This is a genomic window from Sinorhizobium saheli, assembly GCF_001651875.1.
GTDB lineage: Bacteria > Pseudomonadota > Alphaproteobacteria > Rhizobiales > Rhizobiaceae > Sinorhizobium > Sinorhizobium saheli.
Genome location: NZ_LNQB01000071.1, coordinates 115,344 through 173,014, shown reverse-complemented (window position 1 = coordinate 173,014; position 57,671 = coordinate 115,344). Strand labels below are relative to the sequence as shown.

Genomic DNA, 57,671 nt, shown 5'->3' with positions numbered 1-57,671 from the left:
CTTTTCGACGGAGAGGGCATTTATGCGGAGGTCCGTGACCTTTCGGTCGACTGGTCGCCGGCCGAGCTCCTGTCGCTGCGTTTCGACGCGAGCCGGATCGCGGCAGATTCCGTCCGTGTCGAGCGGTTGCCGATCCCCTCCACCGAGACGAAGGAGGTGCGCTCGACCTTCGCCCTTCCCGTCGACGTGAAGATCGACGCCTTCGACCTCAAGGAGGTCATGATCGGCCGAAAGATCGCCCGCGAGGATCATTTCCTGACGGCGAAGGGCAAGGTCGACGCCACCAATTCGAGCATTGCGCTCGCGCTCGACGCCGCCGAGCGCGACCGGCCCGACGCCCGTGCCGTTGCCGACCTCGTCTTCAATCCGGCCGGCAACCAGCTGAAGCTGCAGGCGGAAGTGACCGAGCCGAAGGGCGGGCTTCTCGCGAAGCTCCTCCGCCTGCCGGGCGAGCCCGCTGTCGATATCAGGCTGACGGGCGAGGGCCCGCTTTCCGACTGGGCGGGATCGGGCACGGCTTCGCTCGACGGAGCCGAGGTTCTGAAGCTCGACGGCCGGCACGAACTGGCGAAGGACGGGATGCACAATCTCTCGGTCTCGGGCGGCGGCGCGCTTGCGAGCCTGATGCCGCCTGCCTTCAGGCCGCTCTTCGAAGGGACGAGCAGCATCGATCTGACGGCTGCCTTCGACGGCAAGAGCCTGGTGTGCATCGAGGCCGGCAGGCTTTCGACCGGCGCACTGACGCTCGATGCCGCCGGCACCATCGACAGCCGGGGCGAGAACAATCTCAAGGCAAGCCTCACCGGCACGAAGGGTCCGATCGATTTCCGCTGGCCGCTGAAAGAGGGCGAGCTCCGGGCGCTGATCAACGTGGCCAACCTGTCGCTGATCGGTGAGGGCCAGTCGGCGATCCTCGATGTCGCCGCCGACGTGCCCTCGGTCGCGCTGCCGCAGGGCAATCTCGCGGCCGTCCGCCTCTCGGCGCAAAGCGACGCCTTCAATCTGGAGACGCAGTCCGGGTCGCTGAAGACGACCGTCGACATCGGCGAGACCCGATTTGCAAGCGCCGACCTCCAGCGGGCGATACAGGCGCCGATGAAGGTCGACGGCACGATTTCCGTCGCGCCGGACGAGGTTCGCTTCGACCCGCTGACGATCGAGAGCGCAAGCATTGGCGGATCCCTCACAGGCAGGCTCGACCGGGCCGACGCATCGCTCGAGGCCGCCTTCAAGCTCTTCGCCGTTCCGGCCGTGCTGCCGCCCGCGCTCGCGGCGAAGCTCGACAAGACGATCGCGCTCTCCGGCAACCTCGCGACGGAAGACGACGGCACCCTTCGGCTGAGCGCCCTCGAAATCGGATCGGAGCTCGTCGCGGCCACCGGCTCGCTTGCACTTTCGGGCGAAACGCTCACGGCCGACATTCAGGGCACTCTTCCGGATATCGGCAGGCTGCTGGAGGACGCCAAGGGCGCCGCAGCGTTCCACGCGACCGCCTCCGGTCCCCTCAGCAAGCTCGGTGTCAAGGCGGACATCACGTCGAGCAGCGCGACGCTGGCGGGACGCACCTTGAGCGATCTCAGGATCGACGCCGACGCGACGGTAACACCCGGAAGCCCCGAGGCGACGCTCACCGCCACCGGCACGCTCGAGGGCCAGGCGATCGACATGCGCGCCGTTGTCGCCTCGAAGGATGGCCTGACCTCTCTCCCCACAATCGAGGCAAAAGTCGGCGGCAACACCCTGACCGGCGCGATCGCATTGACGGCGGACTTCAAGCCGAACGGCCGGATCGATTTCAGCCTGCCCGATCTCGGGCTGCTCGCCGCCATGGCCGGCCAGCAGGCATCGGGCGACCTTGCCGGCACTGCGACGGTGCAGACCGCCAACGGGGTGACCTCGGTCGCGATCGAGGCCAAGGGCGCCGGGATCCGGCGCGAGGCGCTGGCTGTCGCCAGGCCGGAGGTCGAGATCGATATAGCCGATGTCTCCGAGCCGGCGGTGCGCGGGGCGATCAGGGCGGAAAGCCTGTCGCAAGGAGCCAACCGCGTATCCGACGTCAGCCTCGTTTTCGACCGTCAGGCGGGCGGGCGGCAGGGGACGAACTTCTCTGCGGACGGCCTCTATGACGGCGCGCCGCTGACGGCAAAGGGCGAACTGGCGAGCGAGGCCGGCCGCACCGAAATCCGCCTTGCCTCGGCCGCGGCGGCGCCGAGGCGCCTGCCGCTGGAGCTCGCGGCACCCGCGGTCATCGCCATCGAAAACGGCGTCGCACGTCTCGACGACCTGACGATCCGCGCCTCGTCCGGCACCATCGCCGTCTCCGGCACGGCGGGCGACCGGCTCGACCTCGCGGCGCGCCTCGACGACCTCCCGGCCGTGCTCATCAACAATTTCGCGCCGACGCTCGGTGCCGAGGGCATCGTCGACGGTACGATCGACATCGACGGAGAAGCCGGGGCACCGCTGGTCGAATACGGTCTTTCCTGGCGCGGCGCGTCCGTGTCGTCGCTGCGGGCCGGCGGCATTGCCGCGCAGGATCTGACCGCGCGAGGCACGGTCAGCGTCAGCGAGACCGAAATCCGCTTCGATCCCACGGCGATCTCGAGCGCCGGCTTTCGCGGCAGCATCTCCGGCAGTCTCTCCCGTGCGGAGAAGACGGCCGCCGCGAATTTCCGGTTCGAGGCCGAGCCCGGCCTGCTGCCGGAGGGGCTCGCAACGAGGTTCGACACACCCGTCGCGGTCTCGGGCATGATCGAGACCGGCGGCGATGGCAGCGTCAAGCTGAGCGCCCTCGAAGTCGAATCGGGCACGGTGAACGCCGCCGGGTCCGCAACGCTTGCCGAAGGCCGGCTGACGGCCGACATCACCGGCGCCCTGCCCGATCTCGGCAAGCTGCTTGCCGAGGCGGAGGGTGAGCTTGCCTTCAGCGCCGACGTCTCCGGCCCGCTCGACTCGCTCGCCATCAAAGGCGAAGTCACCTCCGGCGGCGCCGTCCTCGCCGGCCGCTCGCTGACGGAGCTGACGGTCACCGCCGATGCGACGGTCAGGCCCGGCAACCCGCAGGCAAAGCTTAACGCCACAGGCACCCTCGACGGACAGGTAATCGACGCTCGCGCGGACATCGTTTCCGAGGGCGGCCGCACTTCGATCCCGTCACTCGAGGCCAGGATCGGCAACAACCGCCTGGCGGGCGCGCTCGACCTGACGGCCGACTTCAAGCCGAACGGCAAGCTCGATTTCACCCTCCCCGACCTCGGTCTGCTTGCTGCCATGGCCGGCCAGCAGGCCTCCGGCGACCTCGCCGGATCGGCGACGCTGCAGACGGCGAACGGTGTCACTTCGGCCGTGATCAAGGCCAATGGCGGCAGCATCCGCCGCGGCGAACTGGCAATCGCCAAGCCGGAAGTCGACCTTGCCGTCGCGGATATCGCCAGGCTCGCGATCAGCGGGGCGATAAGGGCTGAGAGCATCGCACAAGGGGAAAACCGTGTAACGGACGTCGATATCGCCTTCGACCAACAGGCCGGCAGGACGGGCTTTTCCCTCCAAAGCCTCCTTGACGGCGCGCCGCTGACGGCAAAAGGCGAGCTGGCGAGCAATGCCGGCCGCACCGAAATCCGCCTCGCCTCCTTCTCGGCCGCGCCAAGGCGCCTGCCGCTCGAGCTCGCCGCGCCGACGGTGGTCACGATCGAGAAGGGCGTCGCCCGGCTCGATGCGCTGACGATCCGGGCTGCGACCGGCACCGTCGCCGTCACCGGCGCGGCGGGCGAAAGGATCGACATCGCGGCCAAGGTCGACGCCCTCCCCGCCACATTGATCCACGCCTTCCTGCCGACGCTCGGGGCCCAAGGCACGATCGCCGGCACCGTCAATGTCGACGGCGAAGCCCGGGCGCCGGTGGTCGGATACGATCTCACCTGGGGCGGCGCATCGCTCGCCCCGGTGCGGTCGGCGGGCATTCCCGCGCAGGACCTGACCGCCAAGGGCACGATCACCGTCACGGAAGCGAGCATCGCGTTCGATCCGACGATCACCGGAAGTGCCGGCCTCCGCGGCAAGTTCCGCGGCAGCCTGGACCGCGCCGCATCGGCCGCCACGGCCGACTTCGAGATAGAGGCCGAACCGGGCGCGCTGCCGAAAGGCATCGCCGGGAAATTCGACGGGCCGGTCGCGATCTCCGGCAAGGTCGAGACCGGCGGCGATGGCAAGGTCGAATTGAGTGATCTTGCAGTCAAGTCCGGCACGGTCGAAGCCAGCGGGTCGGCGAACCTTGCCGAAGGTCGGCTCGTGGCCGATATCGAGGGCGCCTTGCCCGATCTCGGCAAGCTGCTTGCCGATGCCGAGGGCAAGGCTGCCTTCGACGCCGACATTTCCGGACCGCTCGACGCGCTCGCCGTCAAGGGCGAGCTGACGTCGAGCGGTGCCGTTCTGGCGGGCCGTTCACTGACGGACCTGACGGTCACCGCCGATGCGACGATCAAGCCCGGCAGCCCGCAGGCGAAGCTCACCGCGACCGGCGGGCTCGACGGCCAACCGATCGACGTGCGCGCCGAGGTCGTCCCGAAGGACGGCCGCACATCCGTTCCGGTTCTCGCGGCGAAAATCGGCGACAATCGCCTCAGCGGTGCGATCGAGCTCACGCCGGACATGAAGCCTTCCGGCACGATCGATTTCGACCTTCCCGACCTCGGACTGGTCGCCGCAATGGCCGGCCAGAAGGCGTCGGGCGACCTTTCCGGCTCCGCCACGATTCGCACCGTGAACGGCACGACGTCGGTCTCGCTCAAGGCGAGCGGCCGTGCCATCAAGCGCGATCAGCTGACGATCACCAGGCCGGTCGCCGACATCGGTATCGCCGATCTTGCCGCCCTTGCGATCCGCGGCGACATCAAGGCCGAGAGCGTCGCCCAGGGGCAGAATCGGGTGACCAACGTCAGTCTCGCCTTCGAGCAGCAGGGCGGCAGAACCGGCTTTGCGATCGATGGCCGGTATGACGGCGCCCCGCTTGCCGCCAGGGGAGACCTGGTGGTCGACGGCGGCCGCACCGAGATCCGCCTCGCCTCCTTCTCGGCCGCCCCGCGCAAGGTGGCGTTGAAGCTCGCCAAACCGACGGTCGTCGCGATCGAGAACGGTGCCGTCAGCCTCGGCGACCTGACCATCCAAGCCTCGAAGGGCGCCATCGCGGTCACCGGAACGGCGGGCCCGAGCCTCGATATCTCGGCCCGGCTCAATGCGCTGCCCGCGACCTTGATCAACACTTTCGCACCGGCGCTCGGCGCGGAAGGCGCGATCAACGGCACCGTCGAAGTGAGCGGAACCGCGGCCGCGCCGGTCGTCGATTACGATCTCCGGTGGAACGCCGCTTCGGTGGCGGCGGCGCGCGGCGCCGGTGTGGCAGCGCTCGAAGTGTCGGCAAAGGGCCGCTTCGCCAACAACCGCGTCACCGTCGACGTCACGGTGAGGGGCCCGGGCGATCTCTCCTTCCGCGGCGGCGGCCAGGTCGACATGGGTGGAAACATGCCCCTGTCGATGAAATTCGCCGGCGACGTGCCGTTCGGGCTGTTGGCCAATACCATGGCCGAGCAAGGCTTCACGCTTACCGGATCGGCCAATGTCGATCTCGCGCTCACCGGCTCGGCGCGCGCGCCGCAGATCGCCGGCAGGGTCTCGACGGCGGGGGGCCGGCTCGTCGATGTCCGGCGCAATCTCGCCCTCAACGACCTTGCGGCCGACGTGGCGCTCGACGGCAGGCAGGCAAGCATTTCACGGCTCTCCGCCAACCTCGCCACCGGCGGATCGATCGAGGCTAGCGGCACGGTCGGCATCGCCGCCGGATCCGGCTTCCCGGCCGATCTCCGGATTCGTCTCAACAACGCGACCTACGTCGACGGCACGCTGTTCACCGCCAATCTTGCGGGCGACCTGACGCTCAAGGGTCCGCTCGTCTCCACCCCCGTTCTCGGCGGCCGGCTGACGATCCGGCGGGCCGCGATCACCGTTCCGGAGAAGCTGCCGGCCTCGCTCGCGGCCATCGACATCAAGCACAGGAACGCGCCTGCGCGGGTGCGCGAGATGGCGCGGGACCTGAGGAAAGACACGTCGGGAGGCGCCGGGGCGAAGGCGGCCGGCGTCATCGCCTTCGATCTAGCCGTGCATTCGCCGGGCCAGTTTTTCGTGCGCGGCCGCGGCATCGACGCCGAGCTCGGCGGCGACCTGACGATCCGCGGCAACGCCGCCCAACCGATCGTTTCAGGCGGCTTCGACATGCGCCGCGGGCGCCTCGAGATCCTCGGCAAGCGGCTGACCTTCACGGAAGGCCACATCGGCTTTGGCGGCGGCCTCATCCCGACGCTCGACCTCGACGCCAGCTCGAGCGCCGGTTCGACGACGATCACCGTCAACGTAGCCGGCCCCGCCAACAATCCGCAGGTGACCTTCTCCTCCTCGCCGGCCCTGCCGCAGGACGAGATCCTGGCGCAGCTGATCTTCAACCGCTCGCTCAACAACCTGTCGGCCTTCCAGATCGCCCAGCTCGCCTCCGCCGTCAGCCAGCTCGCCGGCGGCGGCTCGACCTCGCTGCTCGACGGCCTGCGCAACAAGCTCGGGGTCGACGACCTCGACATCACCACCGACGAGAGCGGCGGCGCCCAGGTGACGGCCGGCAAGTATCTCAACGACCGGACCTATCTCGAACTGCAGCAAGGCTCCGACTCGGCCTCCAGCAAGGCGATCATCAACCTCGACGTCGGCCGCGGCGTGAAGCTGAAGGGCGAGGCCGCCGGCGACGGCTCCGCCGCCGGCGGGATATTCTTCGAGCGGGAGTATTGATGGCGGGAGCATTGTAAGAGCATTTCGCAGGCAGGTGGAATCACCTGATGGCGCAAAAATGCGGCAAAACAAACAGATGAGCGGGTGGCGCGAACGTATGGGACCCCATTCCGCTCGAGCGGGCTGCCCCTCACCCTAACCCTCTCCCCGCATGCGGGGAGAGGGGAGCATTGTTAGCGGGCTACCCCTCACCCTAACCCTCTCCCCGCATGCGGGGAGAGGGGACGAGGGCGGCGCCCCATAGCCCTTCTCCCACCGGCGGTGTGGGGTGGTCTCGGACCTCGCGGCAAGCCCCTTCTCCCCGTATAACGGGGAGAAGGTCGCGGCAGCGGGATGAGGGGCGTTCCACCTCTCGGGATGGGAGGCATACCCCTACCGATTCAAGCCGCATTCCGATCGACCCCGAACGCGTCGAGCACGTTGCTCTCGTCGAGCGCGCCGAACAGGGCCCAGATATGCCCGAAGGGATCGATCAGCGCGCCGACCCGATCGCCGGTCGGCAGCGTTTCGGCGGCATTGCGCAGGCTGGCGCCGGCGCCGATCGCCCGTTCGATGATGCGATCGACGTCGTCGACGTGCAGCTCGAGGATCGCCGCCGTCGTGCCGAGCGCGTGCGGCGAGCGCGGACCGCCCAGTCGCGGTTCGGCGTCGCGGCGCGGATTGGCTCCGGCGACGCGGAATACGGAGTCGCCGATCGAGAGATCGGCGCTCGTCAGGATGCCGCTCCACTCATGGCGCTGGAGAAGCTCGGCACCGAAGACGTCGCGATAGAAGGTGATCGCCCGCTCCTCGTCCCCATGCCTGACGAAGAGCTTGATGCAGATCCGCCGTACCGACGGACCGCCAGAGTAGATGGCCATGGTAACCTCCTTGGATCGCGATGATTCCGGGTCGGTTGAACCCCGAATCAGGAACGCCATCGGTCAATAAACGGGAAGGGATGCGGGCGGACGACCGCACTCCCGAGCCTCTCTTTTTCGCTGAGGTGGGACATCTTACAGGGTAGAGTGAACAAATCAAGAACAAAACGCCATGAGCCTCACAATTGCAATGGAACCGTCAGGGCGTGCCGGTCATCTTGCTGGTCTTCAAAAGAATGTTCGTTTCCGTGACGGTGATGCCGTCGATCAGCCGGATGCGCCTCAAAGTCTCGTCGAAGGAGGCGAGATCGCGGTCCTCGAGTTCGGCGATGAAGTCCCATCGGCCGTTGGTGCTGTGGAGCGCCCTCACCTGCGGCAGGCCGCGCAATTGCTCGGCGACGCGGTCGGCCATCTTGCCGTGAACCTCGATCAGGACCACGGCCCGGACGCCGGAGGCGGGGATCTCCGCCCCCGTGCGGATCGTGAAGGCGGCGATCGTGCCGTTCGCCACCAGCCGGTCGATGCGCGCGGCGACCGTCGCGCGCGAAACGCCGGTCATCGCCGAAAGCGTCGACACGGGCGTGCGCGCATTCTGCCGGAGCGCGCTGATCAGCGCCTGATCGAGATCGTCCATTCTATCACTTTGTCAAAAGCAGCTTATCAATATGCCAGTCTTAGCTCTCTAATCGACAGTTTTCCATCTTTTTGCTGTCACGCTTTTTGCCGATAATCCGCTCGATTTCATCGGCATTTCGAACGAAGGGAAGAGGCGGACATGAAGACCATCACGTTGATCGGTGCACCCATCGAGGAAGGCTCCGGCCGCCGCGGCGCCGCCATGGGACCGACGGCGCTGAGAATCGCCGGCATCGACACGGTGCTCGCGGAGCTCGGCCATGCGGTTCGCGACGAGGGCGACATCCGGCCGCTGCCGGTCCGCGATCTCGCCAATCACCCGGGCGCCAACAATCTTCAAGCCGTCGCGGCCTTTGCCCGCGCGCTGGACGACGCCGTATATGATGCCGCGCGAAAGGGGCATTTCCCGATCATCCTCGGCGGCGACCATGCCCTTTCCATGGGCAGCGTCTCGGGCATGGCGCGACATGCGCGAGAGATCGACCGGCCGCTCTTCGTCCTCTGGCTCGACGCCCATGCCGACTTCAACTCGCCGACGACCTCGCCCTCCGGCAACATGCACGGCATGCCGGTGGCCTTCTTCTGTGGCGAGGCGGAATTCGCGCCCATCCTCGCAAGCGACCGGCCGCTGGTCGACCCGAAAAGGGTTTACCAGGTCGGCATCCGTTCCGTCGACGCGCGCGAGCGCGAGGAGATCGCCGAGCACGGCGTCAACGTCTATGACATGCGGGCGATCGACGAGATGGGCATGGCCTCCATCATGCGCCAGATCCTCGACGAGGTCCGCGCCGTGAACGGCCTCCTCCATGTGAGCCTCGACGTCGATTTCATGGATCCGGAAATCGCGCCGGGCGTCGGCACCACCGTGCCCGGCGGCGCCACCTTTCGCGAGGCGCATCTGATCATGGAGATGCTCTGCGACAGCGGCCTCGTCTCCTCGCTCGACGTCGTCGAGCTCAATCCCTTCCTCGATGATCGCGGCAAGAGTGCCCGCGTCCTCGTGGAGCTGACCGCGAGCCTTTTCGGCCGCCGGATTCTCGACCGCCCGACCCGTAGCGCCTGAAACGGCGGGCAAAAGCAAGTCTTAACGAATCCGCGCCTACAATGGGCCGAAAGCGCGAAGCGGAACTTTTCCGCGCATGATGCGACTTGCGCCTCGCCGGATGTCGTCGGCGGATTACCACTCCCGGCCGGATGGGCGCCCCACTCGCGGGCCCCTGGACGGGAGCGTCACACGACCGGAAAGGACTTTCGATGACAGGCACGCCGAGGACTTCCGCATTTGACGGCGAGACGCTCGAGATCATAGCGTTCCGCCTCCACGACCAGGAATTTTGCGTCAAGACGACGACGATCCGCGAAATCCGCGGCTGGGCCCCGTCGACGCCCATCCCGCATTCGCCGCCGGAGGTGATCGGCGTCATGAACCTGCGCGGCACGGTGATCCCGATCATCGACCTCGCCCACAAGCTCGGGATGAAATCCACCGTCGCCAACGAGCGCAGCGCCATCGTCGTCGCCGAGGTTCACAACATGGTCATCGGCCTCGTCGTCGACCGGGTGTCCGACATCCTGACGGTCCAGGGCAGCCAGGTTCAGCCGGTGCCGGAAGTGACCGCCTCCTTCGACAAGAGTTTTGCCGAAGGCATCATCGCCAACGAGACCGGCATGATCTGCTTCCTCAACCTCGCCCGCATGTTCAAGGAACGCGAGGTCGAAGAGCTCGCGGCTTGATTTAGATCGCCTGGAGGTCTTGAAAAGGCCCCTCCCCAACCCCTCCCCATAGGTGGGAGGGGCTTGGCGCTCGCGGCCGGCTGAGTGCCTATTCGAAGGCCCGAGGCTGTGGAGCGGTCAAAAGCCTCTGCCCGCGCCGCAAATGAAATGTGCGGCCACAGCACGTTGGTGCGAAGGTATTGCCTTAGAGCGGGATGCGCTCACATGCGTTCGCGCCAGCGCCCTATCTGTTTGTTTTTGCCGCATTTGTGCGACGTCAGGTGATTCCACCTGACTGCAAAATGCTCTAGTTGACTCGAGAACTGCCCTGCAACGTCATAAGCAGGGTCCAACCTCCCAGCCACCGTCAACTTCATGGACAAGCGGTGCGGCAGGTTAAGCCCCTCCCACCTGTGGGGAGGGGTTGGGGAGGGGTCCATCTCACCCCCGATTGATCACCGCCTCCGCCGCTTCCGGCCTCCGGATCTTCGCTGCCGCCTCGAGCACCAGCGGGTTCAGCCCCTCGCCGCCGTGCTCGATGTGCTTGAACAGTTTGCGACGCATGCGCGGTTCCCAATATTTGTTGATATGCGTCGCCACCCCTTGCGCCGCCTCTCTTGCCGGCTGGCTCTGGAAAAAGGTGGCGATCTGGTTCGCCATGTAGATAAGCTTGGCGTTGGTATCAGACATTCGGCGACAGCTCCGCTTCTCAAATGTTGCCGCGGGCCGCGGGCGGAGACCGGTAGCCGGTCTTCCCGTCCCTCATGATGCGCTCCGCATGGGTGAAGATTTCGAATTCGTCGCCGCGCACCAGCGCGATGAGGGTCATGCCCGCCTCCTCCGCCGTGCGGATCGCAAGCGCCGTCGGCGCGGAAATGGCGATGATCACCGGACTGCCGGTGATCGCGGTCTTCTGGACCATCTCGACGGACACCCGCGACGTGACGACGACGGCGCCATCCGCACCCCTGAAGCCGGCGCGCGCGGCAGCGCCCGTCAGCTTGTCGAGCGCATTGTGGCGGCCGACATCCTCGCGCACCGCAATCAGCCCCCGACCCGGCACGTAGAAGGCGGCACCGTGCGCGGCGCGGGTTTCGATGTGCAGCGGCTGCTGGCCGTTGAGGAGACCGACCGCCTCGACGACGTCCTCATCGCTGAGCCTGAGCGGCGAGCCGGAAACATCCGGCGTCACCCGCACGGCCTGCTCGATCGATTCGATGCCGCAAAGTCCGCAACCGACGGGTCCGGCCATATGACGGCGGCGGCGGCGCAACATCTCGTTCTGCACGTCGACGAGCGTGATCTGCAGGTCGATGCCCTTCTCCTCGGCAACGACATCGATCGCCTCGATCTGCTCGGGCCCGGCGATGATGCCTTCGGTCAGGCTGAAGCCGACGGCGAAATCCTCGAGATCGGCGGGCGTCGCCATCATTACCGCATGGGTCGAGCCGCCATAGGTGATCGCGACCGGCGTTTCCTCCGGCACTACGCGCGACTGGGCGACGAGCGCCCCGGCCCGTCGCGCCGCTTCGGAAACCTTCACCGTCGTTGCGAAACGGGTCGTGTCTGCCGCCCGCACTGCGACGGCTGGAAAGGATGAAACTCGCTTGCCCGTCATCCCCTCTCCTATTCCGCCGCCTCCAGCTTGCCGGCAATGCGGCGTGACTGCCGCGCTTGCTCGTCATAGTCGCGCTGCCAGTCGGACGGTCCGTTCGAGGGCGACACCTGCACCGCGGTCACCTTGTATTCCGGGCAGTTGGTCGCCCAGTCGGAGAAGTCGGTGGTGATGACGTTCGCCTGTGTCGTCGGATGATGGAAGGTCGTATAGACCACGCCCGGCGCGACCCGGTCGGTGATCAACGCCCGCAGCGTCGTCTCACCCGAGCGGCTGGCAAGCCGGACCCAATCGCCGTCGCGAATGCCGCGCTGTTCGGCATCGTGCGGATGGATCTCCAGCCGGTCCTCCGCATGCCAGACGACGTTGTCGGTGCGCCGCGTCTGCGCGCCGACATTGTACTGGCTGAGGATACGGCCGGTGGTGAGCAGCAGCGGGAAGCGCGGCCCCGTCTTCTCGTCGGTCGCGACGAATTCGGTGCGGATGAACTTGCCCTTGCCGCGCACGAAGCCGTCGACATGCATGATCGGCGAACCGAGCGGCGCCTTCTCGTTGCAGGGCCACTGCACCGAGCCCATCTTGTCGAGATAGTCATAGGAGACGAGAGCGAAGGTCGGCGTCGTCGCCGCGATCTCGTCCATGATCTCGGACGGGTGGCTGTAGTTCCAGTCAAGGCCCATGGCCTGGGCGAGCTTCTGCGTCACCTCCCAGTCGGCATAGCCGTTCTTCGGCCGCATCACCTTGCGGACGCGATTGATGCGCCGTTCGGCATTGGTGAAGGTGCCGTCCTTTTCGAGGAAGGTCGAGCCCGGCAGGAAGACATGCGCGTAGTTCGCCGTCTCGTTCAGGAAAAGATCCTGCACCACGACGCATTCCATCGCCGCGAGGCCGGCCGCCACGTGCTTCGTGTCCGGGTCCGACTGCAGTATGTCCTCGCCCTGGATGTAGAGGCCCTTGAAGGTGCCCTCGACGGCGGCATCGAGCATGTTCGGGATGCGCAGCCCCGGCTCGTTGTTGAGGGTGACGCCCCAGAGTTTCTCGAAGATCTCGCGCGTCGCGTCGTCGGAGATGTGCCGGTAGCCCGGCAGCTCGTGCGGGAAGGAGCCCATGTCGCAGGAGCCCTGCACGTTGTTCTGCCCGCGCAGCGGATTGACGCCGACGCCCGGCCGGCCGATGTTGCCGGTCACCATGGCGAGGTTGGCGATCGCCATCACCGTCGTCGAGCCCTGGCTGTGCTCGGTGACGCCGAGGCCGTAATAGATCGCGCCGTTGCCGCCGGTCGCATAGAGCCGCGCCGCGCCGCGGACGAGTTCCGCCGGGACGCCGGTATAGGCTTCGGTCGCCTCCGGGCTGTGATAGGGCTCGGCGACGAAGGCCGCCCAGTCCTCATATTCCGACCAGTCGCAGCGCTCGCGGATGAACGCCTCGTTCGCAAGGCCCTCGGTTACGATGACATGGGCGAGCGACGTCAGGATGGCGACGTTGGTGCCCGGCTTGATCGGCAGGTGGTAGGACGCCTCGACATGGGCCGAGCGGACGAGATCGATCCGGCGCGGGTCGATGACGATCAGCTTGGCGCCCTGGCGCAGCCGCTTCTTCAGCCGCGAGGCGAAGACCGGATGGCCGTCGGTCGGGTTGGCGCCGATGATGACGGCGACGTCCGTGTGCTCGACGCTGTCGAAATCCTGCGTGCCGGCCGAGGTGCCGAAGGTCTGGTTGAGGCCGTAGCCGGTCGGCGAATGGCAGACGCGGGCGCAGGTGTCGACATTGTTGTTGCCGAAGCCGGCGCGTACCAGCTTCTGCACCAAATAGGTCTCCTCGTTGGTGCAGCGCGACGAGGTGATTCCGCCGACCGAATCGCGGCCGTATTGATACTGGATGCGGCGGAACTCGTTAGCCACATGCGCGTAGGCCTCTTCCCAGGTAACCTCGCGCCAGGGGTCGGTGACCTTCTCGCGGACCATCGGGTTGAGGATCCGATCCTTGTGGCTGGAATAGCCATAGGCGAAGCGACCCTTGACGCAGGAATGGCCACGGTTCGCCTGGCCGTCCTTCCACGGCACCATGCGCACCAGCTCCTCGCCGCGCATCTCCGCCTTGAAGGAGCAGCCGACGCCGCAATAGGCGCAGGTGGTGACGACCGAATGTTCGGGCTGGCCGATCTCGATCACCGATTTTTCCGTCAGCGTCGCCGTCGGGCAGGCCTGTACGCAGGCGCCGCAGGAGACGCATTCGGAGGAGACGAAATCCTCGTTCATCCCCGCCGAAACCTTGGAGTCGAAGCCGCGGCCGCTGATCGTCAGCGCGAAGGTGCCCTGCACCTCCTCGCAGGCCCGCACGCAGCGCGAGCAGACGATGCACTTCGCCGGATCGAAGGTGAAATAGGGATTGGATTCGTCCTTCGGCGCCCATTGGCGATTGATCTCGCCATTGTTGCGCGCCTTGACGTGGTTCGCCCCGTCATAGCCGTAGCGCACATCGCGCAGGCCGACCGCACCGGCCATGTCCTGCAGTTCGCAGTCGCCGTTGGCGGCGCAGGTCAGGCAGTCGAGCGGATGGTCGGAGATATAGAGCTCCATGACGCCGCGGCGGACATCTTTCAGCCGCTGCGTCTGCGTCGAAACGCTGATGCCCGCTGCCACCGGCGTCGTGCACGAGGCCGGCATGCCGGCGCGGCCCTCGATCTCGACGAGACAGAGGCGGCAGGAGCCGAAGGCCTCCATCATGTCGGAGGCGCAGAGCTTCGGCACCTCGATCCCCGCTTCCATCGCCGCCCGCATGATCGAGGTGCCTTCCGGCACGGTGATCTCGCGCCCGTCGATCGTCAGCGTCACCAGCTTTTCGGACTTGGAAGCAGGAGTGCCGTAGTCGATTTCATGTATGAGAGACATTTCAGGCCTCCTGGGAAATTGTGTTCAGGTTGGCGGACATGGCCGCCACCGTCGATGCCGGCATCCGCCCCTCATCCGGCTGCCGCCACCTTCTCCCCGCTCGCGGGGAGAAGGGATATGCCGCGCCGTCCCAGTCCCCTCTCCCCGCCTGCGGGGAGAGGGTTAGGGTGAGGGGCAAAACTTCGAGTGCCAACATCGCCATCATTCCGCAGCCTCCACCCTTGGTGCCGGCTCGAAATCCTCCGGGAAATGCGTCATTGCGCTCATCACCGGATAGGGCGTGAAGCCGCCGAGCGCGCAGAGCGAGCCGAACTTCATCGTGTTGCAGAGATCGGCGAGCAGCTCGCGGTTCTTCTCCGGCTCGATGCCGGCGGCGATCTTGTCCGCGACCTCGACGCCGCGGGTCGAGCCGATGCGGCAGGGCGTGCACTTGCCGCAGCTTTCGACGGCGCAGAACTCCATGGCGAAACGGGCCTGCTTCAGCATGTCGGCCGTGTCGTCGAAGACGACGATGCCGGCATGGCCGATGAGCCCGTCCTTCGCCGCGAAGGCCTCGTAGTCGAACGGCGTGTCGAACAGCGCCCGCGGGAAATAGGCGCCGAGCGGGCCGCCGACCTGCACCGCCTTCACCGGCCGGCCGCTTGCCGTGCCGCCGCCGATCTCGTCGACGAGCTCGCCGAGGGTCAGGCCGAAGCCGATCTCGAACAGGCCGCCATGCTTGACGTTGCCGGCGATCTGGATCGGGATCGTGCCGCGCGAGCGTCCCATGCCGAAGTCGCGATAATAGGCGGCGCCCTTGTCTAGGATCACCGGCACCGAGGCGAGCGAGATGACGTTGTTGATGACCGTCGGGCAGTCGAACAGGCCCTTGTGCGCCGGCAGCGGCGGCTTGGCGCGCACGAGCCCGCGCTTGCCTTCGAGGCTGTTCAAGAGCGACGTCTCCTCGCCGCAGACATAGGCGCCGGCGCCGGTTCTGACTTCCATGTCGAAGGCATGGGCGGAACCGAGCACCGAGGAGCCGAGCACGCCCGCCGCCCGGGCGATCCCGATCGCCGCGGTCATCACCGCGATCGCATGCGGATATTCCGAGCGCGTGTAGACGTAGCCCTTTGTCGCGCCGGTGGCGATGCCGGCGATCGCCATGCCCTCGATCAGCACGAAGGGGTCGCCCTCCATGATCATCCGGTCGGCGAAGGTGCCGCTGTCGCCCTCGTCCGCGTTGCAGACGATGTACTTGCGCTCCCCTTGCGCTTCGAGCACGGTCTTCCATTTGATGCCGGTCGGAAAGCCCGCACCGCCGCGGCCGCGCAGGCCGCTTTCCGTGACCTCGGCGACGATCGCTGCTGGCTGCATCGCAACCGCCTTTTCAAGGCCACGCAGGCCGCCATGGGCGCGATAGTCGTCGAGCGACAGGGGATCGGTGATGCCGCAGCGGGCGAAGGTCAGCCGCGTCTGCCGCTTGAGGAAGGGGATGTCCTCCGTCTTCCCGAGACAGAGCGGGTGAGCGCCGCCTGTCAGAAGCCCCGCATCCAACAAAGCGGCGACGTCGCGCGCCTTGACCGGACCGTAGGCGACACGGCCCTCGGCCGTTTCGACCTCGACGAGCGGCTCCAGCCAGTGCATGCCGCGCGACCCATTGCGGACGATCGTCGCGTCGAGACCGCGCGCGGCGATCGCCTCCGCCATCGCCGTCGCCACTTTTTCGGCGCCGAGCGCAACGGCCGCGGCATCGCGCGGAATATAGATCTTCACCGTCATCGGCGTGCCTCCGCGACCAGTGCCTCGAGTTCCGCCTCGTCGAGCCGCGCATGCACCTCGCCGTCGAGCATGGCGGAGGGCGAGCAGGAACAGAGCCCGAGACAATAGACCGGTTCGAGCGTCACGGCGCCATCCGGCGTCGTCTCGTGGAAATCGATGCCGAGCAGCGCCTTGGCGCGTTCGGCCAGGCGGTCGCCGCCCATCGACTGGCAGGCCTCGGCACGACAGAGCTTCAGCACATGGCGCCCGGCCGGATGCTCGCGGAAGTCATGATAGAAGGTGACGACGCCATAGACCTCGGCGCGTGACAGATTGAGCTCGCGGGCGATCAGCGGCAGGCTTTCCTCTGGCACATAGCCGAATTCGTCCTGGATCTCGTGCAGAATGGGAAGAAGCGGGCCTTCCAGTTCCTTGAGTTCGCCGACGATCGCTAGCGTGCGCTCGGTCACGTCTGCGCGCGGCAGATGAATATTCACGCCAAGAGCCCTCCCGGCTCGCGGCGCGCCGCGCTGCCAGGTGCCTCCCGACCGTCGCCGCGCCGCCATTTCAAACACTTGGCAAAGATCGGAGCCTCGTCGGCCTTTGCCACCGGACAAGCTTCGCGCTTATGCTCCGAAGGGTCAATAATGCTGTTCCGTCGATCGATAGAAAATTTCTATTGAACTCTGTTGCGTTCGCCGAGAATGCGCGCCTCATGGAGAAGGGCCGAGACCAGCGGCGTGAAGGGCTCACGGTAGGTGGCGACCAGTCCGACGGTGTGGTGAACGTCCGGATCGACGATCGGAATCATCCGGATGTCTTCGTGAAACCCGAATGATTTCGCGACGTTATAGGGCATGATGCTCGCCCATCGGCCCGTGCGGACATGAGAGAAGAGCACGATCATCGAGTTCGATTCGAGCGTCGGGCTCGCGACCGCGCCGGCCTCGGCGAAGTGCTGGTTGATGATACGGCGGTTCTGCATGTCCGCAGTCAATAGACAAAGCCGAATGCCGCTCACCTCCTTCCACGTCACGCTTTCGCGATCCGACAGCGGCGTGCCGGCGGCCGTAACCAGATGATATTGCTCGATCTGCAGCGGCACGCTGGTGACGCGGCCGAGCGGTTCGTTCTCGAGATAGGTGAGGCCCGCGTCGATCTCGAGGTTTTCCAGGAGCGCCAGGATCTGCAGCGACGTGGTCGAAAGCACCGAGAAGGTGACGTCCGGGTGCTTCTCCTGGAAGGGAGCGGTGATCATCGGCACCATGGCCAGCGTCGTCGGAATCGCCGCAAGCCGGATGTGGCCCGACAGGCCCTTGCGCGCCGCGCGCATCTCCTCGCGCATGGTGCGCGTGTCGCCGACGATCCGCCGCGCCCATTCGAGCACCCGCTGGCCCTCGGGCGTCAGGCCCTGAAAGCGCGACCCGCGGTTGACCAGCATGACGCCGAGTTGGTCCTCGAGCTGCCGGATCGCCGCCGAAAGCGTCGGCTGCGTCACGCCGCACTCCTCCGCCGCCCGGCCGAAATGCCGTTCGCGGGCGAGGGCGAGAAAGAATTCCAGCTTGTCGATCATGCTCGGCCTTTAAATTTGCCCCTCACCTCTCCCCCCGGGCGAAGCGCCGCAGCCTCTCCCGCAGGCGGAGATGGGACTGGGACGGCGCGGCATCTCCCTTCTCCTCGCGAGCGGTGAAAACCGGCAGACGGACGAGGGGCGAGAACACTTCCGTGAACCTGGAGCGGGATGCGCTCACATGCCTTCGCGCCACCGCTCTATCTGTCTGTTTTTGCATCTGCCTGTTTTTGCCGCATTCGTGCATGCGTCAGGTGATTCCACCGGACTGCAAAATGCCCTAACAGATCAACTGCCCCCCATTCACTTCCAGCACCTGGCCGGTGATGTAGCCCGAAAGCGCATGCGCGGCGAGAAAAAGATAGGCCGGTGCGCAGTCCTCCGCCGTGCCGAGCCGGCCGAGCGGGATCGTCCTGCGCGTCGCCTCGAGCTTCTCCCGCGATGAGTAGCGCTCGTGGAAATCGGTGGCGATCGTGCCGGGCGAGACGCAGTTGACGCGGATGCCGTCCGCCGCCAGCTCGCGCGCGAGCGCTTTCGAATAGGTGGCGACAAAGGCCTTGGTGGCGGAATAGATGGACGAGCCGGCGCTGCCGCCGGTGCGGGCCGAAATAGACACGGTGTTGACGATCGCCGGATGGGTGCCCTTGCGCAGGAGCGGCAGCATCGCCCGCGTCATCTCGACGACGGACGTCTGGTTGAGTTGCACGACGGTGCGATAGTCCTCGTCGCTGAGGCTTTCCGCCGCAAACCGGCCGACCATGGTCCCGGCATTGTTGACGAGCACGTCGAGGCCGTCGAAGCGGCTCCGCACCACGTCGGCGAAGCTCTCGACGCCTTGGGCGGCGAGGAAATCCGCCGCCGCGAGGAATGCCCTGCCCTCGGCCACCGCAAGGTCGAGAATTTCCGGGCGGTCGGCGGCGATCGACCGGCCCATATGCACCGCGACCCGCGCGCCGCAATCGAGGAACTGCCGCGCAACCTCGAGGCCGATGCCGCGGCCGCCGCCGGTGACCACCACGTTCATGCCCTTGAACAAGGCCGGATGATACATGCTACCTCTTCCTCACCGGGTACGACAGCGCCACACAGCTTTCCGGACGCTCTCCTCCACCTGCCGGTACAGGCTGGCGCATCCCCTTGCGGATTGCAACGGCTGCCCCACTGCGAAAATCCAAGCGCGCCGGAAACAGGTGATTCTGAAATTGCGCCGCTTTCGTTTTTGCTTATTATGAAACAAAACGAAAAGCGAGGGAGCGTCGAATGTATCTCAGCGGGCGACAGGCCGAGATTCTGGAACTGGCGAAGAGCGAGGGCCGCGTCCTCGTCGAGGAACTCGCCCAGCGCTTCTCGGTGACGCCCCAGACGATCCGCAAGGACCTGAACGATCTCTGCGACGCGCGCGTCCTGAACCGCATCCATGGCGGCGCGATCTTCCCGAGCGGCAAGGAGAACGTCAGATACGAGTCGCGCCGCCAGATCGCCGCGGCGGAAAAGCAGGCGATCGGCCGCGCCGCGGCCGCAATCATCCCGGACAACGCCTCGCTGTTCATCAATATCGGCACCACCACCGAGGCCGTCGGCGAGGCGCTGCTCGACCACAGCGAACTGATGGTGATCACCAACAACATCAACGTTGCCAATCGCTTGCGGGTCTTTCCCTCGATCGAGGTGGTGATCGCCGGCGGCGTCGTGCGCGGCTCGGACGGCGGCATCGTCGGCGAAGCGGCGGTCGACTTCATCAGGCAGTTCAAGGTGGACTTCGCCGTCATCGGTGCCTCGGCCATCGACCACGACGGCGCGCTTCTCGATTTCGACTATCGCGAGGTGAAGGTCGCGCAGGCGATCATCGCCAATGCGCGCCACGTCATCCTGGTTTCCGATTCGACCAAGTTCGAGCGCACGGCACCGGTCAGGATCGGTCACATCTCCCAGGTGCAGACCTTCATCACCGACCGCTGCATCGTGGAAAACGTCAGGAAAATCTGCGCCGACCAGGGCGTCAAGCTGATCGAGACCGAAGCGTGATCCGGCACGCGGGCAGCGCCACGGATTCGGAAAACATTCGTTTGACATTCGGAATGTTTTCGCTTTAACTGCTTTTACTTTCGCGATTGCATAAAATTGTGCGTTGCGAAATGTGGAGGGGAAGGCACAGTGTCAGAGCAGGCGATTTTCGACGTCTTCGTCATCGGCGGCGGCATCAACGGGTGCGGCATCGCGCGTGATGCGGCCGGACGGGGATATTCCGTCGCGCTTGCGGAAATGAACGATTTCGCCTCCGGCACCTCCTCCGGTTCCACCAAGCTCATCCATGGCGGCCTGCGCTATCTCGAGCATTACGAGTTCCGCCTCGTGCGCGAGGCGCTGATGGAGCGCGAGGTGCTCTGGGCCATGGCGCCGCACGTCATCTGGCCGATGCGCTTCGTCCTGCCCTATCACAAGGGCGGCCTGCGCCCGGCCTGGCTGATCCGCCTCGGCCTGTTCCTTTACGATCACATCGGCGGCCGCAAGCTGCTGCCGGCCACGAGCACGCTCGACATGACGCGCGATCCGGCCGGCGCGCCGCTGAAGCGGCTTTTCACCAAGGCCTTCGAATATTCCGACGGCTGGGTGGACGACGCCCGTCTCGTCGTCCTGAACGCCCGCGACGCCGCCGACCGCGGTGCGCGGATCATGGCCCGCACCCGCGTCGTCTCGGCGCGCCGCGAGGGCGGCCGCTGGGCGATCGAGACCGAGAACATGGCGACGGGTGCGCGCGAAACGCTGAGCGCCCGGATGCTCGTCAATGCCGCCGGCCCCTGGGTCGACCGGGTGCTTGCCGAGGCGCTCGGCAAGAACGACGTCCACAATGTCCGCCTGGTGCAGGGCAGCCACATCGTCGTGAAGAAGAAGTTCGACGATCCTCGCGCCTATTTCTTCCAGAATCCGGACGGGCGGATCATGTTCGCCATACCTTACCAGGACGACTTCACCCTGATCGGGACCACCGACCGCGACTTCACCGGCAACCCGGCCGGCGTTCGCATCAGCGACACCGAGATCGACTATCTCTGCAAGGCGGCGAGCGAATATTTCAGCGACCCGGTCACCAAAGACGATATCGTCTGGACCTATTCCGCCGTCCGCCCGCTCTTCGACGACGGCGCCAGCAAGGCGCAGGAGGCGACGCGCGACTATGTGCTGCGCGTCGAGAACGGCGGCGCGCCGCTCCTCAACGTCTTCGGCGGCAAGCTCACGACCTATCGGCGGCTGGCGGAATCCGCGCTCGAGAAGATCGGCGAGGCGATCGGCGGCAAGGGCAGGAAATGGACGGCCGGCTCGCATCTGCCGGGCGGCGACTTTCCGCCCGCGGCCTATGACGGCGAGGTCGAGAAGCTGAAGGCGCGCTATCCCTTTCTCGCCGGCCCGCACGCCCGCCGGCTGGTCCGTCTCTACGGCACGCAGGCCGCACGGCTTCTCGGGGGCGCCGCCAGCGAAGCCGATCTTGGGCGGCACTTCGGAGCGGATCTCTTTGCCGCCGAGGTTCACTGGCTGATCGAGCAGGAATGGGCGCGCAGCGCCGACGACGTGCTTTGGCGCCGGACCAAGCTGGGGCTGAAGCTTTCGCAGAAAGAGATCGCCGAACTGGAGGAATACATGCGGGACGCGGCCAGCGCAGCCGCCTGATGTCCCGTGCTTGAAAAACTGCCGGATGGCTGGGTGGAGAATTCAATGCTTGAAATGAAGAACATATCCAAGGTCGTCGGGGGCGAGACGCACATCCACCCGACGAACCTTGCGCTGGAGAGGGGGTCGCTCAACGTGCTGCTCGGCCCGACGCTCTCCGGCAAGACGTCGCTGATGCGGCTGATGGCCGGTCTCGACAAGCCCTCCTCCGGTTCAGTCCATTTCGACGGCGCCGACGTCACCGGCCTTCCGGTGCAGAGCCGCTCTGTCGCCATGGTCTATCAGCAGTTCATCAACTACCCGGCCCTGACGGTCTATGAGAACATCGCCTCGCCGATGCGCATCAAGCGCGTCGACGCCGCCACCATCGACCGGGAGGTGCGCAAGGCCGCCGAGCTCTTGAAGCTCACGCCCTATCTCGACCGCACGCCGCTCAATCTTTCCGGCGGCCAGCAGCAGCGCACGGCACTCGCGCGTGCCATCGTCAAGAATGCCGACCTGGTGCTGCTCGACGAGCCGCTCGCCAATCTCGACTACAAGCTGCGCGAGGAACTGCGCGAGGAATTGCCGAAGATCTTCGCCGCTTCCGGCGCGATCTTCGTCTATGCGACGACGGAGCCGTCCGAGGCGCTGCTGCTCGGCGGCAATACCGCCGCCTTGAGCGAGGGCCGCATCACCCAGTTCGGCCGCACCATCGACGTCTATCGCCGCCCGGTCGATATCGTCACCGCCCGCACCTTTGCCGATCCGCCGCTCAACACGATCGGCCTCACGAAGGCGGGGCCGCATTTCACGCTGGAAGGTAAGCCGGTGCTTTCCGTTCCCGCGCATCTGGCCTCGGTGGCCGACGGTCCTTGCACGGTCGCCTTCCAGCCGCACCACATCTCGTTCGACCGGCAGAACGGCAGCGGCGATCCGCTCACGGTCAAGACGGCGATCTCGGAAATCACCGGGTCGGAAAGTTTCATTCACGTCGGCTTCGCCGATGCGCGCTGGGTGATGCTGGCGCCCGGCGTTCACGACATCGAACCGGACGCGACCCTCAACGTCTTCGTCGATACCCGCCACCTCATGGCTTTCGGGCCGGACGGCCGCGCGGTCGGCGGAACGGCCTGAAGGCGGCGTCGGGGAGGAGACCATGGCACGCATCAATCTCGAACATATCCGCCACGCCTACGGCGCCAAGCCGAAGTCGGAAGAAGACTATGCGCTGAAGGAAGTGCATCACGAATGGAACGACGGCGGCGCCTATGCGCTGCTCGGGCCTTCCGGCTGCGGCAAGACCACGCTGCTCAACATCATCTCCGGGCTCATCAACCCGTCGGAGGGGCGCATCCTCTTCGACGGCACCGATGTGACGCAGCTCACGACGCAGCAGCGCAACATCGCCCAGGTGTTCCAGTTCCCGGTCATCTACGACACCATGACCGTCTACGACAATCTCGCCTTCCCCTTGCGCAACCGGCATGTGCCGGAGGCGGAGGTCGACCGCCGCGTCAAGGAGATCATCGAGATGACCGGCCTCGGCGGCTGGGCGAAGAAGACCGCGCGGGGGCTGACGGCCGACCAGAAGCAGAAGATCTCGCTCGGCCGCGGCCTCGTCCGCTCAGACGTCAGCGCCATCCTGTTCGACGAACCGCTCACCGTCATCGATCCGGAGATGAAGTGGGTGCTGCGCTCGCAGATCAAGCGGCTGCACAAGCAGTTCGGCTTCACCATGGTCTATGTGACGCACGACCAGACCGAGGCGCTCACCTTCGCCGACAAGGTCGTCGTCATGTATGACGGCCAGATCGTCCAGATCGGCACGCCGGCCGAGCTCTTCGAACGGCCGCGCCACACCTTCGTCGGCTATTTCATCGGCTCGCCTGGCATGAACGTGCTGCCGGCCGAGATCGCCGGCAACACTGCCTCGATCGGCGACCAGAGCATCGCGCTCACCTTCCAGCCGCAGATCAAGGCAGGCGCCAGGACCGAACTCGGCATCCGTCCGGAATTCATCTCGCTCGGCCGCGAAGGCATGCCGGTTTCGGTCACCAAGGTCGAGGACATCGGCCGCCACAAGATCGTCCGCGCCCGCTTCGCCGACCGGCCGATCTCGATCATCGTCGACGAGGACGGCGAGATCCCGGCCGAACCGCGTGTCACCTTCGATCCGAAGGCAATCAACATCTATGCCGATTCCTGGCGCGTCGGCGGGGAGGCCTGACCATGGAAAAAACCTGGAACAACAAGGCCTGGTTCATGGTCCTGCCGGTGCTGGTGCTCGTCGCCTTCTCGGCGGTGATCCCGCTGATGACCGTCGTCAACTATTCGGTCCAGGACACCTTCGGCAACAACGCGTTCTTCTGGGCCGGCACCGACTGGTTCCTGGACGTGCTCGAATCGGACCGCTTCTGGGACGCGCTCACCCGCAACCTGATCTTCTCGGCGATCATTCTGGCGATCGAGATCCCGCTCGGCATCGTCATCGCCCTCAACATGCCGAAGAGGGGCATCGGCGTGCCGATCTGCCTGGTGCTGATGGCGCTGCCGCTCCTCATTCCGTGGAACGTCGTCGGCACCATCTGGCAGGTCTTCGGCCGCGTCGACATCGGCCTGCTCGGACACACGGTCACCGCGCTCGGCATCGATTACAACTACGTGCAGAACCCCATCGACGCCTGGGTGACGCTGATCATCATGGACGTCTGGCACTGGACGAGCCTCGTCGTCTTGCTCTGCTATGCCGGCCTCGTTTCGATCCCGGACGCCTATTACCAGGCCGCCAAGATCGACGGCGCCTCGCGCTGGTCCGTCTTCCGCTACATCCAGCTGCCGAAGATGAAGCGCGTGCTCCTGATCGCCTTCCTGCTGCGCTTCATGGACAGTTTCATGATCTACACGGAGCCCTTCGTCGTCACCGGCGGCGGCCCCGGCAACTCGACGACCTTCCTGTCGGTCGACCTCGTCAAGATGGCGATCGGCGAGTTCAACCTCGGCCCGGCCGCGGCCCTCTCGATCATCTACTTCCTCATCATCCTGCTGCTCTCGTGGATCTTCTACACGGTGATGACCACGAGCGACGCGCAGGGCTGAGAAGGGAGGGAGGAATTCATGATGACCAACAAGCAACCGCTGTCGCAGCGCCTCTCCTGGCTGGTGCCGACGATCTACATCGTCTTCCTGCTGCTGCCGATCTACTGGCTCGTCAACATGAGCTTCAAGGAGACGAGCGAGATTTTGGGCGCCTTCTCGCTCTGGCCCGAGAACCCGACGCTCCGGAACTACCGGGTGATCTTCACCGATCCCTCCTGGTATTCGGGCTACATCAACTCGATCATCTATGTGGTGCTCAACACCGTCATCTCGGTGACGGTGGCGCTGCCGGCGGCCTATGCCTTCTCGCGCTACCGCTTCCTCGGCGACAAGCACCTGTTCTTCTGGCTCCTGACCAACCGGATGGCGCCGCCGGCGGTTTTCGCGCTGCCCTTCTTCCAGCTCTATTCCGCCTTCGGCCTGATCGACACGCATATCGCGGTCGCGATCGCGCATTGCCTCTTCAACGTGCCGCTCGCCGTCTGGATCCTCGAAGGCTTCATGTCGGGCGTGCCGAAGGAGATCGACGAGACCGCCTATATAGACGGCTATTCGTTCCCCCGCTTCTTCGCCAGGATCTTCGTGCCGCTGATCGCCTCCGGCATCGGTGTGGCCGCCTTCTTCTGCTTCATGTTCTCCTGGGTCGAGCTGCTGCTCGCCCGCACGCTGACGACGACCGACGCCAAGCCGATCGCCGCGACGATGACGCGCACGGTCTCCGCCTCCGGCCTCGACTGGGGCGTGCTCGCCGCCGCCGGCGTGCTGACGATCATCCCCGGCGCACTGGTGATCTATTTCGTCCGCAACTACATCGCCAAGGGCTTCGCCCTGGGGAGGGTCTGATGACTGCCGCCGCCAACCGCAACACCCGCTGGCCCGTGGCGCTCGCCGCCGTGCTCCTCGTCTACGCTGCCGCGGCCGGCCTGCTCGTCACGGCGCTTCCCGTCAAGGACGGCGAACGCGACTGGTTCGCCTCCCTGATCCCGGGCGGCTGGATGGCCTGGTCGTTCCCGACCGCCATGTTCTTCCTGACGATCTTTTTGCTGCTCGCGCTGATGGCGGTCTGGGAATATGCCCGGCCGGGCGGTGCCCCGCGCGTCGGCATCCTGCGCTTCGAGACGACGCGCGGCGACAGGCTGTTCGTCTCGCTGCTCGGAAGCGCATTCATTCACCTCGCCTGGCTGGGGCTGGTCGGCGCAAATCTCTGGTGGGCGCTCGCCCTCTCGGTGATCTACGCCGTCGCCGTCTTCCGCTACGTCTGAGGGCGAAAATGAAAGGCGCGCTTACTCGTGCGCCCTTCGCAAGTGCAAGGAAACGCAATCGCAAAACCCAAGGGAGGACTTGATGCGACGGCACCTTTTAACGACGACGGCGGCGATGCTGCTGGCACTTACCGGCACGGCTTTCGCCGGCATGGACGAGGCAAAGCAATTCCTGGACAAGGAAATCGGCGATGTCTCCACGCTCGACCGCGCCGGCCAGGAAGCGGAAATGCAATGGTTCGTCGATGCGGCGAAACCCTTCGCCGGCATGGAGATCAAGGTCGTCTCCGAAACGATCGCCACCCATGAATACGAATCGAAGGTGCTGGCCCCGGCCTTCACCGCGATCACCGGCATCAAGATCACCCACGACCTGATCGGCGAAGGCGACGTCGTCGAAAAGCTGCAGACGCAGATGCAGTCGGGCGAGAACATCTACGACGCCTACATCAACGACAGCGACCTCATCGGCACCCATTGGCGCTACCAGCAGGCCCGCAGCCTCACGGACTTCATGGCGAACGAGGGCAAGGACGTCACCAACCCCAACCTCGACATCGACGACTTCATCGGCAAGTCCTTCACCACCGCGCCGGACGGCAAGCTCTATCAGCTGCCGGACCAGCAGTTCGCCAACCTCTACTGGTTCCGCTACGACTGGTTCAATGACGAGAAGAACAAGGCGGACTTCAAGGCGAAGTACGGCTACGACCTCGGCGTCCCGGTCAACTGGTCGGCCTATGAGGACATCGCCGAGTTCTTCACCGGCCGCGAGATCGACGGCAAGAAGGTCTATGGCCACATGGACTACGGCAAGAAGGACCCGTCCCTCGGCTGGCGCTTCACCGATGCCTGGCTGTCGATGGCCGGCAACGGCGACAAGGGCATCCCGAACGGCAAGCCGGTCGACGAATGGGGCATCAAGGTCGACGAGAACTCGCGGCCGGTCGGCTCCTGCGTCGCCCGCGGCGGCGACACCAACGGCCCGGCCGCGGTCTACGCCATCCAGAAATATCTCGACTGGATGAAGGCCTATGCGCCGGCCGCCGCCCAGGGCATGACCTTCTCTGAATCCGGCCCGGTTCCCTCGCAGGGCGAGGTCGCCCAGCAAATGTTCACCTATACGGCCTTCACCGCCAGCTTCGTCAAGGAAGGCCTGCCGGTCGTGAACGCCGACGGCACGCCGAAGTGGCGCTTCGCCCCGAGCCCGCACGGCGTCTACTGGAAGGACGGCATGAAGCTCGGCTACCAGGACGCCGGCTCCTGGACCCTGATGAAGTCCACCCCGGACGACCGCGCCAAGGCCGCCTGGCTCTATGCGCAGTTCGTCACCTCGAAGACGGTCGACGTGAAGAAGAGCCATGTCGGCCTCACCTTCATCCGCCAGTCGACGCTCGACCACCAGTCCTTCACCGATCGCGCGCCGAAGCTCGGCGGCCTGATCGAGTTCTACCGCTCGCCGGCCCGCCTGCAGTGGTCGCCGACCGGTACGAACGTGCCTGACTATCCGAAGCTGGCCCAACTCTGGTGGCAGGCGATCGGCGACGCCTCTTCCGGTGCCAAGACCGCACAGGAAGCCATGGACTCGCTCTGCGCCGAACAGGAGAAGGTGCTGCAGCGCCTCGAGCGCGCCGGCATCCAGGGCGATATCGGTCCGAAGCTCGCCGAGGAACACGACCTCGAATACTGGAACGCGGAAGCCGTCAAGGCCGGCAACCTCGCTCCGCAGCTGAAGATCGAGAACGAGAAGGAAAAGCCGGTCACCGTCAATTACGACGACCTGGTCAAGAGCTGGCAGACGAACTGAGCCTCACGCAGAAGCGCCGCCCGAGACTTTCGGGCGGCGCAGCGATACCGGAGATGCGGCACCCGGGCCGGAAACGGCTCGGGTTTTCGTCGTTCAGAGCATTTTGCAGTCAGTTGGGTTCACCTGACGTCGCACAAATGCGGCAAAACCAACGGATAGAGCGGTGGCGCGAACGCATGTGAGTGCATCCCGCTTTAATGCAACGGCAGAACCGACACCCTCTGACCTGCCGGCACCGGCCGATGCGTGGTACTCCGCTCAATCCTTGCGCTTGCGGCAATAGAGCTCCAGCCGGTGGCGCACCAGCTCGTAGCCGAGCTCGGCGGCGATCTCGGCCTGCAATTGCTCGATCTTGTCGGAGCGGAATTCGATCACCGCACCGGTGTCGATGTCGATCAGGTGGTCGTGGTGCGGCGCATCCGCCGTCTCGAACCGCGCCGTCGCGCTCTCGAAGGCATGGCGCTGCACGACGCCCTGCTGCTCCAGCGCCGAGAGCGTCCGGTAGACGGTCGACAGCGACACCGTCGCGTCGATTTCCTTGGCACGCCGGTGCAGTTCGCTGGCGTCCGGATGATCCTCCGCCTCGGCCAGGATCTTCAGGATGGCCGCCCGCTGGCGGGTGACGCGCACGCCGCCCTCACGCAGGATTCCTTCCAGTTCAGCGATCCGATTCTTCGTCTGTCTCATGGGCCGACACTAGCCCATGGCCAATCGCTTTGGAAATAGCTAGTTGCAAATGGTTCTCATTTGCATTGACTTATGCAGGCCATTCGCCTAGGCATTGGGCAGGTTCAAGATTGAGGAGCGATGGATGATCGATCGGACGCGGCGCATGATTCTGACGGCAGCAGCGGCAATGGCTGCCTTTTCCCTTCTGCCCGGTGCGGCAGCGGCAGCGGAGAAATTCAAGGCCGTCACCACCTTCACGGTCATTGCCGACATGGCGCAGAACGTCGCCGGCGATGCGGCGATCGTCGAATCGATCACCAAGCCCGGCGCGGAGATCCACAACTACCAGCCGACGCCGCGCGACATCCTGAAGGCGCATGACGCCGACCTCATCCTCTGGAACGGCCTCAACCTCGAGCTCTGGTTCGAGAAATTCTTCCAGAACTTCGACGACATTCCGGGCGTCGTCGTCTCCGAAGGCGTCGAACCGATGGGCATCGCCGAGGGTCCCTATAGCGGCAAGCCGAACCCGCATGCCTGGATGTCGCCCTCGGCGGCGATGATCTATGTCGACAACATCCGCGACGCCTTCGTGAAGTTCGACCCCGGCAATGCCGAGACCTACAGGGCGAATGCCGAGGCCTACAAGAAGAAGATCGAAGCGACGATCGCGCCGATCAAGGCGGAACTAGACAAGATTCCGGCGGAGAAGCGCTGGCTCGTATCGAGCGAGGGTGCGTTCAGCTATCTCGTCCGCGATTTCGGCATGCGGGAGCTCTATCTCTGGCCGATCAATGCCGACCAGCAAGGCACTCCCCAGCAGGTGCGCAAGGTGATCGACGCGGTCAGGGCCAACCAGATCCCGGTGGTCTTCTCCGAAAGCACCATCTCGCCCGATCCCGCCCAGCAGGTCGCGCGCGAGACGGGTACCAAATATGGCGGCGTGCTCTATGTCGATTCCTTGAGCGAGGCCGACGGCCCCGTTCCGACCTATATCGATCTCCTGCGCGTGACCGCCGAAACGATTGCGAAAGGCCTGACGCAATGAATCTCCAGGTAAAGGCCCGGCCCAGCCCGCGGCCGGGCCCCGAGGGCGATGGTGGCGGCATTCGCGTCTGCGGTGCCACGGTCACCTACCGCAACGGCCACCGGGCGCTGCGCGATGCCTCCTTCGCGATCCCGACCGGCACGATCGCCGCCCTCGTCGGCGTCAACGGCAGCGGCAAGTCGACGCTCTTCAAGGCGATCATGGGCTTCGTGCGGCTGGCAAAGGGCGACATCACGGTCCTCGGCCTCACCGTGCCGCAGGCGCTGAAGAAGAACCTCGTCGCCTATGTGCCGCAGGCCGAGGAGGTCGACTGGAATTTCCCCGTCCTCGTCGAGGACGTGGTGATGATGGGCCGCTACGGCCACATGAACATGCTGCGCATGCCGAAGAAGGCCGACCACGAGGCGGTCGAGGCGGCGCTGGCGCGGGTCGGCATGAGCGATTTCCGCAAGCGCCAGATCGGCGAACTTTCCGGCGGCCAGAAGAAGCGCGTCTTCCTCGCCCGGGCGCTCGCCCAGGACGGCCGCGTCATCCTGCTCGACGAGCCCTTCACCGGCGTCGACGTGAAAACCGAGGACGCGATCATCCGCCTGCTCGTCGCGCTTCGCGAGGAGGGACGGGTGATGCTGGTCTCCACCCACAATCTCGGCAGCGTGCCGGAATTCTGCGACCGCACTATCCTGCTGAAGAACACGGTCCTCGCCTACGGTCCGACGGCAACGACCTTTACCCGCGAAAACCTCGAACTCGCCTTCGGTGGCGTGCTGCGTCACTTCGTGCTCGGCGGCGAGAGCCTGCACGACGACGCCGATCCGCGCCAGCTCTCCGTCATCAGCGACGACGAGCGGCCGCTCGTCATGTATGGCGCCCGCGGCCGCATGGTGACGCAACCGGCGAAACCCGAAACCGACGCCGAGGCGGACAGCGAATGATCGCCACGCTGGTCGAGCCTTTCACCTATGACTACATGCTGAATGCCATGTGGGTCAGCGCCCTCGTCGGCGCCGTCTGCGCCTTCCTCTCCGCCTATCTGATGCTGAAGGGCTGGTCGCTGATCGGCGACGCGCTCTCGCACGCGATCGTGCCGGGCGTCGCCGGCGCCTATATGCTCGGCCTCCCCTTCTCGCTCGGGGCCTTCCTCTCCGGCGCGCTGGCGGCCGCGGCCATGCTGTTCCTCAACCAGCGCACGCGGCTCAAGGAGGACACGATCATCGGCCTGATCTTCACCTCCTTCTTCGGGCTCGGCCTCTTCATGGTGTCGCTGTCGCCGACCTCGGTGAACATCCAGACGATCGTGCTCGGCAATATCCTCGCGATCACCCCGACCGACACGCTGCAGCTCGCCATCATCGGCATCGTCTCGCTCGTCGTCCTCACCGCCAAGTGGAAGGACCTGATGGTCACCTTCTTCGACGAAAGCCATGCCCGTTCGATCGGCATCAACACGACCGTGCTGAAGGTGCTGTTCTTCACGCTGCTTTCGGCCTCGACGGTGGCGGCCCTGCAGACCGTCGGCGCCTTTCTCGTCATTGCCATGGTGGTCACCCCCGGCGCCACCGCCTATCTCATCACCGACCGCTTCCCGCGGCTGATCGTGATCAGCATCGCCATCGGCGCGCTGACGAGCTTCGTCGGCGCCTATGCAAGCTATTTCCTCGACGGCGCCACCGGCGGCATCATCATCGTGCTGCAGACGCTGATCTTCCTCGCCGCCTTCGTGCTTGCCCCGAAGCACGGCCTGATCGCCGCCCGTCGCCGCGCGTCCGAGGCGGTGGAGGGTGCGCAATGATCTCGCTCGACATGCTTCTCGCCGTCTTCGAGTTCGAGTTCATGCGCAACGCGCTGCTGATCTCCGTCCTCGTGGCGATTCCGACGGCGATGCTTTCCTGCTTCCTGGTGCTCAAAGGCTGGTCGCTGATGGGCGATGCGATTTCGCACGCCGTCTTCCCCGGCGTCGTCGTCTCCTACATCGTCGGCCTGCCGCTCGCCGTCGGCGCCTTCGCCGCCGGCATGTGCTGCGCGCTGCTGACCGGCTATCTCAAGGAGAACAGCCGGATCAAGCAGGACACGGTGATGGGCGTCGTCTTTTCCGGCATGTTCGGCCTCGGTCTCGTGCTCTACACCAAGATCCAGAGCGACGTGCATCTCGATCACATCCTCTTCGGCGACATGCTCGGCATCGGCTGGCGCGATATCGCCGAGACGGGCGCGATCGCCGCAGTCGCCGCCGGCATCCTCGGCTTCAAGTGGCGCGACCTGCTGTTGCACGCCTTCGATCCGGCGCAGGCGCGCGCCGTCGGCCTGCCGGTCCGATGGCTGCATTACGGGCTGCTGGCGATCCTGTCGCTGACGATCGTCGGCGCGTTGAAGGCGGTCGGCCTGATCCTCGCCATCGCCATGCTGATCGCGCCCGGCGCGATCGCCTTCCTCCTGACGCGGACGTTCCGCGGCATGCTCGTGGTCGCGGTCCTGGTCGCCACGATCGCCTCCTTCGCGGGCGTCTATCTCTCCTTCTTCCTCGACAGCGCGCCCGCCCCGACCATCGTCCTCCTGATGACGGCGATCTTCCTCCTCGCCTTCGCCTGGTCCAGCTGGAAGACGGCCCGGATGGAGGCACGGCGCACGAGCGGGGAATAGAAAAACCTTTCACAGCCCCAAGACCCCTCTTACGTCTCCAAGGGGGCGGGGTCTTTCCTCGGAGCGCGATGTCCCTTGGACGCCGGCGCCATGATTGCGTATTGTGCGACTTCTCTTAAGGGGTTTGAGGGCAGCGGCCGGACACCGCCCGCCTGCTTTGTGCTGGAGTAACGAGGCGAGATGGAGAAGAAGCAGCAGGGCCGTTCCGGCATCGCTTTCTTCTTGATCGCCGTGATGCTCATCTTCACGACGATCCTCGCGACCGTGCTTCTCGCCAATAACCAGCGCAACCTGAAACAGCTTCTCGCCGCCATGGGGTTCGAGATTGCGCCGCCCGAGGCACCGAAGCGGTCCGAGCCCGTCCGCACCACGCCGAAGAAGCCGGAGCCGCCCAGGGCAATCCTGCCGAGCCGCGCCTTCGCCGACCTGCAGGCGCCGGAGCAGCAGTTCGTCCGTCAGATCCGCAGCGATCCGCGTGCGCTCTGCGACGGCCTCAAGGATGCCGGCTTTCGCGAACTCGAGTGGAAATCCGCCGAGAGCGGCCGCTGGGAGTGTTCCTCGCTCGTTCCCCTTGCCCGTCCCGGTGAGGAGAACAGTTCCTCGATCTTCATCTTCGTCAAGGGCAGCGGCGAGGATGAGATCACCTCGTTCCGGGTCAAGCTCAACATCGAGAGCGCCGAGGACACGCAAGCCGTCACCAGCGCTGCGGCGAAGGCGGCTGCGGTTTTCCTCGCCCAGGTCCGCTGGGCCGACGCAGAGAGCATCGCCCTCAAGGTCCAGGCGCTGAACGAGTTCGATCTCAAGCGCTTCGGCAGCCGCATCCAGTTCAAGCGGGAATCGGGCGACACGCCGCGCTACAACTTCCTCGCCAATCACACCGCCCCGAAGCGGGCGAAGAGCGTTGCCGAACTCTATTTCGATCGCGAGAACTGGCTTCCGCCCGGCGACGGCTCGGCGGCCTCCTTCGTCCGCGGCCCGAGTGCCTGGAACAGGCCGTCGGCGACGACATCGCCGGGAGCGGACGGCGAGGCGGCCGCCCCCGGCAAGCCTTGAAGGGAACCGCGCGCCTCAGCGGTCGATGCGCGTCGACAGGATGATCGACGACAGCGTCTTTTCGACCCCCTCGATCTCGCCGATGCGGTCGATCAGATGGTCGAGTTCGCCGATCGAGGATGCGGCGACGATCGCGATCAGGTCGAAGCTGCCGCTGACCGAATGCAGCGTGCGGATTTCGCGGATCGCGGCGAGCTCGGGCGTGACGCGGCTCAGCGCCCGCGGCGCGATGGTGATCAGCACATGCGCCTTGACCAGGCCCTTCTCGTAGCTCTCGGAGAGCCGCACCCCGTAGCCGGCGATCACGCCCTCCCGCTCCAGCCGCTCGATTCGCGCCTGGACGGTCGTGCGCGAGAGGCCGAGCCGGCGGGCGATCGTCGCCGTCGGCATTCGGGCGTTCTCGCTCAGCATGGCGAGAAGTTCGCGGTCCTTGTCGGTGACTTGCATATTGTCGATCCTGCTCGGCAAAATGCCGAAAACCCATTGGCGGTTTAGCCATAACGACGCTTCAAATCAACAGCCGGTCGCGGGAGAATAGATTCGAAGAGGCTCATTCCCAGGGGAGAGAAAATGAAAGACATCGTCGTCATCGGCGCCGGCAAGATCGGCTCAACCATCGCCCGCATGCTGGCGCACACCGGCGATTATCGCGTCTGCATCGCCGACCGCAGCGCCGAGCAGCTGGCGCAGGTGGAAAAGCACGACGCCATTTTCACCGCCGTCATCGACATCGCCGACAGACACGCCCTGGTCGGCCTGCTCGCCGGCAAGTTCGCGGTGCTGAGCGCCGCGCCCTTCCACCTGACGGTGGCGATCGCCGAAGCGGCGGCCGAGGCCGAGGTCCATTATCTCGACCTGACCGAGGACGTCGAATCGACGCGTCAGGTGAAGGCGATCGCGGCGAAGGCGAAGACCGCCTTCATCCCGCAATGCGGACTGGCGCCCGGCTTCATCTCGATCGTCGCCAATGACCTCACCAGGCATTTCGACACGCTCGAGAGCGTGCGCATGCGCGTCGGCGCCCTGCCGCAATATCCCTCCAATGCGCTCAACTACAACCTGACCTGGAGCACCGACGGCGTCATCAACGAATATATCGAGCCCTGCGAGGCGATCGTCGAAGGTTCGCTGATCGAGGTTCCGGCGATGGAAGAGCGCGAGGAGTTCTCCCTCGACGGCGTCACCTACGAGGCCTTCAACACCTCGGGCGGCCTCGGCACGCTTTGCGAGACGCTGAAGGGCAAGGTCCGCACGCTGAACTACAAGACCATCCGCTACCCCGGGCACGCCGCAATCTTCAAGGCGCTCCTGAACGACCTCGGGCTGCGCCATCGCCGCGAGGTGCTGAAGGATATCCTCGAGAACGCGCTGCCGACCACCACGCAGGACGTCGTCGTCATCTTCGTCACCGTCTCCGGCTTCCGCGAAGGCCGCCTCGTCCAGGAGACCTACGCCAACAAGATCTACACCGGCGTCGTCGCCGGACGCATGCAGAGCGGCATCCAGATCACCACCGCCGGCAGCATCTGCGCCGTGCTCGACCTGCTCGCCGAAGGCAAGATCCCGACGCAAGGCTTCATCCGCCAGGAGGACATCGCCCTCGACACGTTCCTCGCCAACCGCTTCGGCCATTACTACGCCCCGAAGCACGACACGGAACGCGCCGCGAGCTGAGGGGTTGCCGCGAAAGGCGCCCCGCGCGTCCTCGTTATGGAGGAAAAATGCCCGGACCTCGTCCGGGCATTTTGCGTTCACGGCGGGAGCCGGCCATCCCCCTCATCCGGCCTGCCGGCCACCTTCTCCCCGCAAGCGGGGCGAAGGGAATGCGCCGCGCCGCCTCGGCCCCCCTCTCCCCGAACGCGCGCGCCTCGCAATAACAGCAGACAAAAAACCCCGCTCGAGGCGGGGTTTGATGTTCTATCCGTCGTTTCCCTTGTCGGGATGACCCTTTCAGGCCGGGATGACGACCTCGCCGAGCTTCGTGAGTTCGGCGATGAACTGTTCGATGCGGGTCTTCTTCTCGTCGACCGCGCCTTCGAGTTCGGCGCGTGCCGCATCGATGCGGTTCTCGAGGATCGTGCGGTCGAGCTCGTCGACATGGACGGCGGACTCGGCAAGGAGCGTGCAGCCGGACGGAAGGATGTCGGCGAAACCGCCGAAGACGGCGTAACGCTCGGTCTTGCCGTCGGCCGTCTTCACGGTGACCACGCCCGGCTTGACGGTCGTCATGGTCGGCGCGTGATAGGCCATCACGGTCATCTCGCCCTCGGTCGCCGGAATGACGACTTCCGTCACCTGTGCGGAAAGCAGCAGGCGCTCGGGGGAAACAAGCTCAAAATTGAAACTGTCGGCCATGACCACTCACTTCTGGTAAGCGCGCCGCAAGGCGAGCGGCGGCTGTGCATGTTCTCCGCCGCCGGTAGTCGCGGCAGGATGGAAACCGTGGCGCGGGGGCCCGCGCCACGGTTCACAATGCTTGATTAGGCGGCTTCGGCAGCCAGCTTCTTGGCCTTCTCGATGGCTTCCTCGATGGAGCCGACCATGTAGAAGGCAGCTTCCGGCAGGTGGTCGTACTCGCCATTGACGAGGCCCTTGAAGCCCTTGATCGTGTCTTCGAGGGCAACGAGCTTGCCCGGCGAGCCAGTGAAGACTTCGGCGACGAAGAACGGCTGCGACAGGAAGCGCTCGATCTTGCGGGCGCGGGCAACCGTCAGCTTGTCCTCTTCCGAAAGCTCGTCCATGCCGAGGATGGCGATGATGTCCTGGAGCGCCTTGTAGCGCTGCAGCGTACCCTGGACCTTACGGGCGACTTCGTAGTGCTCTTCGCCGACGATCATCGGGTCGAGCATGCGCGAGGTCGAGTCGAGCGGGTCCACGGCCGGGTAGATGCCCTTTTCGGCGATCGAGCGCGACAGAACGGTCGTCGCGTCGAGGTGGGCGAACGAGGTCGCCGGCGCCGGGTCGGTCAAGTCGTCGGCCGGAACGTAGATCGCCTGAACCGAGGTGATCGAGCCCTTGGTCGTCGTGGTGATGCGCTCCTGCATCGCGCCCATGTCGGTGGCGAGCGTCGGCTGATAGCCCACGGCCGAAGGAATACGGCCGAGCAGAGCCGACACTTCCGAACCCGCCTGGGTGAAGCGGAAGATGTTGTCGACGAAGAACAGAACGTCCTGGCCTTCGTCACGGAAGTGCTCGGCGACCGTCAGACCGGTGAGCGCGACGCGGGCGCGCGCACCCGGCGGCTCGTTCATCTGGCCGTAAACGAGCGCAGCCTTGGAGCCTTCGCCGCCGCCGTGCTTGTTCACGCCCGATTCGATCATTTCGTGATAGAGGTCGTTGCCTTCGCGGGTGCGTTCGCCGACGCCTGCGAAGACCGAGTAACCGCCGTGCGCCTTGGCGACGTTGTTGATCAGTTCCATGATCAGAACGGTCTTGCCGACGCCTGCACCGCCGAAGAGGCCGATCTTGCCGCCCTTGGCGTAAGGCGCGAGCAGGTCGACGACCTTGATGCCGGTGACGAGGATCTGCGCTTCCGTCGACTGCTCGACATAGGCCGGCGCGTCCTGGTGGATGGCGCGGCGGGCAGAGGTGGTGACCGGGCCGGCTTCGTCGACCGGTTCGCCGATGACGTTCATGATGCGGCCGAGCGTTTCCTTGCCGACCGGAACGGCGATCGGGCCGCCGGTGTCGGTGACCGACTGGCCGCGGACGAGACCTTCGGTCGAGTCCATGGCGATCGTGCGGACGGTGTTCTCGCCGAGGTGCTGCGCGACTTCCAGAACGAGGCGGTTGCCCTTGTTGTCGGTTTCGAGCGCGTTCAGGATCTGCGGCAGGTAGCCTTCTTCGAAGGCGACGTCGACGACGGCGCCGATGACCTGCGTCACGCGGCCGACAGCACCCGTAGCCGCAACAGCGACGGTCTTGGCGGAAGCTGCCTTCTTCGGAGCAGCAGGCTTCTTCGCCGCTGCGGTTTCTTTCGGGGTAGCTGCCTTAGCCATGATTCTTACCCTCTTCTCGTACCTTAGAGCGCTTCCGCGCCAGAGATGATTTCAATGAGTTCCTTGGTGATCTGCGCCTGCCGCTGACGGTTGTAGTTGAGCGTCAGCTTGTTGATCATCTCACCGGCATTGCGCGTCGCATTGTCCATGGCGCTCATCTTGGCGCCCATTTCGCCGGCGACGTTCTCGAGCAGCGCCCGGAAGATCTGCACCGAGATGTTGCGCGGAATGAGGTCGCTGAGGATGGCGGCAGCGTCCGGCTCGTATTCGTAGATCGCCGATGCTCCCGAAGTCTCGACGGCAACGTCGCCGGCGGTCGCCGGCACGAGTTGCTGCGCGGTCGGGATCTGCGAGATGACGGACTTGAACTCGGAATAGAACAACGTGCAGACGTCGAACTCGCCCTTTTCGAAGAGCTCGATGACCTTGTGGCCGATCCGGTCCGCGTTCTCGAAGCCGATTTTCTTGACTTCGCGCAGGTCGATGCGGTCGATGATCAGCGACGCAAATTCGCGCCGCAGAATATCGAAGCCCTTCTTGCCGACGCAGATGATCTTGACCGTCTTGCCCTGGGCAAGCAGCTTGCGCACGTGATCGCGGGCAAAGCGGGCGATCTGCGAGTTGAAGCCGCCGCAGAGGCCGCGCTCGGCGGTGCAGACGATCAGGAGGTGCGTATCGTCCCTGCCGGTACCCGTCATCAGCCGCGGCGCGCTGTCGTCCGCGCCGACCGCCTGGGCGATATTGGCGAGAACGGCAGCCATGCGCTGCGAATAGGGCCGGGCGGCCTCGGCCGCCTCCTGCGCGCGCCGAAGCTTCGCCGCGGCGACCATCTTCATCGCCTTGGTGATCTTCTGCGTCGCCTTGACGGAGGCGATCCGGTTTTTCAGATCCTTAAGTGAAGGCATCCGTTGTCCGTCCTAGTTGAGGTCCGCTCAGGCGAAAGACTTGGCGAAGCTGTCGATTGCAGCCTTCAGCTTGGCCTTGGTGTCGTCCGAGATCGCCTTTTCCGTGCGGATCGTGTCGAGAACGGCCTTGCCTTCCGAACGCAGGTAGGAAAGCAGGCCCTGCTCGAACTTGCCGACCTCGCTGACGGGCAGCTTGTCGAGGTAGCCGTTGACGCCGGCGAAGATCACCGCGACCTGCTCTTCCGTCTTCAACGGCGAGAACTGCGGCTGCTTCAGGAGCTCGGTCAGGCGGGCGCCGCGGTTGAGCAGGCGCTGCGTCGCGGCATCGAGGTCGGAACCGAACTGCGCGAAGGCCGCCATTTCGCGGTACTGCGCGAGCTCGCCCTTGATCGAGCCGGCGACCTGCTTCATCGCCTTGATCTGGGCCGAGGAGCCGACGCGCGAAACCGACAGACCGACGTTAACAGCCGGACGGATGCCCTGGTAGAACAGGTCGGTTTCGAGGAAGATCTGGCCGTCGGTGATCGAGATCACGTTGGTCGGAATGAACGCGGACACGTCGTTGCCCTGCGTCTCGATGACCGGCAGAGCCGTCAGCGAGCCGGCGCCGTTGTCGTCGTTGAGCTTTGCAGCGCGCTCGAGCAGGCGCGAATGCAGGTAGAAGACGTCGCCCGGATAGGCTTCGCGGCCCGGCGGGCGGCGCAGGAGCAGCGACATCTGGCGGTAGGCGACGGCCTGCTTGGAAAGGTCGTCGTAGCCGATCAGTGCATGCTTGCCGTTGTCGCGGAAATATTCGCCCATCGTGCAGCCGGCGAACGGAGCGAGATACTGCATCGGCGCCGGGTCGGAGGCGGTGGCGGCAACGATGATCGAGTACTGCAGAGCGCCGCGCTCTTCGAGGACCTTCACGAACTGCGCAACCGTCGAGCGCTTCTGGCCGATGGCGACGTAGACGCAATAGAGCTTGTCCTGCTCCGGGCCGTTGTCGTGGATCGGCTTCTGGTTCAGGAAGGTGTCGAGGATGATCGCGGTCTTGCCGGTCTGGCGGTCGCCGATGACGAGCTCGCGCTGGCCGCGGCCGACCGGGATGAGGGCGTCGATCGCCTTGAGGCCGGTCGACATCGGCTCATGCACCGACTTGCGCGGAATGATGCCGGGCGCCTTGATGTCGACGCGGGCGCGCTGCTTGGCGTTGATCGGGCCCTTGCCGTCGATCGGGTTGCCGAGCGCATCGACGACGCGGCCGAGCAGTTCCGGACCGACAGGGACGTCGACGATGGCGCCGGTCCGCTTGACGGTGTCGCCCTCCTTGATGTCGCGGTCGGAGCCGAAGATAACCACGCCGACATTGTCGGCTTCGAGGTTCAGCGCCATGCCGCGAATTCCGCCGGGGAATTCGACCATCTCGCCTGCCTGAACGTTGTCGAGGCCGTAGACGCGGGCGATGCCGTCACCGACGGAAAGCACCTGGCCGACTTCGGAAACTTCCGCTTCCTGGCCGAAATTTTTGATCTGATCTTTGAGAATTGCGGAAATTTCCGCGGCGCGGATATCCATCAGCCGACCTCTTTCAGTGCAAGCTTAAGGGTAGAGAGTTTGGTGCGAAGGGAGGTGTCAATCTGGCGGGACCCGACCTTGACGATCAGACCTCCAAGAATAGACGGGTCGACGGTGACGTTGACCGCCACGTCTTTGCCGGTGACGCCTTTCAGCGTCGCCTTCAATTCGGTTTTCTGCGCTTCCGTCAGCGCATGCGCCGACGTCACGTCGGCAGTGATTTCGCCGCGGTGGCGGGCGGCGATCAGGCGGAAGGCCTTGACGATGCCGGGCAGCGCGAAGAGGCGGCGGTTGCGCGCCACGACCTTCAGGAAGTTGCCGACCAGCCCGGAGAAGCCGAACTGGCTGACGACCGCGGAAATGGCCTTGAACTGGTCGTCGGCGGAGAAGACCGGGCTGACGATCAGGCGCTTCAAATCGTCGCTGCCGTCGATGAGCGCCTGCATGCGATCGAGATCGGCACCGACTGCCTCGACCGAACCCGCCTCCAGAGCGAGCTCGAAAAGCGAGGATGCGTATCTTTCTGCAACACCGGAAATAAGCTGGGATGTGTCTGCCACGGGCACAAGCTTCTCTCAATTTCATCCAAGAATGTCAGCACCGGCGAACCGTTGACTTAACATCTTGAATTTGCTGCAATAACTCGCAGGATATCGAGGCCGCTCGACCCACTTCCCCCGCAATTCGCGGTTCGTCTAGCATAGGATGTTTGGACTCGCAACACGCCAACGGCAGGAATGCGGCATTACTCGGCGATCGCCGCCGAATTTTGCCGTAATATAATGTCGCACCCCCGATCGCGGGGCTTTTGCGGTCAGATCAGCCCGAAAACATAGGCAAGCGGCAGGATCGCCAAGGCCGTCTGGATGAGCAGCGCGGCCCAGTTGAAAAGCGTGGCGCCGTTATCGCTCATCATCGACAGGATGCGGCCGAAGGCTGCGAGCGCGAAGGCCGCGCCGACGGTGAGGTAGACCATCGGCTGGGCGAGCAGGATCGCGCCGAGACCCAGGCCCAGATGCATGCCGCCCATGGTGGAGCGGGCCTCCGCCAGGCCGCCGCGACGCCCCTCGGCAATGCCGATCCCGGCAGCGCGAAAGGTGAGACGGGGCGCGAACAGCATGACGAGGCCGATCAGCACCGCCGCTGCCGCCGCCGAGAAAGCCAGGAACTCTCCGGTTTCCGTCGGAATGTAGAACTCCATGTCCGCCCCCGCCATTGCTTGAGACGCGGGAGTAGTGCGCGCGGTCCGCCCGCATCCCGCTCTAGCTGATCAGATCGCACCCCTCCCCATGTCGAAGAGGTCGCCTGGAGAGGTCTAGCGCATGTTTTCTCCGATGTGAATCGGGTCGATCGAACCAGCGGGCGGCGATCACAGAAAACTCTGCGGATCGACGTCGAGCTGGACGCTGATCGAGCCGCGCTCCTTCGGGCCCGCGGCGACCATCGCCTTCAGGAACGATTGCATGTCGCTGTTGCGCCGGCCGTGGACGAGAAGCCGGAAGCGATGCCGGCCGCGGATGAGCGCGAGCGGCGCCTCCGCCGGCCCCAGCACGGAGATGCCGTCGACGCGCGGAGCGGCGTTGCGCAGGCCGCGGGCGTGACCCTCGGCATCGCTGCGCGTATCGGCCGACACGATGATCGAGGCGAGCCGGCCGAAAGGCGGAAGCACCGCCCTCTCCCGCTCGTGGATCTCGCGTTCGTAAAAGGCGTCGGAATCGCCGGAAACGATAGCCTGCATGACCGGGTGCTGCGGCTGGTAGGTCTGCAGCAGACCGAGGCTTTTGAGGCCCGTGCGCCCGGCGCGTCCGGTCACCTGCGAGAGGAGTTGGAAGGTCCGCTCGGCCGCACGCGGATCGCCATTGGCAAGGCCGAGATCGGCGTCGACGATGCCGACCAGCGTCATCATCGGGAAATTATGCCCCTTGGCGACGAGCTGGGTGCCGATGACGATGTCCGCTTCGCCGCGGGAGATCGCCTCGAGCTCCAGCCGCAAGCGCTTGACCCCCATCAGGTCGGAGGAGAGCACGATCGTGCGGGCGTCCGGAAAATGCCGCTCGACCTCTTCCGCGATGCGCTCGACGCCCGGGCCGCAGGCAACGAGGTGATCGAGCGTGCCGCATTCGGGGCAGGCCTCCGGCGTGCGCTCCGAATAGCCGCAATGGTGGCACCGGATCTGGCCGCGGAAGCGGTGCTCGACGAGCCAGCTCGAGCAGTCCGGGCACTGGAAGCGGTGGCCGCAGACGCGGCAGAGCGTCAGCGGCGCATAGCCGCGACGATTGAGGAACAGGAGCGCCTGCTCGCCGCGGCCGATCGCCTTGCCGACGCGGTTCATGAGCACGGGCGAGAGGAAGCCGCCGCGCTCCGGCGGATGGCGGCGCATGTCGATGACGCCGAGATCGGGCAGCGCCGCATCGCCGAAACGCGTCGGCAGGTGGATCGGGCGGTAGCGTCCCATCTCGCCGTTGACCCGGCTCTCGACGGAAGGGGTCGCGGAAACGAGCACGACCGGAAAGCCGCCGATCCTTCCGCGCACGACCGCCATGTCGCGGGCATTGTAGAAGACGCGGTCCTCCTGCTTGTAGGCGGGATCGTGTTCCTCGTCGACGATGATGAGCCCGAGGTCCTCGAAGGGCAGGAACAGCGCCGAGCGTGCGCCGGCGACGACGCGCACCTGGCCGGTCGTCACCTGCCGCCACACCTTTTCCCGCATCCGCGGCGCCAGGTCCGAATGCCACTCCGCCGGCTTGGCGCCGAAGCGCTCCTGGAAGCGCTCGAGGAAACTGGCGGTGAGCGCGATCTCCGGCAGCAGGATCAGCACCTGCTTGCCCGCCCGCAAGGTGGCGGCGATCGCCTCGAAATAGACTTCGGTCTTGCCGGAACCGGTGATGCCGTCGATCAGCGACACGGAGAACCCGTGCTCCCCGACCGCCGCAAGCAGCTCCGCGGCCGCCTGCCTCTGCGGGCCTTCGAGGCGCGGCGCGGCGAAATCCGGGTCGGGCGCGGCGACCACGGGCGGCGGCGGCATGAACACCGTGTCGAAGACGCCCTGCGCCTGAAGTCCGTCGATGACGCCGGAGGAGACGCCGGCCGCATGGGCGAGGCCGGAGCGTGTCCAGGAATGTCCGTCGGCCGCGGCGGCGATGACGCGCTCGCGTGCCGCCGTCATGCGTTCCGGCCGCATCTCCGTCAGGCGCAGCGCTTCGACCATCGGCTCCGGATCGAAGGCGGTCGGCGCGCGCAGCGCCATGCGGGCGACGAGCCCCGGCGGCGTCACCGTGTAGGCGGCGACCCAATCGAGAAAGGCGCGCATGTCGCGATTGAGCGGCGGGCAGTCGAAGACCTTCTCGATCGCCTTCAGCTTCTTGGGATCGACCGCATTGTCGTCATCACCGTCCCAGACGACACCGACGACGAGCCGCGGCCCGAGCGGCACCTGCACGATCGACCCGGGCTCGACCGCCATCCCCTCCGGAACCACGTAGGAATAGGCCTTCGGCGCCGGCATCGGCACCAGCACCGGCACCACGCGACGGTCGAACAAAGCCCCGAATAAATCGGTTGAATCAAGAGTCATTTTGCCGTGACCTTGCCACCGCTTTCAGTTAAAGAAAACTGCGCAGCGAACCGCTGCCCTTCGGATGCAAGGGTTTGTCACGGTTCCATCCGAGTTTCAACGCGCGCGATTTTTCTGCCAGGGAATTCCCGCCGGCGGAGAGGCGCCCGAACGGCAAAGTGCCAGAGGAAGACTCCCATGAAATTTTTCGTTGATACCGCCGACGTGAAGGAAATCCGGGAACTGAACGATCTCGGCCTGCTCGACGGCGTCACCACCAATCCCTCGCTGATCCTGAAGTCCGGCCGCGACATCGTCGAAGTCACCAAGGAAATCTGCTCAATCGTCGAAGGCCCGGTTTCGGCGGAAGTGACGGCAACCGAATATGGCGACATGATGAAGGAAGCGGCCGCACTCGCGAAGATCGCCGACAACATCTGCATCAAGCTGCCGCTGACCCTCGACGGCCTCAAGGCCTGCAAGGCGCTGACCTCGGACGGTCACCAGACCAACGTCACCCTCTGCTTCTCCGCCAACCAGGCGCTGCTCGCCGCCAAGGCCGGCGCCACCTTCGTCTCGCCCTTCGTCGGCCGCCTCGACGACATCGCCTTCGACGGCATGGACCTGATCCGCGAGATCCGCCACATCTTCGACAATTACGGCTTCGAGACCGAAATCCTCGCCGCCTCGATCCGCACGGTCAACCACGTCAAGGAAGCCGCGCTCATCGGCGCCGACGTCGTCACCGCCCCGCCGGCAACGCTGAAAGCGCTCGTCAAGCACCCGCTGACCGACAAGGGCCTGGAACTGTTCCTCGCCGACTGGGCCAAGACCGGCCAGAAGATCGGCTGATCGATCTGAAATCACGTGAAGAATCGTGCAGGGCCTCGCAGCGATGCGGGGCCTTCATCATTCAAGCAGCCTTTTGCGGACTGAGTTCTTTCAAGTCGCGAGGCTAGGTGGCGAAAGCACGTGCTTGCCCCTCACCCTAGCCCTCTCCCCGCAGGCGGGGAGAGGGGACTTAAGTGGGCGCCGCGAGTCTCCTTCGCCCCGTCTTCACGGGGAGAAGGTGGCCGGCAGGCCGGATGAGGGGCTTTTCCGTGCCGCGGTCACGGCGTCGAGAAAACCGCGTCGCTATCCGTGGCGAGTTCAAAAACCGTATGCCGTTCGAGCGCCCGGGTCACCTCCGCCGGATCGCCGTCGAGCGCCTCCGGCGCGATCGGATTGCCGACCCGAAAATCGAAAACATCGCCCTTCTTGTTCAGGAGTTCGTGGAACACCGTCATGTCGCGCAGTTCCGTCGACCACTTGGCGAACCAGTAGAACAGCCCGGAATTGCGGGCGCTCATGTGCACGGGAAGGATCGGCAGGCCGTATTTGCGGGCGAAGCTCACGGCGGAGGGTTTCCAGGGGCGTTCGTTGAGGCGCCCTTCGGCCCAATAGGCGATGCGCCCGGAGGGGAAGAGCACCGTCGCCTTGCCCGCCTCGATGGCCCTATTGGTCACCTGCAGCGTCTCGCGCGCCTTGAGCTTCGACTTGTATTCCTCGCGCCATTCGACCGGGATCACCATCTCGACAAAACGCGGATTGACGCGGATGGCATCGCGATTGGCGAAGAACATCATGTCCGGCCGGCGGCTCTTCAGGAGGTCGAAGACGGCGATGCCGTCGGCGATCCCCGTCGGATGGTTGCTGACGAGCAGAAATCCGCCGGTAGCCGGAATGCGCTCCGGCTTGTCGACGCGGATGTCGAGCGCGAGCAGCGAGCTCAAATGCTCGAAGGCCTGGAAGCCGGGCATGTTGGCGACCGCATTGGCGAATTCGATCGCCTTGCGGTAGTTGAGCAGCGTGTAGAGAAACGGCCGCATGACCGGCCAGAGCGGGTGGCGGACGATCTTCTGGCCGCGCTCGGCGATCAGCGTATCGACGATATGGCCGGGCCGCCCTTGCGAGACCAGCGCAATTGCCTCTGCAAAATGCGCCAGAGCGCTCGCCGAATCCCGTCTCGCCATCGTCCCATCCGCGGTTGCTGACCGAACATTACAGTTCAATATGATCGAACAATGACATATTCCAAGGGCCAATTGGCAAACAACTCACGCCCCGCCTTCGGTTCGCCGCGAAAAGGCCGATCCATGTCGTCATCCCGAAACCGCTACGCACTTTTGGGCGACATGACTTTGCCTTCATGCATGTCGTTGTCCCAAAACCGCTACGCAATTTTGGGCGACATGACTTTGCCTTTATGCATGTCGTCATCCCAAAACCGCTGCGCACTTTTGGGCGACATGCATTAGCAAAAACATAAGAGGCGCGATGGCATTGTCGGCCAGGGAACGATTGCCGGAACGACGATGAACGAGCTTCTTGTGATAGGCCATCCCGAGGTGATGGAAGAACGCAGGCGCTGGCTTGCGGGCCTTGCCGACGAGCGCCGCCTGTCGGAAAAGACGGTCGAGGCCTATGAGCGCGACACGCGTCAGTTCCTGACCTTCCTGACGGCTCACCTCGCCGGGCCGCCGCGGCTCTGCGACATCCGCGCGCTGCGTCCGGCGGACCTGCGCGGCTTCCTCGCGCACCGGCGCAAGGGTGGCGCCGGCGCCCGCACGCTCGGGCGCGGCCTTGCGGGCTTGCGCTCGTTCCTGCGCTATCTCGAGCGAAACGGCCTCGCCAACGCCGCCGGCGCCGGTGCCGTGCGCTCGCCGAAGCAACCGAAATCCCTGCCGAAGCCGCTCACCCACCGCGAGGCGCTGAAGGTCGTGGCGGCGGATGCGCAGCTCGCCGAAGAGCCGTGGATCGCCGCGCGCAACGTCGCCGTGCTGACGCTCCTCTACGGCTGCGGCCTGCGCATATCCGAGGCGCTCGACCTGACGCCCGGCGATTTCGCCGAGGCGGCCACATCGCTGCGCGTCACCGGCAAGGGCGGCAAGACGCGGATCGTCCCGCTGATCGCCGCGGCAGCGGAGGCGGTCGCGGCCTATCGCAAGCTCTGCCCCTATCACCTGGCCGCCGGCGAGCCCATCTTCCGCGGCGCCCGCGGCGCCCGGCTGCAGCCGGCGATCATCCAGCGCGAGATGCAGAAGCTGCGCGCCGGCCTCGGCCTGCCCGATTCGGCGACGCCGCACGCGCTGCGCCATTCCTTCGCGACGCACCTGCTCGCCGGCGGCGGCGACCTGCGCACGATCCAGGAACTGCTCGGCCATGCCAGCCTCTCGACGACGCAGGTCTATACCGGCGTCGATTCGGCGCGGCTCCTGGAAATCTACGACCGCGCCCACCCGCGCGCCTGAACCGCGTCGCCTTCAAACCTGTTCGTGCGACACGCTTCAGGCCTTTGTCTTTATGCCTCTCGTTGTTTAAGGACCGCGGCGCATCTTTGGGCGCCCGGCATTAAATCTGCTATGCTCTTCCATTAACCAAGCGCGTTAAGGAACCCGTGACCCGAGGGGAGATAAGGTTCCTGCACATTGCCGGGGGCATCCATGACGACCTTCACTCTTCGCGATTTCGCGGCCAGGGCGGCCGATGGGCTGATGTGGCTGATCGCGCTCCTGCATCTGGCGCTGGCCGCAAGCCTCGTCGCCGCATTGCTGTCGATTTCGGACGCGAATGCCGCGGAGGGATCGGATTGCGGCGGCGCCAACATCCTGGCGAGCCTGGAGCACTCCGCCCCGGACCGCCTTGCCGCGCTGCGACGGGAGGCCGACACGGTCCCCAATGGAAAAGGGCTTCTCTGGAAGATCGAAGGTCAGGGCGCGGCGCCCTCCTTCCTGCTCGGCACCATGCACGTGACCGATCCGCGGGTGCTGGCGATGCCCGCCGGAGCCGCGGATGCCTTTGCCGCGGCCCGCACCGTCATCGTCGAATCCGACGAGATCATCGACGAGCAGAAGGCGAGCGCCGCGATCATGATGCGGCCCGATCTCACCATGCTTTCCGCAGACAAGACGATCGGCGATTATCTCGAACCGGCGGATCGGGCGCTTCTCGAGACCGGCCTCAAGGCGCGCGGCATCCCCCTTCCCCTCGTCGCCAGGATGAAGCCCTGGATGATCGCGAGCTTCGTGGCGCTGCCGGCCTGCGAATTCTCGCGCAAGGCGGCCGGCGCCTCCTTCCTCGACAAGAAGCTCGCCGAGGACGCGGTGCGCGACGGCAAGAGCCTGAAGGGCCTGGAGACGCTGGTCGAGCAGCTCGCCGCCATGGATTCGCTGCCGGTCGAACTGCATCTCAAGGCGCTGATCCAGACGCTGGCGCTCGGCAAGACGATCGACGACGTGCTGGCAACGACGACCGACCTCTATCTCGCCGGCGATACCGGCATGATCATGCCGATGATGAAATTCGTCTCCTCGGAAGTCTCCTCCGACGACGTCGGCTATGCCGATTTCGAGCAGCGCATCATCATCGACCGCAACAGGACCATGGCGGAGCGGGCCTCGCCCATCCTGAAGGATGGCGGCGCCTTCATGGCCGTCGGCGCGCTGCATCTTCCCGGCAACGAGGGCCTGGTCGAACTCCTGCGCCGGCAGGGGTTCACGGTCACGCCCCTCAACTGATCCGACCTGACGTCCGTTCGCTCACCCCCGAAAGCAATGCCGGGACGATCGCCTTGTGAAAGGGCATGACCGCAGCGAGATAGATCCGGCCGTAGAGGTTCCGCCGGCGCACCAGCGTGGTGAAGCCGATGATCTGGCTGTCCGCGGGACCGTCGCGCACGTTGACGACGATGCGGAAATCGAGGTGGCGGTCATCGAGGCCGAGCACGGTCTCGCGATCGTCGCTGTAGAGGACCGGGAAGCCACCGATCCGTCCGGCCGCCGCGGCCGGTGCGGCGGCCTTGAGGCCGATGAGCGCGGCAAGGCGGTTGCGTAATCCGAGAAGGCCGCGAACCCAGCCCGGCGCGTTGCCGAGCGTGCGCCTTGCCGCCTCGGCCGCGGTCATGCGTTCGCCGAAGACGAGCAGTTCGTAGCGGTCCGCCCAGTCCGCGCCGGGCAGCCATCGGTTCGGCAGCCTGGCGCCGACGCTTCGGGGTTTCATGAACGCGTCCTCTTCGCTTTCGCCGGTCCCGCCGATCGGGGCGTCACGGCCGCGGTGAATGCTTCATGATTGCGCGCAAATGCGGCGCGAGCGCAGGGGGCCGCTCGTCGCAGCCCCCCGGCGAATTGTCACATGTGGATCGGCTTGGCGAAGGTGGCGAGCGCCGCTTCCTTCACCGCCTCGGACATGGTCGGATGGGCGTGGCAGGTCCGGCCGAGGTCTTCCGACGAGCCGCCGAATTCCATCAGCACGGCGATCTCGTGGATCATCTCGCCGGCGCCGAAGCCGATGATATGGCCGCCGAGCACGCGATCGGTCTCCTTGTCGGCGAGGATCTTGACGAAACCGTCCGTCTGCAGCATCGCGCGGGCGCGGCCGTTGGCGGTGAAGGGGAACTTGCCGACCTTGTAGGCGATGCCGGCGGCCTTCAACTCTTCCTCTGTCTTGCCGACGGAGGCGACCTCCGGCTGGGTATAGACGACACCCGGAATGACATCGTAGTTCACGTGGCCGGCCTGGCCGGCGATGATCTCGGCGACCGCTACGCCTTCGTCCTCGGCCTTGTGGGCGAGCATCGGCCCGCGCACCACGTCGCCGATCGCGTAGACGCCGGTGATGCTCGTCTGGAAGTGACGGTCGATCTCGATCCGGCCGCGCGCGTCGAGGACGACGCCCGCCTTGGCGAGCCCCATGTTTTCCGTGCAGGGCTTGCGGCCGGTCGCGACCAGCACGACGTCCGCATCGAGCGCGGTCGACTCGCCGCCCTTCACCGGCTCGAAGGTGACCCTCGCGCCGCTGCCAGGCTTCGCAACGCCGGTCACCTTGGCGCCGAGCTTGATGTCGATGCCTTGCTTCGTCAGCATCCGGTGGAGCTGCTTGGCGACCTCGCCGTCCATGCCGCCGAGGATCGTGTCGAGGAATTCGACCACCGTCACCTTGGCGCCGAGGCGCGCCCAGACCGAGCCGAGCTCGAGGCCGATGACGCCGCCGCCGACGACGATCATGCGCTCCGGCACCTTTTCCAGCGCGAGAGCGCCGGTCGAGGAGACGATGACCTTCTCGTCGAACGCGAACTCGACGCCCGGAATGCCGGCAACGTCGGAACCGGTGGCGATGACGATGTTCTTGGTGTCGAGGACCTGCTCCTCGCCCTTGTCGTTGGTGACGGAAACCTTGCCCTGGCCCAGCACCTTGCCGAGGCCCTGGAAGCCGTCGATCTTGTTCTTCTTGAAGAGGAAGGAGACGCCGTCGACATTCGCCTTAACGGTCGCGTCCTTGTGGGCCATCATCTTTCCGAGATTGAGCTTCGGGCCTTCGACCTCCACGCCGAGCGCGTCGAGGCCGTGCTGCGCGTGATGGAGCATCTCGGAAGCATGCAGCAGCGCCTTGGACGGGATGCAGCCGACATTGAGGCAGGTGCCGCCATAGGTGCTGCGCTTCTCGACCACGGCAACCTTCAGGCCCAGCTGTGCCGCCTTGATGGCGCAGACATAGCCGCCGGGGCCGCTTCCGATTACGATGAGATCATAAGCCATTTGATAACCCTTCCTGGGCGGCGGTCATCGCCCGCCGCTGACATTGAGAATGGCTCCGGTCACATAAGTCGCCTTATCCGACAGGAGATAGAGAATTGCATCGGCAACCTCGCCGGCTGCTCCGGGCCGCTTCAGGGGGATGGAGGAGGCCAGGTCGCGGGCCCGATCGGGCAGGCCGCCCGACGCGTGGATTTCGGTGTCGATGATGCCGGGCCGCACCGCGTTGACGCGAATGCCCTCTCCCGCCACCTCGCGCGCGAGACCGACGGTGAAGCTGTCGATCGCGCCCTTCGCCGCGGCATACTCGACATATTGCCCCGGCGATCCGAGCACGGCCGCCATGGACGAGAGATTGACGATGGCGCCGCCCATGCCGCCGTGACGCGTCGACATCCGCCTGACCGCTTCCGCCGCGCAGCGGATGGAGCCGGCCACGTTCACGCGCAGCATCCGCTCCAGCCGTTCGGCCGAAATCTCGTCGACGCGCTGCGGCGGGCCGACGATGCCGGCATTGTTGACGAGGCCGTCGAGGCGGCCGAAGGCGGAGTCGACTGCGGCAAAGATCGCCTCTATTCCGTCTTCCGTGCCGACGTCGCCTTGAACCGCAAGCGCCGATCCGCCCGCCCCCGTGACGAGACGAACGACGTCCTCGGCCGCCTGCCGGTTCACCGCATAGTTGACGGCGACCCGCCATCCTTCTCTCGCCGCGGCAAAGGATACGGCCGCACCGATGCCGCGGCTGCCGCCGGTCACGAGAAGCACGCGCCCGTCGCTCATCCGGCGCAACCCTTGAACGCGAAGACATCGGAGCTGTCGGCATTGGCCTTGCCGGCGCCCCAGGCGCTCGACGTCCGCAGCGACGGTCCGAAATCCGGAAGCAGGATCTGCTCGGCCGCCGGCGCGTCCTCCGTCTCGAGCAGGCCGATGCGGCCGGCCTTGTCGACGGTGTAGATCACACCCTCCCAGACGGTGCAGGCATCGAGTTCCGCGCCGGTGACGTCGCCCGTCGGGCAATCGTGCATGACGATCCCGTTGGCGCGCATGGGTTCGCCCGACTGCATCACGACGCCGTCGAGCGACAGCCCGGTCTTCCCGACCTTGACCTTGAAGTGATTGCTGGTGACGGCGCTTTCAGAGCCGACCGGCTCGAAATGCAGTTCGTAAGTGCCGGCCGGATCGGCATAGATCGCCCGCGCCTGGACGCACTGCGCAGACGCGGGCGTCGCGGCAAGCGCGGCGGAGAGCCAAGCCATGGGAGCGGTCCGGCGGTCCATGGTCAGGCGGCCTTTTCGGTCGCGAGCTTCAGGCCAAGGGCGATGAAGACCATGCCGCTCGCCCGGTCGATCCACTTGCTTGCCCGCGTGAAGGCGGCACGCATGCGCGGCGTCGTCATGAACAGGCTGACGCCGACGAACCAGAGGATGAGCGCGCTCGCCATGACGAGGCCGTAGCCGAACTTCACCATCATCGGCGTATGCGCGCTGACGACGGTCGAGAAGATCGACAGGAAGAAGAAAACCGGCTTCGGGTTGAGCGCATTGGCGGCAAAACCGAGGCCGAAGGCCTTGATCGCCGACTGTCGCCTGCCCTCCCCGGCCGCGGGCCCCTGGTCGACGGCGATCTCCGTCTGGCCGGCCCTCAGCGCCTTGACGCCGATATAGATCAGGTAGGCGACGCCGCACCATTTGACGATGTTGAAGAGGTAGATCGACTGCGAAATGATCAGCCCCAGGCCGAGAATGGTGTAGGTGACGTGGAACATCAGCGACGTGCCGATGCCGAAGGAGGTGATGATCGCCGGGCGGCGTCCATGCACCAGCGACTGCCGCATGACCATGGCGAGATCCGCGCCAGGGGAGACGATGGCGAAGGAGAAGATTGCCATCAGCGATGCGAGTTCGAACAGGTAGCTGCTCATGGTTTTGACCGATGCGTTGAGGATCCAGATGGAGCCGAAGGGTGCCGGAATGCGCGCATAGCGTGCCTCCGGAGCCTAGCCTCCGGCTCCATTTCTGTCGATGCCTGCCGGACGCGCACGTCGGAGGAGAAAGAGACGGGGGCTGCCAGTCGCACCCCCGCCCTTGTCAGAGGTCGAGCACCAGGCGTTCCGGATCCTCGAGGCTCTCCTTGACGCGCACGAGGAAGGTCACGGCTTCCTTGCCGTCGACGATGCGGTGATCGTAGGAGAGCGCCAGGTACATCATCGGGCGGATGACGACCTGGCCGCCGATCGCGACCGGACGGTCCTGGATCTTGTGCATGCCGAGGATGCCCGACTGCGGCGCGTTGAGGATCGGCGAGGACATCAGCGAACCGTAGACGCCGCCATTGGAGATGGTGAAGGTGCCGCCCTGCATGTCTGCCATCGACAGCGTGCCGTCGCGGGCAGCCTTGCCGAGACGGCCGATTTCCTTCTCGATCTCGGCGATCGACATCTGGTCGGCATCGCGCACGATCGGCACGACGAGGCCCTTGTCGGTGCCGACGGCAACGCCGATGTGGCAGAAGTTCTTGTAGATGATGTCGGTGCCGTCGATCTCGGCGTTGACCGCCGGCAGCTCCTTGAGCGCATGCGTCACGGCCTTGGTGAAGAAGCCCATGAAGCCGAGCTTGACGCCGTGCTTCTTCTCGAAGATGTCCTTGTACTTCGAGCGCAGGCTCATCACCGCGCTCATGTCCACCTCGTTGTAGGTGGTGAGCATGGCGGCGGTGTTCTGCGCATCCTTCAGGCGCCGGGCGATCGTCTGGCGCAGACGGGTCATCTTGACGCGCTCTTCGCGTTCGGCGTCTTCCGCCGGGGCCGGCGCACGGGCCTGGACCTTGGCGGGCTCGGCGGCCGCAGGCGCGGAGATGCCCTTGGCAATGGCGGCAAGCACGTCGCCCTTCAGGACCTGGCCGCGCTTGCCGGAGCCGTCGACCTGGTCGGCCGCAAGATTGTTCTCGGCAAGCAGCTTGGCGGCGGCCGGAGCCGGCGGCATCGATGAGGCAGCCTGCGGCGCTTGAGCGGCTGCTGCTGCCGGCTGTGCGGCCGGAGCCGCGGCGGCGGCAACAGGCTCCGCCTTCTTCTCGGCCGGAGCGGCGGCGGCACCCGCGCCTTCGGCGATCTGGCCGAGCAGCGCACCGAGGCCCACGGTCTCGCCCGCCTGGGCAACGATTTCGGTGAGCGTGCCGGCGGCCGGCGCCGGCACTTCGATCGTCACCTTGTCGGTCTCGAGCTCGAGGATCGGCTCGTCGGCCTTGATCGCGTCGCCGACCTTCTTGAACCAGGTGCCGACGGTCGCTTCGCTGACGGATTCGCCAAGGGTGGGAACGCGGATTTCTGTTGCCATGATTTGTGTCCGTTGATCAGATTTCTGTTTCAAGCGCTTTGAGTTACGCACTCCCGGCCGGAAAACCGCTGCACACTTTTCCTGAAGGTGCTTCAGCGATTGGCAGGCCGCAAGGGGGCGTTCAGCCCCCCAGCGCGTCCTCGATGAAGGCGGCGAGCTGCGCCAGGTGCTTGGACATCAGGCCGGTAGCCGGCGAAGCGGCGGCCGGACGGCCGGTGTAGCGCACCCGCTGGTACTTGGCGTCGATATGGGCAAGCACCCATTCGAGATAGGGGTCGATGAACGACCAGGCGCCCATGTTCTTCGGCTCTTCCTGGCACCAGACCATCTCCGCATGGCGGAAGCGGCTGAGCTCGTTGATGAGCGCCTTGGCCGGGAACGGATAGAGCTGCTCGACGCGCAGGAGGTAGATGTCGTCGATGCCGCGCTTCTCGCGTTCCTCGAGGAGGTCGTAATAGACCTTGCCGGTGCAGAGCACGACGCGGCGGATCTTCGAATCCTTCTGCAGCTTGATCGGGCCGTCCTTGATGACCTCCGCGTCGTCCCAGAGCAGCCGGTGGAAAGAGCTCTCGCCGGCCATCTCCGCCAGGCTCGATACGGCCCGCTTGTGGCGCAGCAGCGACTTCGGCGTCATCATGATCAGCGGCTTGCGGAAATCGCGCTTCACCTGACGGCGCAGGATGTGGAAGTAGTTCGCCGGCGTCGTGACGTTGGCGACCTGCATGTTGTCTTCCGCGCAGAGCTGCAGGAAGCGTTCGAGGCGGGCGGAGGAATGCTCCGGCCCCTGGCCCTCATAGCCGTGCGGCAGCAGGCAGACGAGGCCGGACATGCGCAGCCACTTGCGTTCGCCCGACGAGACGAACTGGTCGAAGATCACCTGGGCGCCGTTGGCGAAGTCGCCGAACTGGGCTTCCCACAGCGTCAGGGCGTTCGGGCGGGCGAGCGAATAGCCGTATTCGAAGCCGAGCACCGCCTCTTCCGAGAGCATCGAGTTGATGACCTCGTAACGCGCCTGCGTCGGCGACAGGTTGGCGAGCGGAATGTAGCGCTCCTCGGATTCCTGATCGTAGAGCACCGAGTGGCGCTGCGAGAAGGTGCCGCGCTCGCAATCCTGGCCGGAAAGGCGGATCTTCGTGCCCTCGGTCACCAGCGTGCCGAAGGCAAGCGCCTCCGCCATCGCCCAGTCGATCCCCTCGCCGGTCTGGATCATATTGGCGCGGTTTTCCATGAAGCGCTGGATCGTGCGGTGCGCGTTGAAGCCGGCCGGGATCTCGGAGATCTTGCGGCCGATTTCCTTCAACTGCTTCATCGGCACCGAGGTCTTGCCGCGACGCTGCTCATCCTGGTTGTCGGCGGTGCGCAGCCCCGACCAGAGGCCGTCGAGCCAGTCGGCCTTGTTCGGCTTGTAGGACTGGCCGGCCTCGAACTCCTGCTCGAGATGGGCGCGCCAGTCCGCCTTCATCTTCTCCACTTCGCCCTCGGTCATCAGACCTTCGGCGATGAGACGCTGCGAATAGAGCTGCACCACCGTCTTGTGGGCGCGGATCGCCCGGTACATCTTCGGCTGCGTGAACGCCGGCTCGTCGCCCTCGTTGTGGCCGAAGCGGCGGTAGCAGAACATGTCGATGACGACCGGCTTGTGGAACTTCATCCGGAACTCGGTCGCGATCTTGGCGGCATAGACGACCGCTTCCGGATCGTCGCCGTTCACGTGGAAGATCGGCGCCTCGATCATCTTGGCGACGTCCGACGGATAGGGCGAGGAGCGCGAGAAGGCCGGGTTCGTGGTGAAGCCGATCTGGTTGTTGATGATGAAGTGGACGGTGCCGGCGACGCGATGGCCGCGCAGGCCGGAAAGCCCGAGGATTTCGGCAACGACGCCCTGGCCGGCGAAGGCCGCGTCACCGTGCAGCAGCAGCGGCATGACCTTGACGCGTTCGCGCAGCGGAATGATGTCGCCCTCGAACACGGTCGCCATCTGGTCCTGCTTGGCGCGCGCCTTGCCCATGACCACCGGGTTGACGATTTCGAGGTGCGACGGGTTCGCCGTCAGCGACAGGTGCACCTTGTTGCTATCGAACTCGCGGTCGGAGGAGGCACCGAGGTGGTACTTGACGTCGCCCGAGCCCTCGACGTCGTCCGGCGCATAGGAGCCGCCCTTGAACTCGTGGAAGATGGCGCGGTGCGGCTTGGCCATCACCTGGGAGAGAACGTTCAGGCGGCCGCGATGGGCCATGCCGAGGACGATCTCCTTGAGGCCGAGCTGGCCGCCGCGCTTGATGATCTGTTCGAGCGCCGGAATCAGCGATTCGCCGCCGTCGAGGCCGAAGCGCTTGGTGCCCTTGTACTTGACGTCGATGAACTGCTCGAAGCCTTCCGCCTCGATCAGCTTCTGCAGGATCGCCTTCTTGCCCTCGGCCGTGAATTCGACGCCCTTGTCAGGGCCCTCGATCCGCTCCTGGATCCAGCCCTTTTCTTCCGGGTTGGACATGTGCATGAACTCGACGCCCATCGTCGAGCAATAGGTCCGCTCGAGGATCTCGACCATCTCGCGCACGGTCGCGTATTCGAGGCCGAGGACGTTGTCGATGAAGATCTTGCGGTCGTAATCCTTCTCCTCGAAGCCGTAGGTCTTCGGCGAGAGCTCGTCGTAATCCTCGACCGGATCGGCAAGACCCAGGGGATCGAGCTTGGCATGCAGGTGGCCGCGCATGCGATAGGCGCGGATCATCATGATGGCGCGGACGGAATCGCGCGTCGACTGATGAACCTCGGCCTCGCTGATCGGCACGCCGGTCGCCGCGGCGGCCTCCTCGGCCTTGGCCTTGACCTTCTTCTCGACGATCTTCTCGACGGTTCCCCAGTCGCCGTCGAGCGCCGAGACGAGCTCGCCATTGGCGGGGATCGGCCAGTTCTTCTTCTTCCAGGAGGCGCCCTTGGCGGCCCTCACCACGTCCTCGGGCCTGTCGGCGAGCGCCTTGAAGAAGGCCTGCCATTCGGCCGAGACGGAGGACGGATCCGCTTCATAGCGTGCATAGAGCTGCTCGATATAGGCGGCGTTGGCGCCGTCCAGAAAGGATGTGAGCTGGAATTGCTCGTTGGCCTCTTGCCTTGTCATGGTCTCTCGCGGACTCGCGTCCGCCTCCTGACTTAGTTGGAATGCCGGGTTGTCCCGGTCGTGTCTGTCTGCTCTCAGCCTTTCGGGGCGGTCCCGAGCCAGGACACGTCCCCTCTCCGATGCTTCATCCCGGCATCGTTCGTGGCTGCGAATGGGGCGGCCGGTGCCGCCCCATCGGCTTGGTTCCGGTCAGCCCTTGAGGACTTCGACCAGCGTCTTGCCGAGGCGGGCCGGCGAGGGCGAGACGCGGATGCCGGCGGATTCCATCGCCGCGATCTTGTCTTCCGCGCCGCCCTTGCCGCCGGAGATGACGGCGCCGGCATGGCCCATGGTGCGGCCGGGAGGGGCCGTGCGGCCGGCGATGAAGCCGACCATCGGCTTCTTGCGGCCGCGCTTGGCCTCATCCTTCAGGAACTGCGCCGCGTCCTCTTCGGCCGAGCCGCCGATCTCGCCGATCATGATGATCGACTTGGTCTCGTCGTCGGCGAGGAACATTTCCAGGACGTCGATGAATTCGGTGCCCTTGACCGGGTCGCCGCCGATGCCGACGGCCGTCGTCTGGCCGAGGCCTTCGTTGGACGTCTGGAACACCGCCTCGTAGGTGAGCGTGCCGGAGCGCGACAGCACGCCGACCGAGCCCTTGCGGAAGATGTTGCCTGGCATGATGCCGATCTTGCACTCGTCCGGCGTCAGCACGCCCGGGCAGTTCGGGCCGATGAGGCGCGAGGACGACTTTTCGAGCCGTGCCTTGACCTTGACCATGTCGGCGACCGGGATGCCCTCGGTGATGCAGACGATGAGCGGGATTTCCGCGTCGATCGCCTCGATGATCGCAGCCGCGGCGCCGGCCGGCGGAACGTAGATCACGGAAGCGTTGGCGCCGGTCGCGTCACGGCCTTCGGCGACCGACGCGAAGATCGGAAGCTGCTCGCCCTTGGCGCCGGTCCAGGTCTCGCCGCCCTTCTTCGGGTGGATGCCGCCGACCATCTTGGTGCCGTTATAGGCAAGCGCCTGCTCGGTGTGGAAGGTGCCGGTCTTGCCGGTCAGGCCCTGGACGAGGACCTTGGTGTCTTTGTTGATCAGGATGGACATGAAACGTCAGGCTCCCTTCACGGCTGCAACGATCTTCTGGGCGGCATCGTCCAGATCATCGGCGGAGATGACGTTGAGGCCCGATTCATTGATGATCTTCTTGCCGAGTTCGACATTGGTGCCTTCGAGGCGCACGACGAGCGGCACCTTGAGGCCGACTTCCTTGACCGCGGCAAGCACGCCCTCGGCGATGACATCGCACTTCATGATGCCGCCGAAGATGTTGACGAGGATGCCCTTCACCGCCGGATCGGCCGTGATGATCTTGAAGGCGTGGGTGACCTTCTCCTTCGAGGCGCCGCCGCCGACATCGAGGAAGTTCGCCGGCTCGGCACCGTAGAGCTTGATGATGTCCATGGTCGCCATGGCAAGGCCGGCGCCGTTGACCATGCAGCCGATGTTGCCGTCGAGGGCGACATAGGCGAGGTCGTACTTGGAGGCTTCGATTTCCTTCTCGTCCTCTTCCGTCTTGTCGCG

Annotated in this window: 48 protein-coding genes (2 of these 48 cut by a window edge); 20 read left to right on the top strand and 28 right to left on the bottom strand. The window is 65.5% G+C overall.

The features are described from left to right. Nucleotides 1–6,828: the 3' portion of a translocation/assembly module TamB domain-containing protein gene (locus ATB98_RS12130; protein ID WP_066873904.1), read on the top strand. 231 nt of this gene lie to the left of the window's left edge; only the last 6,828 of its 7,059 coding nucleotides appear in the window; its start codon lies beyond the left edge, outside the window; its stop codon occupies nt 6,826–6,828. 380 nt (nt 6,829–7,208) lie between these two features. On the opposite strand, the gene ATB98_RS12125 is transcribed toward ATB98_RS12130, so the two are convergent. Together ATB98_RS12125 and ATB98_RS12120 are read right to left on the bottom strand one after the other, a co-directional pair. After that, a complete protein-coding gene (locus ATB98_RS12125) occupies nt 7,209–7,688 on the bottom strand; it encodes a VOC family protein (RefSeq protein WP_066873902.1) in 480 nt (159 codons plus the stop codon). Between the two features lie 199 nt (nt 7,689–7,887). Next, complete coding sequence (locus ATB98_RS12120; protein ID WP_066873900.1) at nt 7,888–8,322, bottom strand: Lrp/AsnC family transcriptional regulator; 435 nt, start codon at nt 8,320–8,322, stop codon at nt 7,888–7,890. Nucleotides 8,323–8,463: 141 nt separating this feature from the next. Between ATB98_RS12120 and rocF the strand changes: the two genes are divergently transcribed. Both rocF and ATB98_RS12110 read left to right on the top strand, forming a co-directional pair. Then, complete coding sequence (gene rocF / locus ATB98_RS12115) at nt 8,464–9,387, top strand: arginase (protein WP_066873898.1); 924 nt, start codon at nt 8,464–8,466, stop codon at nt 9,385–9,387. Between the two features lie 191 nt (nt 9,388–9,578). Next, the gene (locus ATB98_RS12110; RefSeq protein WP_066873897.1) at nt 9,579–10,058 is read left to right on the top strand and encodes a chemotaxis protein CheW; all 480 of its coding nucleotides are present in this window, start codon (nt 9,579–9,581) and stop codon (nt 10,056–10,058) included. 420 nt (nt 10,059–10,478) lie between these two features. Here ATB98_RS12110 and ATB98_RS12105 read toward each other — a convergent pair whose 3' ends face one another. From ATB98_RS12105 to ATB98_RS12065, 7 genes are all read right to left on the bottom strand, one after another. Then, entirely contained in the window at nt 10,479–10,727 is a 249-nt protein-coding gene (locus ATB98_RS12105; RefSeq protein ID WP_066873895.1) for a formate dehydrogenase subunit delta, read from the bottom strand. A 19-nt stretch (nt 10,728–10,746) separates the two neighbouring features. Beyond that, a complete protein-coding gene (gene fdhD / locus ATB98_RS12100) occupies nt 10,747–11,655 on the bottom strand; it encodes a formate dehydrogenase accessory sulfurtransferase FdhD (protein ID WP_066873894.1) in 909 nt (302 codons plus the stop codon). A gap of 8 nt (nt 11,656–11,663) precedes the next feature. Continuing rightward, on the bottom strand, nt 11,664–14,543 hold the full coding sequence (fdhF, locus tag ATB98_RS12095; protein WP_066873892.1) for a formate dehydrogenase subunit alpha: 2,880 nt from the start codon (nt 14,541–14,543) through the stop codon (nt 11,664–11,666). 201 nt (nt 14,544–14,744) lie between these two features. After that, a complete protein-coding gene (locus tag ATB98_RS12085) occupies nt 14,745–16,301 on the bottom strand; it encodes a formate dehydrogenase beta subunit (protein WP_066873888.1) in 1,557 nt (518 codons plus the stop codon). Next, nucleotides 16,298–16,777 carry a formate dehydrogenase subunit gamma gene (locus tag ATB98_RS12080; RefSeq protein WP_066873886.1) on the bottom strand — a complete coding sequence of 160 codons (480 nt, stop codon included), beginning with the start codon at nt 16,775–16,777 and terminating at the stop codon, nt 16,298–16,300. The genes ATB98_RS12085 and ATB98_RS12080 overlap by 4 nt, the downstream gene beginning before the upstream one ends. Before the next feature lie 179 nt (nt 16,778–16,956). Continuing rightward, nucleotides 16,957–17,853: a LysR family transcriptional regulator gene (locus tag ATB98_RS12075; RefSeq protein ID WP_066873884.1), complete on the bottom strand. Its 897-nt coding sequence runs from the start codon at nt 17,851–17,853 to the stop codon at nt 16,957–16,959. A gap of 277 nt (nt 17,854–18,130) precedes the next feature. Continuing rightward, complete coding sequence (locus ATB98_RS12065) at nt 18,131–18,901, bottom strand: SDR family NAD(P)-dependent oxidoreductase (protein ID WP_066873881.1); 771 nt, start codon at nt 18,899–18,901, stop codon at nt 18,131–18,133. Nucleotides 18,902–19,110: 209 nt separating this feature from the next. Between ATB98_RS12065 and ATB98_RS12060 the strand changes: the two genes are divergently transcribed. The 8 genes from ATB98_RS12060 to ATB98_RS12025 all read left to right on the top strand — a co-directional run bounded on the left by ATB98_RS12060 (nt 19,111) and on the right by ATB98_RS12025 (nt 27,663). Further along, a complete protein-coding gene (locus ATB98_RS12060; protein ID WP_066873879.1) occupies nt 19,111–19,875 on the top strand; it encodes a DeoR/GlpR family DNA-binding transcription regulator in 765 nt (254 codons plus the stop codon). Nucleotides 19,876–20,004: 129 nt separating this feature from the next. Further along, nucleotides 20,005–21,516: a glycerol-3-phosphate dehydrogenase gene (gene glpD / locus ATB98_RS12055; RefSeq protein WP_066873877.1), complete on the top strand. Its 1,512-nt coding sequence runs from the start codon at nt 20,005–20,007 to the stop codon at nt 21,514–21,516. Between the two features lie 45 nt (nt 21,517–21,561). Further along, complete coding sequence (locus tag ATB98_RS12050) at nt 21,562–22,632, top strand: ABC transporter ATP-binding protein (RefSeq protein ID WP_066873875.1); 1,071 nt, start codon at nt 21,562–21,564, stop codon at nt 22,630–22,632. A 22-nt stretch (nt 22,633–22,654) separates the two neighbouring features. Continuing rightward, the gene (locus ATB98_RS12045) at nt 22,655–23,725 is read left to right on the top strand and encodes an ABC transporter ATP-binding protein (protein WP_066873873.1); all 1,071 of its coding nucleotides are present in this window, start codon (nt 22,655–22,657) and stop codon (nt 23,723–23,725) included. 2 nt (nt 23,726–23,727) lie between these two features. Then, entirely contained in the window at nt 23,728–24,594 is an 867-nt protein-coding gene (locus tag ATB98_RS12040) for a carbohydrate ABC transporter permease (RefSeq protein ID WP_066873871.1), read from the top strand. Between the two features lie 18 nt (nt 24,595–24,612). Then, nucleotides 24,613–25,437: a carbohydrate ABC transporter permease gene (locus tag ATB98_RS12035; RefSeq protein WP_066873869.1), complete on the top strand. Its 825-nt coding sequence runs from the start codon at nt 24,613–24,615 to the stop codon at nt 25,435–25,437. After that, a complete protein-coding gene (locus ATB98_RS27985; protein ID WP_084435447.1) occupies nt 25,437–25,856 on the top strand; it encodes a DUF2160 domain-containing protein in 420 nt (139 codons plus the stop codon). Before ATB98_RS12035 ends, ATB98_RS27985 begins: the two co-directional genes overlap by 1 nt. A gap of 82 nt (nt 25,857–25,938) precedes the next feature. Further along, on the top strand, nt 25,939–27,663 hold the full coding sequence (locus ATB98_RS12025; protein WP_066873867.1) for an ABC transporter substrate-binding protein: 1,725 nt from the start codon (nt 25,939–25,941) through the stop codon (nt 27,661–27,663). 258 nt (nt 27,664–27,921) lie between these two features. Here ATB98_RS12025 and ATB98_RS12020 read toward each other — a convergent pair whose 3' ends face one another. Further along, nucleotides 27,922–28,350 carry a Fur family transcriptional regulator gene (locus ATB98_RS12020; RefSeq protein WP_066873865.1) on the bottom strand — a complete coding sequence of 143 codons (429 nt, stop codon included), beginning with the start codon at nt 28,348–28,350 and terminating at the stop codon, nt 27,922–27,924. 124 nt (nt 28,351–28,474) lie between these two features. Here ATB98_RS12020 and ATB98_RS12015 point away from each other — a divergent pair, with 124 nt between their 5' ends. The 5 genes from ATB98_RS12015 (at nt 28,475) to ATB98_RS11995 (ending at nt 33,070) form a co-directional block, all read left to right on the top strand. Then, nucleotides 28,475–29,380: a metal ABC transporter substrate-binding protein gene (locus ATB98_RS12015; protein ID WP_066873863.1), complete on the top strand. Its 906-nt coding sequence runs from the start codon at nt 28,475–28,477 to the stop codon at nt 29,378–29,380. Further along, on the top strand, nt 29,377–30,312 hold the full coding sequence (locus ATB98_RS12010; RefSeq protein ID WP_066873861.1) for a manganese/iron ABC transporter ATP-binding protein: 936 nt from the start codon (nt 29,377–29,379) through the stop codon (nt 30,310–30,312). The genes ATB98_RS12015 and ATB98_RS12010 overlap by 4 nt, the downstream gene beginning before the upstream one ends. Further along, nucleotides 30,309–31,169 (top strand): metal ABC transporter permease, encoded by an 861-nt coding sequence (locus tag ATB98_RS12005; RefSeq protein WP_066873858.1) that lies wholly within the window; start codon nt 30,309–30,311, stop codon nt 31,167–31,169. Before ATB98_RS12010 ends, ATB98_RS12005 begins: the two co-directional genes overlap by 4 nt. Then, nucleotides 31,166–32,017, top strand: a complete 852-nt coding sequence (locus ATB98_RS12000) for a metal ABC transporter permease (protein WP_066873856.1) — start codon at nt 31,166–31,168, stop codon at nt 32,015–32,017. Before ATB98_RS12005 ends, ATB98_RS12000 begins: the two co-directional genes overlap by 4 nt. Nucleotides 32,018–32,197: 180 nt before the next feature. After that, nucleotides 32,198–33,070 (top strand): DUF6030 family protein, encoded by an 873-nt coding sequence (locus tag ATB98_RS11995; RefSeq protein WP_066873854.1) that lies wholly within the window; start codon nt 32,198–32,200, stop codon nt 33,068–33,070. Nucleotides 33,071–33,085: 15 nt separating this feature from the next. Here the strand turns inward: ATB98_RS11995 and ATB98_RS11990 are convergent, their stop codons facing one another. After that, nucleotides 33,086–33,517, bottom strand: coding sequence for an Lrp/AsnC family transcriptional regulator (locus ATB98_RS11990; protein WP_066873852.1), 432 nt, complete (start codon nt 33,515–33,517; stop codon nt 33,086–33,088). 123 nt (nt 33,518–33,640) lie between these two features. Between ATB98_RS11990 and ATB98_RS11985 the strand changes: the two genes are divergently transcribed. Further along, on the top strand, nt 33,641–34,744 hold the full coding sequence (locus ATB98_RS11985; RefSeq protein ID WP_066873850.1) for a saccharopine dehydrogenase family protein: 1,104 nt from the start codon (nt 33,641–33,643) through the stop codon (nt 34,742–34,744). Nucleotides 34,745–35,020: 276 nt separating this feature from the next. On the opposite strand, the gene ATB98_RS11980 is transcribed toward ATB98_RS11985, so the two are convergent. From ATB98_RS11980 to ATB98_RS11950, 7 genes are all read right to left on the bottom strand, one after another. Then, entirely contained in the window at nt 35,021–35,425 is a 405-nt protein-coding gene (locus ATB98_RS11980; RefSeq protein WP_066873848.1) for a F0F1 ATP synthase subunit epsilon, read from the bottom strand. Between the two features lie 125 nt (nt 35,426–35,550). Continuing rightward, nucleotides 35,551–37,068: a F0F1 ATP synthase subunit beta gene (gene atpD / locus ATB98_RS11975; protein ID WP_066873846.1), complete on the bottom strand. Its 1,518-nt coding sequence runs from the start codon at nt 37,066–37,068 to the stop codon at nt 35,551–35,553. Between the two features lie 23 nt (nt 37,069–37,091). Further along, complete coding sequence (locus tag ATB98_RS11970) at nt 37,092–37,973, bottom strand: F0F1 ATP synthase subunit gamma (protein WP_066873844.1); 882 nt, start codon at nt 37,971–37,973, stop codon at nt 37,092–37,094. A 27-nt stretch (nt 37,974–38,000) separates the two neighbouring features. Continuing rightward, entirely contained in the window at nt 38,001–39,530 is a 1,530-nt protein-coding gene (gene atpA / locus ATB98_RS11965) for a F0F1 ATP synthase subunit alpha (protein WP_066873842.1), read from the bottom strand. Next, nucleotides 39,530–40,096 (bottom strand): F0F1 ATP synthase subunit delta, encoded by a 567-nt coding sequence (locus ATB98_RS11960; protein WP_066873840.1) that lies wholly within the window; start codon nt 40,094–40,096, stop codon nt 39,530–39,532. Before ATB98_RS11960 ends, atpA begins: the two co-directional genes overlap by 1 nt. Nucleotides 40,097–40,344: 248 nt before the next feature. Beyond that, nucleotides 40,345–40,731, bottom strand: a complete 387-nt coding sequence (locus tag ATB98_RS11955; protein ID WP_066873838.1) for an AGROH133_08824 family phage infection protein — start codon at nt 40,729–40,731, stop codon at nt 40,345–40,347. 168 nt (nt 40,732–40,899) lie between these two features. Further along, on the bottom strand, nt 40,900–43,104 hold the full coding sequence (locus tag ATB98_RS11950; RefSeq protein WP_066873836.1) for a primosomal protein N': 2,205 nt from the start codon (nt 43,102–43,104) through the stop codon (nt 40,900–40,902). A gap of 177 nt (nt 43,105–43,281) precedes the next feature. On the opposite strand from ATB98_RS11950, the gene fsa reads away from it, so the two are divergent. Next, nucleotides 43,282–43,935 (top strand): fructose-6-phosphate aldolase, encoded by a 654-nt coding sequence (gene fsa, locus ATB98_RS11945; protein WP_066873834.1) that lies wholly within the window; start codon nt 43,282–43,284, stop codon nt 43,933–43,935. A gap of 257 nt (nt 43,936–44,192) precedes the next feature. Here the strand turns inward: fsa and ATB98_RS11940 are convergent, their stop codons facing one another. Further along, on the bottom strand, nt 44,193–45,095 hold the full coding sequence (locus tag ATB98_RS11940; RefSeq protein ID WP_066873832.1) for a GNAT family N-acetyltransferase: 903 nt from the start codon (nt 45,093–45,095) through the stop codon (nt 44,193–44,195). Between the two features lie 342 nt (nt 45,096–45,437). Between ATB98_RS11940 and ATB98_RS11935 the strand changes: the two genes are divergently transcribed. Together ATB98_RS11935 and ATB98_RS11930 are read left to right on the top strand one after the other, a co-directional pair. Next, nucleotides 45,438–46,373 carry a tyrosine recombinase XerC gene (locus ATB98_RS11935; RefSeq protein ID WP_066873831.1) on the top strand — a complete coding sequence of 312 codons (936 nt, stop codon included), beginning with the start codon at nt 45,438–45,440 and terminating at the stop codon, nt 46,371–46,373. Nucleotides 46,374–46,565: 192 nt separating this feature from the next. Then, nucleotides 46,566–47,639, top strand: a complete 1,074-nt coding sequence (locus ATB98_RS11930) for a TraB/GumN family protein (RefSeq protein ID WP_066873828.1) — start codon at nt 46,566–46,568, stop codon at nt 47,637–47,639. On the opposite strand, the gene ATB98_RS11925 is transcribed toward ATB98_RS11930, so the two are convergent. From ATB98_RS11925 to sucC, 9 genes are all read right to left on the bottom strand, one after another. Further along, entirely contained in the window at nt 47,632–48,120 is a 489-nt protein-coding gene (locus ATB98_RS11925) for a DUF2867 domain-containing protein (RefSeq protein WP_066873826.1), read from the bottom strand. The two genes, ATB98_RS11930 and ATB98_RS11925, sit on opposite strands and share 8 nt — an antisense overlap. A gap of 128 nt (nt 48,121–48,248) precedes the next feature. Continuing rightward, the gene (gene lpdA, locus ATB98_RS11920) at nt 48,249–49,655 is read right to left on the bottom strand and encodes a dihydrolipoyl dehydrogenase (RefSeq protein ID WP_066873824.1); all 1,407 of its coding nucleotides are present in this window, start codon (nt 49,653–49,655) and stop codon (nt 48,249–48,251) included. 24 nt (nt 49,656–49,679) lie between these two features. After that, nucleotides 49,680–50,432, bottom strand: a complete 753-nt coding sequence (locus ATB98_RS11915; RefSeq protein ID WP_066873822.1) for an SDR family oxidoreductase — start codon at nt 50,430–50,432, stop codon at nt 49,680–49,682. Next, nucleotides 50,429–50,908, bottom strand: coding sequence for a hypothetical protein (locus ATB98_RS11910; RefSeq protein WP_153435931.1), 480 nt, complete (start codon nt 50,906–50,908; stop codon nt 50,429–50,431). The genes ATB98_RS11915 and ATB98_RS11910 overlap by 4 nt, the downstream gene beginning before the upstream one ends. A 23-nt stretch (nt 50,909–50,931) precedes the next feature. Continuing rightward, nucleotides 50,932–51,573 (bottom strand): LysE family transporter, encoded by a 642-nt coding sequence (locus tag ATB98_RS11905; RefSeq protein WP_066873818.1) that lies wholly within the window; start codon nt 51,571–51,573, stop codon nt 50,932–50,934. Between the two features lie 166 nt (nt 51,574–51,739). Then, on the bottom strand, nt 51,740–52,984 hold the full coding sequence (gene odhB / locus ATB98_RS11900) for a 2-oxoglutarate dehydrogenase complex dihydrolipoyllysine-residue succinyltransferase (protein WP_066873815.1): 1,245 nt from the start codon (nt 52,982–52,984) through the stop codon (nt 51,740–51,742). Between the two features lie 121 nt (nt 52,985–53,105). Further along, nucleotides 53,106–56,102 (bottom strand): 2-oxoglutarate dehydrogenase E1 component, encoded by a 2,997-nt coding sequence (locus ATB98_RS11895; protein ID WP_066873813.1) that lies wholly within the window; start codon nt 56,100–56,102, stop codon nt 53,106–53,108. Between the two features lie 189 nt (nt 56,103–56,291). Then, the gene (gene sucD, locus ATB98_RS11890; protein ID WP_066873811.1) at nt 56,292–57,194 is read right to left on the bottom strand and encodes a succinate--CoA ligase subunit alpha; all 903 of its coding nucleotides are present in this window, start codon (nt 57,192–57,194) and stop codon (nt 56,292–56,294) included. A 6-nt stretch (nt 57,195–57,200) separates the two neighbouring features. Then, a protein-coding gene (gene sucC, locus ATB98_RS11885; RefSeq protein WP_066873809.1) for an ADP-forming succinate--CoA ligase subunit beta crosses the window boundary here: on the bottom strand, nt 57,201–57,671 show its final stretch. 726 nt of this gene lie beyond the right edge of the window; only the last 471 of its 1,197 coding nucleotides appear in the window; its start codon lies beyond the right edge, outside the window; the stop codon is at nt 57,201–57,203.

Bases quoted from the DNA above. Each gene is read 5' to 3' on its own strand.
- ATB98_RS12125 (WP_066873902.1), bottom strand. From the start codon at position 7,688: ATGGCCATCTACTCTGGCGGTCCGTCGGTACGGCGGATCTGCATCAAG.
- ATB98_RS12120 (WP_066873900.1), bottom strand. From the start codon at position 8,322: ATGGACGATCTCGATCAGGCGCTGATCAGCGCGCTCCGGCAGAATGCG.
- rocF (WP_066873898.1), top strand. From the start codon at position 8,464: ATGAAGACCATCACGTTGATCGGTGCACCCATCGAGGAAGGCTCCGGC.
- ATB98_RS12110 (WP_066873897.1), top strand. From the start codon at position 9,579: ATGACAGGCACGCCGAGGACTTCCGCATTTGACGGCGAGACGCTCGAG.
- ATB98_RS12105 (WP_066873895.1), bottom strand. From the start codon at position 10,727: ATGTCTGATACCAACGCCAAGCTTATCTACATGGCGAACCAGATCGCC.
- fdhD (WP_066873894.1), bottom strand. From the start codon at position 11,655: ATGACGGGCAAGCGAGTTTCATCCTTTCCAGCCGTCGCAGTGCGGGCG.
- fdhF (WP_066873892.1), bottom strand. From the start codon at position 14,543: ATGTCTCTCATACATGAAATCGACTACGGCACTCCTGCTTCCAAGTCC.
- ATB98_RS12085 (WP_066873888.1), bottom strand. From the start codon at position 16,301: ATGACGGTGAAGATCTATATTCCGCGCGATGCCGCGGCCGTTGCGCTC.
- ATB98_RS12075 (WP_066873884.1), bottom strand. From the start codon at position 17,853: ATGATCGACAAGCTGGAATTCTTTCTCGCCCTCGCCCGCGAACGGCAT.
- ATB98_RS12065 (WP_066873881.1), bottom strand. From the start codon at position 18,901: ATGTATCATCCGGCCTTGTTCAAGGGCATGAACGTGGTGGTCACCGGC.
- ATB98_RS12060 (WP_066873879.1), top strand. From the start codon at position 19,111: ATGTATCTCAGCGGGCGACAGGCCGAGATTCTGGAACTGGCGAAGAGC.
- ATB98_RS12050 (WP_066873875.1), top strand. From the start codon at position 21,562: ATGCTTGAAATGAAGAACATATCCAAGGTCGTCGGGGGCGAGACGCAC.
- ATB98_RS12045 (WP_066873873.1), top strand. From the start codon at position 22,655: ATGGCACGCATCAATCTCGAACATATCCGCCACGCCTACGGCGCCAAG.
- ATB98_RS12040 (WP_066873871.1), top strand. From the start codon at position 23,728: ATGGAAAAAACCTGGAACAACAAGGCCTGGTTCATGGTCCTGCCGGTG.
- ATB98_RS12035 (WP_066873869.1), top strand. From the start codon at position 24,613: ATGATGACCAACAAGCAACCGCTGTCGCAGCGCCTCTCCTGGCTGGTG.
- ATB98_RS27985 (WP_084435447.1), top strand. From the start codon at position 25,437: ATGACTGCCGCCGCCAACCGCAACACCCGCTGGCCCGTGGCGCTCGCC.
- ATB98_RS12025 (WP_066873867.1), top strand. From the start codon at position 25,939: ATGCGACGGCACCTTTTAACGACGACGGCGGCGATGCTGCTGGCACTT.
- ATB98_RS12020 (WP_066873865.1), bottom strand. From the start codon at position 28,350: ATGAGACAGACGAAGAATCGGATCGCTGAACTGGAAGGAATCCTGCGT.
- ATB98_RS12015 (WP_066873863.1), top strand. From the start codon at position 28,475: ATGATCGATCGGACGCGGCGCATGATTCTGACGGCAGCAGCGGCAATG.
- ATB98_RS12010 (WP_066873861.1), top strand. From the start codon at position 29,377: ATGAATCTCCAGGTAAAGGCCCGGCCCAGCCCGCGGCCGGGCCCCGAG.
- ATB98_RS12005 (WP_066873858.1), top strand. From the start codon at position 30,309: ATGATCGCCACGCTGGTCGAGCCTTTCACCTATGACTACATGCTGAAT.
- ATB98_RS12000 (WP_066873856.1), top strand. From the start codon at position 31,166: ATGATCTCGCTCGACATGCTTCTCGCCGTCTTCGAGTTCGAGTTCATG.
- ATB98_RS11995 (WP_066873854.1), top strand. From the start codon at position 32,198: ATGGAGAAGAAGCAGCAGGGCCGTTCCGGCATCGCTTTCTTCTTGATC.
- ATB98_RS11990 (WP_066873852.1), bottom strand. From the start codon at position 33,517: ATGCAAGTCACCGACAAGGACCGCGAACTTCTCGCCATGCTGAGCGAG.
- ATB98_RS11985 (WP_066873850.1), top strand. From the start codon at position 33,641: ATGAAAGACATCGTCGTCATCGGCGCCGGCAAGATCGGCTCAACCATC.
- ATB98_RS11980 (WP_066873848.1), bottom strand. From the start codon at position 35,425: ATGGCCGACAGTTTCAATTTTGAGCTTGTTTCCCCCGAGCGCCTGCTG.
- atpD (WP_066873846.1), bottom strand. From the start codon at position 37,068: ATGGCTAAGGCAGCTACCCCGAAAGAAACCGCAGCGGCGAAGAAGCCT.
- ATB98_RS11970 (WP_066873844.1), bottom strand. From the start codon at position 37,973: ATGCCTTCACTTAAGGATCTGAAAAACCGGATCGCCTCCGTCAAGGCG.
- atpA (WP_066873842.1), bottom strand. From the start codon at position 39,530: ATGGATATCCGCGCCGCGGAAATTTCCGCAATTCTCAAAGATCAGATC.
- ATB98_RS11955 (WP_066873838.1), bottom strand. From the start codon at position 40,731: ATGGAGTTCTACATTCCGACGGAAACCGGAGAGTTCCTGGCTTTCTCG.
- ATB98_RS11950 (WP_066873836.1), bottom strand. From the start codon at position 43,104: ATGACTCTTGATTCAACCGATTTATTCGGGGCTTTGTTCGACCGTCGC.
- fsa (WP_066873834.1), top strand. From the start codon at position 43,282: ATGAAATTTTTCGTTGATACCGCCGACGTGAAGGAAATCCGGGAACTG.
- ATB98_RS11940 (WP_066873832.1), bottom strand. From the start codon at position 45,095: ATGGCGAGACGGGATTCGGCGAGCGCTCTGGCGCATTTTGCAGAGGCA.
- ATB98_RS11935 (WP_066873831.1), top strand. From the start codon at position 45,438: ATGAACGAGCTTCTTGTGATAGGCCATCCCGAGGTGATGGAAGAACGC.
- ATB98_RS11930 (WP_066873828.1), top strand. From the start codon at position 46,566: ATGACGACCTTCACTCTTCGCGATTTCGCGGCCAGGGCGGCCGATGGG.
- ATB98_RS11925 (WP_066873826.1), bottom strand. From the start codon at position 48,120: ATGAAACCCCGAAGCGTCGGCGCCAGGCTGCCGAACCGATGGCTGCCC.
- lpdA (WP_066873824.1), bottom strand. From the start codon at position 49,655: ATGGCTTATGATCTCATCGTAATCGGAAGCGGCCCCGGCGGCTATGTC.
- ATB98_RS11915 (WP_066873822.1), bottom strand. From the start codon at position 50,432: ATGAGCGACGGGCGCGTGCTTCTCGTGACCGGCGGCAGCCGCGGCATC.
- ATB98_RS11910 (WP_153435931.1), bottom strand. From the start codon at position 50,908: ATGGCTTGGCTCTCCGCCGCGCTTGCCGCGACGCCCGCGTCTGCGCAG.
- ATB98_RS11905 (WP_066873818.1), bottom strand. From the start codon at position 51,573: ATGAGCAGCTACCTGTTCGAACTCGCATCGCTGATGGCAATCTTCTCC.
- odhB (WP_066873815.1), bottom strand. From the start codon at position 52,984: ATGGCAACAGAAATCCGCGTTCCCACCCTTGGCGAATCCGTCAGCGAA.
- ATB98_RS11895 (WP_066873813.1), bottom strand. From the start codon at position 56,102: ATGACAAGGCAAGAGGCCAACGAGCAATTCCAGCTCACATCCTTTCTG.
- sucD (WP_066873811.1), bottom strand. From the start codon at position 57,194: ATGTCCATCCTGATCAACAAAGACACCAAGGTCCTCGTCCAGGGCCTG.